This window comes from Amycolatopsis sp. NPDC051045 (genome assembly GCF_040682955.1).
Lineage (GTDB): Bacteria > Actinomycetota > Actinomycetes > Mycobacteriales > Pseudonocardiaceae > Amycolatopsis.
Genome location: NZ_JBFBCC010000001.1, coordinates 564,895 through 622,565, shown reverse-complemented (window position 1 = coordinate 622,565; position 57,671 = coordinate 564,895). Strand labels below are relative to the sequence as shown.

Annotated in this window: 16 protein-coding genes (2 of these 16 only partly in view); 15 read left to right on the top strand and 1 reads right to left on the bottom strand. The window is 73.8% G+C overall.

Annotated elements, in window-relative coordinates; all coding sequences use genetic code 11:
* The 15 genes from AB0M80_RS02865 to AB0M80_RS02795 all read left to right on the top strand — a co-directional run.
* On the top strand, nt 1–10,957 hold the 3' portion of the coding sequence (locus AB0M80_RS02865) for a type I polyketide synthase (protein WP_364557881.1). It extends 3,374 nt beyond the left edge of the window; 10,957 of the gene's 14,331 nt are visible here — the last part of the coding sequence; its start codon lies beyond the left edge, outside the window; the stop codon is at nt 10,955–10,957.
* Between the two features lie 33 nt (nt 10,958–10,990).
* On the top strand, nt 10,991–26,272 hold the full coding sequence (locus tag AB0M80_RS02860; RefSeq protein WP_364557879.1) for a type I polyketide synthase: 15,282 nt from the start codon (nt 10,991–10,993) through the stop codon (nt 26,270–26,272).
* A 10-nt stretch (nt 26,273–26,282) separates the two neighbouring features.
* A complete protein-coding gene (locus AB0M80_RS02855; RefSeq protein WP_364557876.1) occupies nt 26,283–31,583 on the top strand; it encodes a type I polyketide synthase in 5,301 nt (1,766 codons plus the stop codon).
* Between the two features lie 99 nt (nt 31,584–31,682).
* A complete protein-coding gene (locus AB0M80_RS02850) occupies nt 31,683–36,995 on the top strand; it encodes a beta-ketoacyl synthase N-terminal-like domain-containing protein (RefSeq protein WP_364558567.1) in 5,313 nt (1,770 codons plus the stop codon).
* Nucleotides 36,996–37,043: 48 nt separating this feature from the next.
* Nucleotides 37,044–47,342: a type I polyketide synthase gene (locus tag AB0M80_RS02845; protein WP_364557873.1), complete on the top strand. Its 10,299-nt coding sequence runs from the start codon at nt 37,044–37,046 to the stop codon at nt 47,340–47,342.
* Between the two features lie 9 nt (nt 47,343–47,351).
* Nucleotides 47,352–48,134, top strand: a complete 783-nt coding sequence (locus AB0M80_RS02840) for an arylamine N-acetyltransferase (protein ID WP_364557870.1) — start codon at nt 47,352–47,354, stop codon at nt 48,132–48,134.
* Between the two features lie 32 nt (nt 48,135–48,166).
* On the top strand, nt 48,167–48,355 hold the full coding sequence (locus AB0M80_RS02835; RefSeq protein WP_364557868.1) for a hypothetical protein: 189 nt from the start codon (nt 48,167–48,169) through the stop codon (nt 48,353–48,355).
* Nucleotides 48,352–49,407 (top strand): 3-dehydroquinate synthase family protein, encoded by a 1,056-nt coding sequence (locus AB0M80_RS02830; RefSeq protein WP_364557866.1) that lies wholly within the window; start codon nt 48,352–48,354, stop codon nt 49,405–49,407. Before AB0M80_RS02835 ends, AB0M80_RS02830 begins: the two co-directional genes overlap by 4 nt.
* A complete protein-coding gene (locus tag AB0M80_RS02825; RefSeq protein ID WP_364557864.1) occupies nt 49,404–50,747 on the top strand; it encodes a 3-deoxy-7-phosphoheptulonate synthase class II in 1,344 nt (447 codons plus the stop codon). The genes AB0M80_RS02830 and AB0M80_RS02825 overlap by 4 nt, the downstream gene beginning before the upstream one ends.
* 19 nt (nt 50,748–50,766) lie before the next feature.
* Nucleotides 50,767–51,558, top strand: a complete 792-nt coding sequence (locus AB0M80_RS02820; RefSeq protein ID WP_364558565.1) for a ThiF family adenylyltransferase — start codon at nt 50,767–50,769, stop codon at nt 51,556–51,558.
* A 151-nt stretch (nt 51,559–51,709) separates the two neighbouring features.
* Complete coding sequence (gene rifK / locus AB0M80_RS02815) at nt 51,710–52,876, top strand: 3-amino-5-hydroxybenzoate synthase (RefSeq protein ID WP_364557862.1); 1,167 nt, start codon at nt 51,710–51,712, stop codon at nt 52,874–52,876.
* Nucleotides 52,873–53,949, top strand: coding sequence for a Gfo/Idh/MocA family oxidoreductase (locus tag AB0M80_RS02810; protein ID WP_364557859.1), 1,077 nt, complete (start codon nt 52,873–52,875; stop codon nt 53,947–53,949). The genes rifK and AB0M80_RS02810 overlap by 4 nt, the downstream gene beginning before the upstream one ends.
* Before the next feature lie 12 nt (nt 53,950–53,961).
* The gene (locus tag AB0M80_RS02805) at nt 53,962–54,660 is read left to right on the top strand and encodes an HAD-IA family hydrolase (protein ID WP_364557856.1); all 699 of its coding nucleotides are present in this window, start codon (nt 53,962–53,964) and stop codon (nt 54,658–54,660) included.
* Nucleotides 54,661–54,664: 4 nt separating this feature from the next.
* Nucleotides 54,665–55,585: a kanosamine kinase gene (gene rifN, locus AB0M80_RS02800; protein ID WP_364557855.1), complete on the top strand. Its 921-nt coding sequence runs from the start codon at nt 54,665–54,667 to the stop codon at nt 55,583–55,585.
* 192 nt (nt 55,586–55,777) lie between these two features.
* A complete protein-coding gene (locus tag AB0M80_RS02795; protein ID WP_364557852.1) occupies nt 55,778–57,043 on the top strand; it encodes a cytochrome P450 in 1,266 nt (421 codons plus the stop codon).
* A gap of 228 nt (nt 57,044–57,271) precedes the next feature.
* Here AB0M80_RS02795 and AB0M80_RS02790 read toward each other — a convergent pair whose 3' ends face one another.
* On the bottom strand, nt 57,272–57,671 hold the 3' end of the coding sequence (locus AB0M80_RS02790) for a multicopper oxidase domain-containing protein (RefSeq protein ID WP_364558562.1). Its footprint extends 1,304 nt past the window's final position; only the last 400 of its 1,704 coding nucleotides appear in the window; its start codon lies off the right edge, out of view; the stop codon is at nt 57,272–57,274.

Below are 57,671 nucleotides of genomic sequence, written 5' to 3'. Positions count from 1 at the left end.
CGTCGTCGTGGCCGGATCACACGAGGAAGCCCTGGCCGGGCTGCGTGCGCTGGCGCGCGGGGAAAGCGCGGCCGGTCTGCTGACCGGCTCGGCTGCGCCGGGCAAGGTCGTGTGGGTGTTCCCGGGGCAGGGGACGCAGTGGCACGGCATGGGCCGTGAGCTGCTGGATTCCTCTCCGGTGTTCGCCGAGCGGATCGCCGAGTGCGCGGCCGCGCTGGAGCCGTGGGTCGACTGGTCGCTGGTCGACGTGCTGCGCGGCGAAGGCCCCGGGCTGCTGTACCGGGTCGATGTGCTGCAGCCCGCCTGTTTCGCGGTGATGGTGGGGCTGGCCGCGGTGTGGGAGTCCGTGGGCGTGCGCCCGGACGCCGTACTGGGTCACTCCCAGGGCGAAATCGCGGCCGCCTGCGTGTCGGGTGCGTTGTCGCTGGAAGACGCGGCGAAGGTGGTCGCGTTGCGCAGCCAGGCGATCGCGGCGGAGCTGTCCGGTCGCGGTGGGATGGCGTCGGTCGCCTTGAGCGAGGACGACGTGGTCTCGCGGCTGGCGGACGGGGTCGAGGTCGCCGCCGTCAACGGCCCGTCGTCGGTGGTGATCGCGGGGGACGCCCGAGCCCTCGACGAGACGGTGGAAGCCCTGACCGGGCAAGGGATCCGGGTGCGGCGGGTCGCGGTGGACTACGCCTCGCACACCCGGCACGTGGAGGACATCCGCGCCACCCTGGACCAGGCGCTGGCCGGGATCGGCGCGCAGGCACCCGCAGTGCCGTTCTTCTCGACCGTCACCGGCGAGTGGGTGCGAGACGCCGGCGTCCTGGACGGCGGGTACTGGTACCGCAACCTGCGCAACCAGGTGCGGTTCGGTGCCGCGGCGGCGGCCTTGCTCGCGCAGGGGCACACGGCGTTCGTCGAGATCAGTGCGCACCCCGTGACGGTCCAGCCCCTGAGCGAGCTCACCCAGGGTGCCGTCGTCGTCGGGTCGTTGCGGCGTGACGACGGTGGCCTGCGGCGGCTGCTGACCTCGATGGCGGAACTGTTCGTCCGCGGCGTCGACGTGGACTGGGCCGGGATCGTGCCCGCGTCCGGCTGGGTCGATTTGCCGACCTACGCCTTCGACCGCCGGCACTACTGGCTCGAGCCGGCCGAGCCGGCGACGGCCGGTCACCCGCTGCTGGGCACCGTCGTCAGCGACCCCGGCTCGGCGCGCCTGACGGCCATGGCCACCTGGTCGCTCCGGAACCTCCCCTGGCTCGCGGACCGGCTGGTGCCGAACGCGGCACTGGTCGAGGCGGCCATCCGCCTGGGCGACCTGGCCGCCACTCCCGTCCTCGACGAACTGACCGTCGACGCGCCGGTGCTGCTGCCGCCACGCGGTGGCCGGGACGTCCAGCTGCTCGTCGGCGAACCCGGCGAGACGCGGCGGCGATCGATCGAAATCTTCTCCCGGGCCGCGGGCGCCTCCCTGGAAGATCCGTGGACGCGGCACGCCCACGGCACGCTTGCTCCCGCCGCCGCCGTGACCGATAGGGGGACTTCAGCGGGAGACGCCACCGAAGTCACCGTGGCCGGCTTGCGCGACGCGGACCGGTACGGGATCCACCCCGCGCTGCTGGACGCGGCCGTCCGCACGGTCGTCGGCGACGGCCTGCTCCCGTCCGTCTGGACCGGGGTGACCCTGCTGGCCTCCGGGGCCACGACCGTGACCGCGACGCCGACGGCGACCGGCCTGCGGCTGACCGACCCGGCCGGGCAGCCCGTCCTGACCGTCGAAGCGGTGCGCGGCACGCCGTTCGCCGCCGAAGCGGGGACCACCGACGCGCTCTTCCGCGTCGAGTGGACGGAAATCCCGCTCCCCGCCGTGGAACGCGAGCCCACGGCTGATGTCTTGCGGTACGAAGCCACGTCGGTCGAGGAGACCCTGGCCGAGCTCCAGGCCTGGCTCGCGGACCCGGGACGGGCCGAAACCCGGCTGGCCGTGGTCACCGGCGACTGCGCCGAACCCGACGCGGCCGCGATCTGGGGCCTGGTGCGCTCGGCGCAGTCGGAACACCCCGGCCGGATCGTGCTGGCCGACCTCGACGACCCCGCCGTGCTGCCCGCCGTGCTGCTGAGCGGGGAACCGCAGGTGCGGGTCCGGAACGGCGTCGCGGAGGTGCCCCGGCTGGCCCGGGTATCCGCGTCGCAGGACCCCCGCCCGCTCGATCCGGAAGGCACCGCGCTGATCACCGGCGGCACCGGAACGCTCGGTGCGCTGACCGCCCGGCACCTCGTCACCGCCCACGGCGTCCGGCACCTGGTCCTGATCAGCCGCCGCGGCGAAGCCCCCGAACTGCACGACGAGCTGACCGCCCTCGGGGCGTCGGTCACCATCACCGCCTGCGACGCGGCGGACCGGGCGCAGCTCGAGGCCGTCCTGCGGGCGATCCCGGCCGAGCACCCGCTCACCGCCGTGGTGCACACCGCCGGCGTCCTGGACGACGGGGTGGTCACCGAGCTGACCCCGGACCGGATCGCCACCGTGCGGCGGCCGAAGGTGGACGCCGCACAGCACCTGGACGAGCTCACCCGGGACGCCGACCTCGCCGCGTTCGTGCTGTTCTCCTCGGCGGCGGGCGTGCTGGGCAACCCGGGCCAGGCCGGCTACGCCGCGGCCAACGCCGGGCTGGATGCCTTGGCGCACCAGCGAAACCGCCTCGGCCTGCCCGCGGTGTCCATTGCCTGGGGGTACTGGTCGGCGGTCAGCGGCATGACCGAACACCTGGGGGCCGCCGACCTGCGCCGCAACCGGCGGATCGGGATGTCGGGACTCGCCGCCAACGAGGGCATGGCGCTGCTGGACGCCGCCATCGGCACCGGCGGCGCCCTCGTGGCGGCGAAGTTCGACGTGGCGGCCCTGCGGGCGACGGCGAAGGCCGAGGGCACGGTGCCGCCGCTGCTGCGGGGCCTGGCTCCGCTGCCGCGCCGGACGGCCGCCACCGCGGGCCGGACGGCGTCGCTGACCGAACGCCTCGCCGGCCTGGACGAGGCCGGGCGAACCGAGGCCCTGCTCGACCTGGTGCGGCGGCACGCCGCCGAGGTGCTCGGCCACACCGGCGTCGACGCCGTCCACACGGGACGGACGTTCAAGGACGCCGGCTTCGACTCGCTGACCGCGGTGGAACTGCGCAACCGGCTGGCCGCCGCGACCGGGCTGACCCTGTCCCCGGCGATGATCTTCGACTACCCGAAGCCCCCGGCGCTCGCCGGGCACCTGCACGCCAAGCTCTTCGGTGACCGGGCCACCCGGCCGGCCGAGATCGGTACCGCCGCGGCCGACGAGCCGATCGCGATCGTGGCGATGGCGTGCCGCTTCCCCGGCGGCGTGCACAGCCCGGAAGACCTGTGGCGGCTGGTCGCCGACGGCGTCGACGCCGTCTCCGAGTTCCCCGGCGACCGCGGCTGGGACACCGACCGGCTCTACCACGAAGATCCCGACCACGAAGGCACCACCTACGTGCGGCACGGCGCCTTCCTCGACGACGCCGCCGGGTTCGACGCCGCCTTCTTCGGCATCTCGCCGAACGAGGCGCTCGCCATGGACCCGCAGCAGCGGCTGCTGCTGGAGACGTCCTGGGAGCTGTTCGAACGGGCCGCGATCGACCCGACCACCCTGGCCGGGCAGGACATCGGCGTCTTCGCCGGGGTCAACAGCCACGACTACAGCACGCGGATGCACCGGGCCGCCGGCGTCGAGGGATTCCGCCTCACCGGGGGTTCGGCCAGCGTCCTCTCCGGCCGCGTCGCCTACCACTACGGCGTCGAGGGCCCGGCCATCACGGTCGACACGGCCTGCTCCTCCTCGCTGGTGGCCCTGCACTTGGCGGTGCAGGCGCTGCAGCGCGGCGAGTGCTCGATGGCGCTGGCCGGCGGCGTGATGGTGATGGGCACCGTGGAGACCTTCGTCGAGTTCTCGCGGCAGCGCGGGCTGGCGCCCGACGGCCGGTGCAAGGCGTTCGCCGACGGCGCGGACGGCACCGGCTGGTCCGAGGGCGTCGGGCTGCTCCTGGTGGAGCGGTTGTCCGAGGCTCGCCGCCGGGGCCACCAGGTCCTGGCCGTGGTCCGCGGGTCGGCGGTCAACTCCGACGGCGCGTCGAACGGCCTCACGGCCCCGAACGGCCCGTCCCAGCAGCGCGTGATCCGCAAGGCACTGGCCGCCGCCGGACTGTCCACATCGGACGTCGACGCGGTGGAGGCGCACGGGACCGGGACGACCCTGGGCGACCCGATCGAGGCGGAGGCGCTCCTGGCGACCTACGGCCAGGAGCGGGACCGGCCCCTGTGGCTCGGGTCGGTGAAGTCCAACCTCGGGCACACGCAGGCGGCCGCGGGCGTCGCGGGCGTGATCAAGATGGTCATGGCCATGCGCCACGGCGTCCTGCCCCGGACCCTGCACGTGGACCGGCCTTCGTCCCACGTGGACTGGTCGGCGGGTGCGGTGGAACTGCTGACCGAAGCCCGCGACTGGCCGGTCGACGGCCACCCGCGCCGGGCGGGCGTGTCGTCCTTCGGCATCGGCGGCACCAACGCGCACGTCGTCCTCGAAGAAGTGCCCGAACCGGCCACCACGCCCCAGCCTGAGCCGGCCGGGTTCCTGGTGCCGGTGCTCGTCTCCGCGCGGACGGCGGCGGGCCTGCGCGGCCAGGCCGACCGGCTCGCCGGGTTCTTCGGCGACCGGACCGACGTGCGGGTCCCCGATGCCGCCTACGCCTTGGCCACCACGCGTGCTCAGCTCGACCACCGGGCGGTCGTCCTGGCCTCCGACCGGGAACAGCTCCGCAGCGACCTCGCCGCCTTCGGCCCCGGCGTGGTGACCGGGACGCCGGTCGACGGCAAGCTGGCCGTCCTCTTCACCGGCCAGGGCAGCCAGTGGGCCGGCATGGGCCGCGAACTCGCCGAGACGTACCCGGTCTTCCGCGACGCCTTCGAGGCCGCCTGTGCCGCCGTGGACACCCATCTGGGCGAGCGTCCGCTGCGCGAGGTCGTGTTCGACGACAGCGCGCTGCTCGACCAGACGATGTACACCCAGGGCGCGCTGTTCGCGGTGGAGACCGCGCTGTTCCGGCTCTTCGAGTCGTGGGGCGTCCGGCCGGATCTCCTCGCCGGCCACTCGATCGGCGAACTCACCGCCGCGCACGTGTCCGGAGTGCTGGAGCTGGCCGAGGCGGGCGAACTGGTCGCCGCGCGCGGCCGGCTGATGCAGGTCCTGCCCGGTGGCGGCGCGATGGTCGCCGTCCAGGCGACCGAGGACGAGGTCGCGCCCCTGCTCGACGGCACGGTCTGCGTCGCCGCGATCAACGGCCCCGACTCCGTCGTGCTTTCCGGCGCCGAGGACGCCGTGCTCGCCATCGCGGGTGACCTGGCGGGCCGCGGCCGCAAGACGCGGCGGCTGGCCGTCAGCCACGCCTTCCACTCGCCGCTCATGGAACCGATGCTCGACGACTTCCGCGCGGTCGCGGAGCGCCTGACGTACCGGCCGGGTGCCCTGCCCGTCGTCTCGACGCTGACCGGGGAACTCGCGGCGCTCGACAGCCCCGGCTACTGGGTCGACCAGGTGCGCAACGCCGTGCGGTTCAGCGACGCCGTCACCGCGCTGAGCGGCCAGGGTGCGGCGACGTACCTCGAACTCGGCCCGGGCGGCGCGCTCGCCGCGATGGCGCTCGGCACGCTCGGCGGACCCGAGCAGAGCTGCGTCGCCACCTTGCGCAAGAACGGCGCCGAGGTGCCCGACGTCCTCACCGCGCTCGCCGAACTGCACGTGCGAGGCGTGGCCGTGGACTGGACGACCGTGCTCGACGAACCGGCCACGGCGGTCGGGACCGTCCTGCCCACCTACGTGTTCCAGCACCAGCGCTTCTGGGTCGACGCCGACGACACGGTGGGAGTCAGCGTCACCCCGCCACCGGCGGAGCCGAACGTGGGCCGGCCGGCGCACGACGTGCTGGACCTGGTCCGCGAGAGCGCCGCGATGGTGCTCGGGCACCGTGAGGTGGACGCGTTCGACCTCGACCGGTCCTTCAAGGACCTGGGCTTCGACTCCCTCAGCGCGGTCAAGCTCCGCAACCGCCTGCGCGACTTCACCGGCGTGGAGCTGCCCAGCACCCTGGTCTTCGACTACCCGAACCCGGCGGTCCTCGCCGCCCACCTGCAGGCCGAACTCCGCGGGGAGCGCCCGCAGGCCCCGGCCACGGCGACGCGGTCCGTCTCCGACGAACCGATCGCGATCGTGGGCATGAGCACGCGACTGCCGGGCGGCGCGGACAGCCCCGAAGAACTGTGGAACCTGGTGGCCGAGGGGCGGGACGCGGTGTCCGGTTTCCCCGTCGACCGCGGCTGGGACCTGGACGGGCTGTACCACCCGGACCCCGCCCACCCGGGCACGAGCTACACGCGCACCGGCGGCTTCCTGCACGACGCGGCCCAGTTCGACGCCGGGCTCTTCGGGATCTCGCCGCGCGAAGCCCTCGCGATGGACCCGCAGCAGCGGTTGCTGCTGGAGACGTCGTGGGAAGCACTGGAACGCGCGGGTGTCGACCCCCTGTCCGCACGAGGCACCGACGTCGGCGTCTTCACCGGGATCGTCCACCACGACTACGTGACGCGGCTGCGCGAGGTCCCCGAGGACGTCCAGGGCTACACGATGACCGGGACGGCCTCGAGCGTGGCGTCGGGCCGGGTGGCGTACGTCTTCGGGTTCGAGGGGCCGGCGGTCACGGTGGACACGGCGTGTTCGTCGTCGCTGGTCGCGATGCACCTCGCCGCGCAGTCCCTGAGGCAGGGCGAGTGCTCGATGGCGCTCGCCGGTGGCGCGACGGTGATGGCCAGCCCGGACGCCTTCCTGGAGTTCTCGCGCCAGCGGGGCCTGTCCGCCGACGGGCGCTGCAAGGCCTACTCGGACGGCGCGGACGGCACGGGCTGGGCCGAGGGCGTCGGCGTGGTCGTCCTCGAACGGCTTTCGGTGGCACGCGAGCGTGGCCACCGGGTGCTGGCGGTCCTGCGCGGCAGCGCGGTGAACCAGGACGGCGCGTCGAACGGCTTGACCGCGCCGAACGGCCCGTCCCAGCAGCGGGTGATCCGCGGCGCGCTGGCCACGGCCGGGCTGGCACCGTCCGATGTGGACGTCGTGGAGGGGCACGGCACCGGGACGGCGCTGGGCGACCCGATCGAGGTCCAGGCGCTGCTGGCCACCTACGGGCAGGACCGGGAACCGGAGCGGCCGTTGTGGCTCGGCTCCCTGAAGTCGAACATCGGGCACACGCAGGCCGCGGCCGGGGTCGTCGGCGTGATCAAAATGGTCATGGCCATGCGGAACGGCGTCATGCCGGCCACGCTGCACGTCGACGAGCCCACGAGCCAGGTCGACTGGTCGGCGGGCGCGATCGAGGTGCTCACCGAGGCCAGGGAGTGGCCGAGGAACGGCCGTCCGCGCCGCGCGGGCGTGTCCTCCTTCGGGGCCAGCGGCACGAACGCGCACGTGATCATCGAAGAAGGACCCGCCGAAGAACCCGTGGCCGAAGAGGCGGCCTCCGTGGTGCCCCTGGTGGTCTCCGCGCGCAGCACCGGTTCGCTGGCCGGGCAGGCCGGCCGGGTGGCCGCGGTCCTCGAGAACGAGTCGTTGGCGGGGGTGGCCGGTGCCCTGGTGTCGGGCCGCGCGACGCTGAACGAGCGCGCGGTCGTCATCGCGGGCTCGGCTGACGAGGCCCAGACCGGGTTGCAGGCGCTGGCCCGCGGGGAGAACGCGCCCGGCGTCGTGACCGGGAGCGCGGGCAAGCCGGGCAAGGTCGTGTGGGTGTTCCCCGGCCAGGGCTCGCAGTGGATCGGCATGGGCCGGGAACTGCTCGATGCGTCGCCGGTGTTCGCCGCGCGGATCGAGGAATGCGCCGCCGCACTGGAGCCGTGGACCGGCTGGTCGCTGCTCGACGTGCTGCGCGGCGACGGCGACCTGCTGGACCGGGTCGACGTGGTGCAGCCCGCCAGTTTCGCGATGATGGTCGGCCTCGCCGCGGTGTGGAATTCCCTGGGTGTGGTCCCGGACGCGGTGCTGGGCCACTCCCAAGGCGAGATCGCCGCGGCGTGCGTGTCCGGTGCGTTGTCGCTGGACGACGCGGCGAAGGTGGTTGCGTTGCGCAGCCAGGCGATCGCCGCGGAACTGGCCGGCCGCGGCGGGATGGCGTCGGTCGCGTTGAGCGAGGAGGACGCGGTCGCGCGGCTGGGGCCGTGGGCGGACCGGGTCGAGGTGGCCGCGGTCAACAGCCCGTCCTCGGTCGTCATCGCGGGGGACGCGCAGGCCCTCGACGAGGCTCTGGACGTGTTGTCCGGCGACGGTGTCCGGGTACGGCGGGTCGCGGTGGACTACGCCTCGCACACCCGGCACGTCGAGGCCATCGCCGAAACCCTGGACAAGTCCCTGGACGGGATCACCGCGCAGGCTCCGGTGATTCCGTTCTATTCCACCGTCCTCGGCGCGTGGATCGAGCAGGCCGTCGTCGATGGGGGCTACTGGTACCGGAACCTGCGGCAGCAGGTGCGGTTCGGCCCCTCGGTGGCGGACCTGGCCGGGCTGGGGCACACGGTGTTCGTGGAGATCAGCGCCCACCCGGTGCTGGTTCAGCCCCTGAGCGAAATCAGCGACGACGCGGTGGTGGCCGGGTCGCTGCGGCGGGACGACGGCGGTCTCCGGCGCTTGCTGGCCTCGGCGGCCGAGCTGTTCGTCCGGGGCGTGGCCGTGGACTGGGCCGGGCTGCTGCCGACGGCCGGCTGGGTGGACCTGCCGACGTACGCCTTCGACCGCCGGCACTTCTGGCTGCACGAGGCGGACACCGAGAAGACGGACGTCGCCGAAGGCGCGGACGCCGAGTTCTGGACCGCGATCGAGCAGTCCGATGTGGACAACCTGGCCGAGCTGCTCGAGCTGGCCCCGGACCAGCGCGGTGCGTTGAGCACCGTCGTGCCCGTGCTGGCGGAGTGGCGGGACCGGCGCCGTGAACGCTCGACCGCGGAAAAGCTGCGGTACCAGGTCACCTGGCAGCCGCTCGAACGCGAAGCCACCGGCGTGCCGGGCGGCCGCTGGCTGGTCGTCGTCCCGGCCGGCGCCACCGACGCGCTTCTGAACGAGCTGACCGGCCAGGGACTCGACATCGTCCGGCTGGAGATCGAGGAATCTTCCCGGGAACTGCTCGCCGAGCGGTTGCGGGGTGTGCTGGCGGAGAACGACCTCACCGGCGTGCTGTCGCTGCTCGCTCTCGACGGAGGGCCCGCGGACGCCACCGAGATCACCGCTTCGACGCTCGCGCTGGTCCAGGCCCTGGGCGACACCAACGCCGCCGCGCCGCTGTGGTGCCTCACTTCCGGCGCGGTGAACATCGGCATCCAGGACACGGTCACCGCACCGGCCCAAGCGGCGGTGTGGGGGCTCGGCCGCGCCGTCGCGCTGGAGCGCCTCGACCGGTGGGGCGGCCTGGTCGACTTGCCCGCCGCGATCGACGCGCGCACGGCTCAGGCCCTGCTCGGTGTCCTGAACGGCGCCGCGGGGGAAGACCAGCTCGCGGTCCGGCGGTCGGGCGTCTACAGCAGGCGGCTGGTCCGCAAGCCGGCGCCGGAGTCCGCGACGAGCCGGTGGGAACCGCGGGGGACCGTCGTGGTGACCGGCGGGGCCGAAGGACTCGGCCGGCACGCCTCGGTCTGGCTCGCGCAGTCCGGCGCCGAACGGCTCATCGTCACCGGCACCGACGGCGTCGAAGAACTGAGGGCCGAGCTGGCCGAGTTCGGCACCACGGTCCAGTTCTGCGCTGACACCGACCGGGACGGGATCGCGCGGCTGGTGGCGGATTCGGAGCAGCCGGTCACCGCCGTGGTGCACGCCGCCGACATCGCGCAGACCAGCTCCGTCGACGACACCGGGCCGGCCGACCTCGCCGAGGTGTTCACCGCCAAGGTGGCCACCGCGGTGTGGCTGGACCAGCTGTTCGAGGACACCCCGCTCGACGCGTTCGTCGTGTTCTCCTCGATCGCGGGTGTCTGGGGCGGCGGTGGCCAGGGCCCGGCCGGCGCGGCGAACGCCGTCCTCGACGCCCTGGTCGAATGGCGCCGGGCCCGGGGCCTGAAGGCGACGTCGATCGCCTGGGGAGCGCTGGACCAGATCGGCATCGGCATGGACGAGGCTGCCCTCGCCCAGCTCCGCCGCCGAGGTGTCCTTCCGATGGCGCCGCAGCTCGCGGTCACCGCGATGGTGCAGGCGGTCGCCGGCCACGAGAAGTCCGTGGCGGTGGCCGACATGGATTGGGCGGCCTTCATCCCGGCGTTCACTTCGGTCCGGCCCAGCCCGCTGTTCGCCGATCTGCCCGAGGCGAAGGCGGTGCTCCAGGCCACGCAGGACGACGGCGAAGACGGCGGCACCGCCGCGTCGCTCGCGGATTCCCTGCGGGCGGTCCCGGACGCCGAGCAGAACCGCATCCTGCTGAAGCTGGTCCGCGGCCACGCCTCGACGGTGCTCGGCCACAGCGGCGCCGAGGGGATCGGGCCGCGGCAGGCGTTCCAGGAGGTCGGCTTCGACTCCCTGGCCGCGGTCAACCTCCGCAACAGCCTGCACGCGGCCACCGGGCTGCGGCTGCCGGCGACGCTGATCTTCGACTACCCCACCCCGGAGGCGCTGGTCGGCTACCTGCGCGTCGAGCTCCTCCGGGACGCCGACGACGGCCTGGAGGGGCGGGAGGACGACCTGCGGCGGGTCCTCGCGTCCGTGTCGTTCGCCCGGTTCAAGGAGGCGGGCGTGCTGGACACCCTGCTCGGCTTGGCCGACGCGGACACCGGCACGGAGACCGACCCCGCCGAAGCGGCTCCGGCGGTGCCGCTCTCGGACGACGCAGAACTGATCGACGCACTGGACATCTCCGGTCTCGTGCAACGGGCCCTCGGCCGGACGAGCTGACCGCCGATGGCGAACGAATCGTGGAGGATGGATATGTCGGCGCCGAACGAGCAGATCGTTGACGCACTGCGCGCTTCGCTGAAGGAGAACGTCCGGCTCCAGCAGGAGAACAGCGCGCTCGCCGCGGCCGCCACGGAGCCCATCGCGATCGTCTCCATGGCCTGCCGCTACGCGGGCGGGATCCGCGGCCCGGAGGACTTCTGGCGGGTGGTGTCGGAAGGCGCCGACGTCTACACCGGCTTCCCCACCGACCGCGGCTGGGACGTCGAAGGCCTTTACCACCCGGACCCGGACAACCCCGGGACGACGTACGTGCGGGAGGGTGCCTTCCTGCACGACGCGGCGCAGTTCGACGCCGGGTTCTTCGGCATCTCGCCGCGGGAGGCCCTGGCCATGGACCCGCAGCAGCGGCAGCTCCTGGAGGTGTCCTGGGAAACGCTCGAGCGGGCCGGCATCGACCCGCATTCGGTGCGGGGCAGCGACATCGGCGTGTACGCCGGGGTCGTGCACCAGGACTACGCCCCGGACCTCAGCGGGTTCGAGGGCTTCATGAGCCTGGAGCGGGCCCTGGGCACCGCGGGCGGCGTCGCCTCCGGCCGGGTCGCCTACACGCTCGGGCTCGAGGGCCCGGCGGTGACCGTCGACACCATGTGCTCGTCCTCGCTCGTGGCGATTCACCTGGCCGCGCAAGCACTTCGCCGCGGTGAGTGCTCGATGGCGCTCGCGGGCGGCTCGACCGTGATGGCGACGCCGGGCGGGTTCGTCGGCTTCGCGCGTCAGCGGGCACTGGCCTTCGACGGGCGCTGCAAGTCCTACGCCGCGGCCGCCGACGGTTCCGGCTGGGCCGAGGGCGTCGGTGTGCTGCTGCTGGAGCGGTTGTCGGTGGCGCGCGAACGCGGGCACCAGGTGCTGGCGGTCATCCGCGGCAGCGCGGTGAACCAGGACGGCGCGTCGAACGGCCTGACCGCGCCGAACGGCCCGGCGCAGCAGCGGGTCATCCGCAAGGCGCTGGCGAGTGCCGGGCTGTCGCCGTCCGATGTGGACACCGTGGAGGGGCACGGCACCGGCACGGTGCTCGGCGACCCGATCGAGGTCCAGGCGCTGCTGGCCACCTACGGGCAGGGCCGGGACCCGCAGCAGCCGCTGTGGCTCGGTTCGGTCAAGTCCGTCGTCGGGCACACGCAGGCGGCGTCCGGCGTGGCCGGCGTGATCAAGATGGTCCAGTCGCTGCGGCACGGGCAGCTGCCGGCGACCCAGCACGTGGACGCGCCCACGCCACAGGTGGACTGGACGGCGGGCGCCATCGAGCTGCTGACCGAGGGCCGGGAGTGGCCGCGCAACGGCCACCCGCGCCGGGGCGGGATCTCGTCGTTCGGCGCCAGCGGCACCAACGCGCACATGATTCTGGAGGAAGCACCCGCCGAAGAGCCGGTGGCCGAAGCGCCCGCGTCCGTGGACGTGGTGCCGCTGGTGGTGTCGGCGGCGACGGCCGCTTCGCTGGCGGCCCAGGCCGGTCGCCTGGCGGACTTCGTCGACGGCGAGTTCTCCCTGGCGGACGTGGCCGGGACGCTGGTGTCCGGCCGTGCGGCGCTGGGCGAACGCGCCGTCGTGGTGGCCGGTTCGAACGAAGAGGCCGTGACCGGGCTGCAGGCGCTGGCCCGCGGCGAGAGCGCGCCCGGCCTGCTCGCCGGCCGCGCCGGTGCGGGCGCCCCGGGCAAGGTCGTGTGGGTCTTCCCCGGCCAGGGCACGCAGTGGGCCGGGATGGGCCGGGAGCTGCTCGACGCGTCCCCGGTGTTCGCCGCGCGGATCGCCGAGTGCGAGACCGCGCTCGGGCGATGGGTCGACTGGTCGCTGACCGACGTGCTGCGTGGCGAGACCGGCCTGCTGGACCGGGTCGACGTGGTGCAGCCGGCGAGTTTCGCCGTGATGGTCGGGCTCGCCGCGGTGTGGGCTTCGCTCGGGGTCGAGCCCGAAGCGGTGGTGGGGCACTCGCAGGGCGAAATCGCGGCCGCGTGCGTGTCGGGTGCGTTGTCGCTCGACGACGCGGCGAAGGTCGTTGCGTTGCGCAGCCAGGCCATCGCCGCCTCGCTGGCCGGTCGCGGGGGCATGGCGTCGGTCGCGTTGAGCGAAGAAGACGCGACCGCGCGGATCGAGCCGTGGGCGGGCCGCGTGGAAGTCGCCGCCGTCAACGGGCCTTCGTCGGTGGTGATCGCCGGGGACGCCGAGGCGCTGGACGAAGCCCTCGACGCGCTCGACGACCAGGGCGTCCGGATCCGGCGGGTCGCGGTGGACTACGCGTCCCACACCCGGCACGTCGAAGCCGCCCGCGACGCACTGGCCGAGATGCTGGCCGGGATCCGCGCGCAGGCTCCGGAGGTGCCGTTCTACTCGACCGTGACCGGTGGCTGGGTGACCGACGCCGGGGTGCTGGACGGCGGCTACTGGTACCGGAACCTGCGCCGGCAGGTGCGGTTCGGCCCGGCGGTGGCCGACCTGGTCGGCCAAGGCCACCGGGTGTTCGTGGAGGTCAGCGCGCACCCCGTGCTGGTCCAGCCGATCAACGAGCTCGTCGACGGCACCGAAGCCGTGGTGACGGGGTCGCTGCGGCGCGAGGACGGCGGTCTCCGGCGCCTGCTGGCCTCGGTGGCCGAGCTGTTCGTGCGCGGCGTGACCGTGGACTGGTCCGGCGTGCTGCCCCCGGCCGGCCGGGTCGAGCTGCCGACGTACGCCTTCGACCACCAGCACTACTGGCTCCGGATGGGCGAGTCGGCGACCGACGCGGTGTCGCTGGGCCTCGCCGGGGCCGACCACCCGCTGCTGGGCGCGGTCGTGCCGCTGCCGCAGTCCGACGGGCTGGTCTTCACCTCGCGGCTGTCGCTGCGGTCGCACCCCTGGCTGGCCGGGCACGCGATCGGTGGTGTCGTGCTCATCCCCGGCACCGTGTACGTCGATCTCGCGCTGCGCGCCGGCGACGAGCTCGGCTTCGGCGTGCTCGAAGAGCTCGTGATCGAGGCACCGCTGGTGCTGGCCGAGCGCGGCGGGGTCCGCGTGCAGGTCGCGGTCAGCGGGCCGAACGAAACCGGCTCGCGTGCGGTGGACGTCTTCTCCCTGCGGGAGGACGCCGACGAGTGGACGCGGCACGCCACCGGTCTCCTCGGGGCGTCGACGTCCCGGGAACCGGGCCGCTCCTTCGACTTCGCGGCCTGGCCGCCCGCCGGGGCACAGCCGATCGACGTCGAGAACTTCTACGCCGACCTGACCGAGCGTGGATACGCCTACAGCGGCGCGTTCCAGGGCATGCGGGCGGTTTGGCGGCGCGGTGAAGAAGTCTTCGCCGAGGTCGCGCTGCCCGACGACCACCGCGAGGACGCCGGGAAGTTCGGCCTCCACCCGGCGTTGCTGGACGCCGCCCTCCACACCAACGCCTTCGCCAACCCCGGCGACGACCGCAGTGTGCTGCCGTTCGCGTGGAACGGCCTGGTCCTGCACGCCGTCGGTGCCTCGGCGCTGCGCGTGCGGGTCGCGCCGGGCGGTCCGGACGCGCTGACGTTCCAGGCCGCCGACGAGACCGGCGGCCTGGTGGTCACCATGGATTCCCTGGTGTCCCGCGAGGTCTCCGCCGAACAGCTCGAGACGGCGGCGGGCGAAGAGCGCGACTCCCTGTTCCAGGTGGACTGGATCGAGGTGCCGCGGCCCGAGGGCACGCCCGCCGATCAGGCCGACGTGCTCGAAGCCTTCGGTGAAGAGGCACCCCTGGAACTGACCACCCGCGTGCTGGAGGCCATCCAGGCGTGGCTCGGCAACGCGGCGGACGAAGCCCGGCTGGTCGTCGTGACCCGCGGCGCCGTGCGCGAGGTGACCGATCCTGCCGGTGCCGCGGTGTGGGGTCTGGTGCGGGCCGCCCAGGCGGAGAACCCGGGCCGGATCATCCTCGTCGACACCGACGGTGACGTGCCGCTGGGTGCCGTGCTGGCCAGCGGTGAGCCGCAGATTGCGGTGCGCGGCAACGTCTTTTCCGTCCCACGGCTGGCTCGCGCCACCGGCGACGTGCCGGCTGCGCCCGCGGTGTTCAGTCCGGAAGGGACGGTCCTGCTCACCGGGGGTACCGGGTCGCTGGGTGGCTTGGTGGCCCGGCACCTGGTGACCCGGCACGGGGTCCGGCGGCTGGTGCTCGCGAGTCGTCGGGGGGTGGCCGCCGAAGACCTCGTCACGGAGCTGACCGGGCTGGGCGCGACGGTGTCCGTGGTGGCCTGCGACGTCTCGGACCGCGACCAGGTGGCCGCGCTGCTGGCCGAGCACCGCCCGACCGGTGTCGTGCACCTGGCGGGCCTGCTGGACGACGGCGTGATCGGGGCGCTGACGCGGGAGCGGCTGGCCGGGGTGTTCGCCCCGAAGGTCGACGCGGTCCGCCACCTCGACGAGCTCACGCGCGACCTCGACCTCGACGCCTTCGTCGTGTTCTCGTCCGCGGCCGCGCTCATGGGCTCGGCCGGCCAGGGCAACTACGCGGCGGCGAACGCCTTCCTCGACGGCTTGATGGCCGGGCGCCGCGCGGCGGGCCGGCCGGGCGTGTCACTGGCGTGGGGCCTGTGGGAGCAGGCCGACGGCCTGACCGCCCACCTCAGCGCCACCGACCAAGCGCGGATGAGCCGCGGCGGCGTGCTGGCCATGACGCCCGCCGACGCACTGGACATCTTCGACATCGGCCTGACCGCCGAGCAGGCGCTGCTGGTGCCCATCAAGCTCGACCTGCGCACGCTGCGCAGCCAGGCCACGGCCGGCGGCGAGGTCCCGCACCTGCTGCGCGGCCTGGTCCGCGCAAGCCGTCGCGTGGCGCGCACGGCCGCCGCGAGTGGCGGCGGCCTGGTCCAGAAGCTCGCCGGCCTGTCCACGGAAGACCAGGACGGCGTCCTGCTCGGCATCATCCAGGCCGAAGCGGCCGCGGTGCTCGGCTTCAGCGCCCCCGAGCTGGCGCAGGGCACCCGCGGGTTCAGCGACATCGGCTTCGACTCATTGACCGCCGTCGAGCTGCGGAACCGGCTGAGCGCGGCGACCGGCGTCAAGCTGCCCGCCACGCTGGTCTTCGACTACCCGACGCCGGTGGCGCTTGCCCGGCACCTGCGCGAGGAACTGGGCGAGACGGTGTCGGGCGCACCCGCCGCACCGGTGGCGACCGCCGTGGACGCGGGCGAGCCGATCGCCATCGTCGGGATGGCGTGCCGGCTGCCGGGCGGGGTGATGGGGCCCGAGGACCTGTGGCGGATGGTCGCCGAGGGCCGTGACGGGATGTCGGCCTTCCCCGAAGACCGCGGCTGGGACCTGGAAGGTCTGTTCGACTCGGACCCGGAGCGTCCGGGCACGGCGTACATCCGGCAGGGCGGGTTCCTGCACGAGGCCGCGCTGTTCGACCCGGGCTTCTTCGGGATCTCGCCGCGTGAAGCGCTCGCGATGGACCCGCAGCAGCGGCTGCTGCTGGAAGCGTCCTGGGAAGCGCTGGAGCGGGCGGGCATCGACCCGACCAAGACCCGCGGCGACGCCGTCGGTGTCTTCTCCGGCGTCTCCATCCACGACTACCTCGAGTCCCTGAGCAACATGCCCGCGGAACTCGAAGGCTTCGTCACCACGGCGACCGCGGGCAGTGTCGCCTCGGGGCGCGTCTCGTACACGTTCGGGTTCGAGGGGCCGGCGGTCACGGTCGACACGGCGTGTTCGTCGTCGCTGGTGGCCATTCACCTCGCGGCGCAAGCACTGCGGCAGGGCGAGTGCTCGATGGCGCTGGCCGGCGGCGTCGCCGTGATGGGTTCGCCGATCGGCGTCATCGGCATGTCGCGCCAGCGCGGCATGGCCGAGGACGGCCGGGTCAAGGCGTTCGCGGACGGCGCGGACGGCACCGTGCTGTCCGAGGGCGTCGGCATCGTGGTCCTCGAACGGCTTTCGGTCGCACGGGAACGCGGGCACCAGGTCCTCGCCGTGCTCCGCGGCAGCGCGGTGAACCAGGACGGCGCGTCGAACGGACTGACCGCGCCGAACGGCCCGTCGCAGCAGCGGGTGATCCGCAGCGCACTGGCCACGGCCGGGCTGCAACCGTCCGAAGTGGACGTCGTGGAGGCGCACGGCACCGGGACGGCGCTGGGCGACCCCATCGAGGCCCAGGCGTTGCTGGCCACCTACGGGAAGGGCCGCGACCCGGAGAAGCCGCTGTGGCTCGGTTCGCTGAAGTCGAACGTCGGCCACACCCAGGCGGCCGCGGGGGTCGCGGCCGTCATCAAGATGGTCCAGGCGCTGCGGCACGACGCCCTGCCACCGACCCTCCACGTGCAGGAGCCCACCAAGCAGGTGGACTGGTCCGCGGGGGCGGTCGAGCTGCTGACCGAGGCGCGGGAGTGGGCCCGCAACGGTCATCCCCGCCGCGCCGGTGTTTCGTCGTTCGGCATCAGCGGCACCAACGCGCACCTGATCCTCGAAGAAGCCCCGGCCGAGGACGCCCCCGAGGCGGACTTGCCGGACGGCGTGGTGCCCGTGGTGGTGTCCGCGCGCAGCGCCGGTTCCCTGGCGGGGCAGGCCGGCCGGCTGGCGGCGTTCCTCGAAGGTGACGTTCCGCTGGCCCGCGTGGCGGGTGCGCTGTTGTCGACCCGCGCGTTGCTGACCGACCGGGCCGTCGTCGTGGCGGGCTCGGCCGAGGAAGCCCGCGCCGGGCTCGGCGCCCTGGCCCGCGGCGAGAGCGCGACCGGTCTGGTGACCGGCAGCGCGGGCCTGCCCGGCAAGGTCGTCTGGGTGTTCCCCGGCCAGGGGACGCAGTGGGCCGGCATGGGCCGGGAGCTCCTCGACGCGTCGCCGGTGTTCGCCGAGCGGATCGCCGAGTGCGCGGCCGCGCTGCAGCCGTGGATCGGCTGGTCCCTGGTGGACGTCCTGCGGGGCGAGAGCGATCCGGCGCTGATCGAACGCGTCGACGTGCTCCAGCCCGCCAGCTTCGCCGTCATGGTCGGTCTCGCGGCCGTCTGGGCCTCGGTCGGGGTCGTGCCCGACGCGGTGCTGGGTCACTCCCAGGGTGAGATCGCCGCGGCCTGCGTGGCGGGTGCACTGTCCCTCGAGGACGCGGCGAAGGTGGTCGCGTTGCGCAGCCAGGCGATCGCGGCGGGCCTGTCCGGTCGCGGCGGCATGGCCTCGGTCCAGCTGAGCCACGACGAGGCGGTCGCGCGGCTCGCGCCGTGGGACGGCCGGGTCGAGGTCGCCGCGGTCAACGGCCCTTCCTCGGTGGTGATCGCCGGGGACGCCGAAGCGCTGACCGAGGCCGTCGAAGCTCTGTCCGGACGGCGGGTGGCGGTGGACTACGCGTCCCACACCCGGCACGTCGAAGACATCCGCGACACCCTCGCCGAGGCCCTGGCCGGGATCACGGCGCAGGCCCCGGTCGTTCCCTTCTACTCGACCGTCACCGGCGAATGGATCACCGAAGGCGGCGTCGTCGACGGCGGCTACTGGTACCGGAACCTGCGCAACCAGGTCGGTTTCGGCCCGGCCGTGGCCGAGCTGCTCACCCAGGGACACGGGGTGTTCGTCGAGGTCAGCGCCCACCCGGTGCTGGTCCAGCCGATCACCGACGTCGTCGACAACACCGACGACACCGAGGTCGACGCCGTGGTCACCGGAACGCTGCGGCGGCAGGACGGCGGCCCGCGGCGGCTGCTGACCTCGATGGCCGAGCTGTTCGTCCGGGGCGTCCCGGTCGACTGGGCCACGATGGTGCCGCCCGCGCGCTTCGACCTGCCGACGTACGCCTTCGACCACCAGCACTTCTGGCTCAACCCGCCCGCAGCGGCGGACGCGCCGTCGTTGGGGCTCTCCGGCGCCGACCACCCGCTGCTCGGCGCGGTCCTGCCGCTGCCGCAGTCGGACGGCCTGGTCTTCACCTCGCGCCTGTCGGTGCGGTCGCACCCGTGGCTGGCCGAGGGTGTCCCGAGTGCCGCCCTGGTGGAGCTGGCCGTGCGGGCCGGCGACGAGGTCGGGTGCCCGGTCCTCGCCGACCTGACTGTCGAGTCTCCGCTCGTCCTGCCGGACAGCGGTGGCTTGCGGGTGCAGGTCACGCTGAGCGGCCCCGGCGAGCGCAAGGTCGAGGTGTATTCGCAGCGCGAAGGCGAAGAGGACTGGACCCGGAACGCCACCGGACACCTGTCGGCCACCGCTCCGGCGCGCGAGCCGTTCGACTTCACCGCCTGGCCCCCCGCCGGTGCGAAGCAGGCCGGCGGCTTCTGGCGGCGCGGCAGTGGCGAGAACACCGAGATCTTCGCCGAGGTCGCCCTGCCGGAGGAGCTGGACGCCGGCGCGTTCGGCATCCACCCCGCGTTGCTGGACGCGGCCCTGACCCCGGCGCTGGCGGACGAGGAGCGACCGGCGGACTGGCACGGCCTGGTCCTGCACGCCTCGGGTGCTTCGGCGCTGCGGGTGCGGCTCGTGCCCGGCGAGTCCGGTGTTGCCCTCCAGGCGGCCGACGAAACCGGTGGCCTGGTCGTCACGGCGGATGCGGTGGTGGCCCGCGAGCTGTCGGCCGGGCCGACCCGCGCCGGATCGCTCTACCGCGTCGACTGGACCGAACTGTCCGTTGCGGACGGTGCGGTGCCGGACCAGGTCGAGGTGGTCGAAGCCTTCGGCGAGGAACCCCTGGAGCTGACGGCCCGGGTCCTGGAAGCCGTGCAGGCCTGGCTCGCCGACGCAGCCGACGAGGCCCGCCTGGTCGTGGTGACCCGGGGCGCGGTGCCCGCCGGCGACGGCGCGGTGACCGACCCGGCCGGTGCCGCGGTGTGGGGCCTGGTCCGCGCCGCGCAGGCGGAAAACCCGGACCGGATCGTCCTGCTCGACACCGACGGTGAAGTGCCGCTCGGTGCGGTCCTGGCCGCCGGCGAGCCGCAGGTTGCCGTACGCCGCGGGAAGTTCTTCGTGCCCCGCATCGCCCGCGCGGAGCAGACCGGGGACACCCCCGCCGTGTTCCGCCCGGACGGGACGGTGCTGATCTCGGGCGCGGGCGCGCTCGGTGGCTTGGTGGCCCGGCGTCTGGTCGAACGCCACGGTGTGCGGAAGCTGGTGCTGGCCAGCCGCCGAGGCCGAGACGCCGACGGCGTGGCGGACCTGGTCGCCGAGCTGGCCGCGGACGTGTCCGTGGTGGCTTGTGACGTCTCCGATCGCGCTCAGGTGGCGGCTCTGCTCGACGAGCACCAGCCCACCGCCGTGGTGCACACCGCCGGTGTCCTCGACGCGGGCGTCATCGAGACGCTGAACCGGGAGCGGCTGGCCAGGGTGTTCGCCCCGAAGGTCGACGCGGTGCGCCACCTCGACGAGCTGACCCGCGAACGGGACCTCGACGCCTTCGTCGTCTACTCCTCGGTCTCGGCCGTGTTCATGGGCGCCGGCAGCGGCAGCTACGCGGCCGCGAACGCCTTCCTGGACGGGCTGATGGCCCAGCGCCGGGCGGCGGGCCTGCCGGGCCTGTCGCTGGCGTGGGGCCTGTGGGACCAGAGCACCGGCATGGCGGCCAACACCGACGAGGCCACCCGCGCCCGGATGAGCCGGCGCGGTGGCCTGCAGATCATGACGCAGGACGAGGGCATGGACCTGTTCGACGCCGCTCTGGCTTCGGACGAGTCGCTGCTGGTGCCCGCCCAGCTGGACCTGCGCGGGGTGCGCGCCGACGCCGCCGCGGGCGGTGCGGTGCCGCACATGCTGCGTGGCCTGGTCCGCGCGGGCCGTCAGCAGGCCCGCTCGGCGTCCACTGTGGACAGCGGACTGACCGGACAGCTGGCCGGGCTCACCCCGGCGGACCAGCTGACCCTGCTCCTGGACCTGGTCCGGGCCCAGGTCGCGGCCGTGCTCGGGCACGCCGACGCGGGTGCCGTCCGCGTGGACACGGCGTTCAAGGACGCCGGCTTCGACTCGCTGACCGCGGTCGAGCTGCGCAACCGGATGCGGGCCGCCACCGGGCTGAAGCTGCCCGCGACGCTGGTCTTCGACTACCCGAACCCCCAGGTACTGGCCCGGCACCTGCGTGCCGAACTCGGTGGCGTGGCCCCGGTGGACGTGCGGCCGTCGGTCGCGGGCGGCGCGGCCGACGAGCCGATCGCCATCGTCGGCATGGCGTGCCGCCTGCCGGGCGGTGTCGCGGGCCCCGAGGACCTGTGGCGGCTGGTGGCCGAGGGCCGGGACGCGGTGTCGGGCTTCCCCACCGACCGCGGCTGGGACACCGACGGCCTGTACGACCCCGACCCGGCCCGCCCGGGCAAGACCTACACCCGGCACGGCGGGTTCCTGCACGAGGCCGGGCTCTTCGACGCGGGCTTCTTCGGCATCTCGCCGCGTGAAGCCGTCGCCATGGACCCCCAGCAGCGGCTGTTGCTGGAGTCCTCGTGGGAGGCGATGGAAGACGCCGGCGTCGACCCGCTCTCGTTGCAGGGCCAGGACGTCGGGGTGTTCACCGGCATGTTCGGCCAGGGCTACGTCGCTCCCGGGGACAGCGTCGTCACCCCGGAGCTGGAGGGCTTCGCGGGCACGGGCGGATCGTCGAGCGTGGCGTCCGGCCGGGTGTCCTACGTGTTCGGGTTCGAAGGCCCGGCGGTGACGATCGACTCGGCGTGCTCGTCCTCGCTGGTCGCGATGCACCTCGCCGCGCAGTCGCTGCGGCAGGGCGAGTGCTCGATGGCGCTGGCCGGCGGCGCGACCGTGATGGCGAACCCCGGCGCGTTCGTGGAGTTCTCCCGGCAGCGGGGCCTCGCCGTCGACGGGCGCTGCAAGGCGTTCGCCGCCGCGGCCGACGGCACCGGCTGGGCCGAGGGCGTCGGCGTGGTCGTCCTCGAACGGCTTTCGGTGGCGCAGGAGCGCGGCCACCGGATCCTGGCCGTGCTGCGCGGCAGCGCGGTCAACCAGGACGGCGCGTCGAACGGCCTGACCGCCCCGAACGGTCCCTCGCAGCAGCGGGTGATCCGCCGGGCGCTGGGCAACGCCGGCCTGGCTCCGTCCGATGTGGACGTCGTCGAGGCGCACGGCACCGGGACCACGCTGGGTGACCCCATCGAGGCGCAGGCCCTGCTGGCCACGTACGGCAAGAACCGTGACCCGGAGCAGCCGTTGTGGCTGGGTTCGCTGAAGTCGAACATCGGCCACGCCCAAGCGGCCGCCGGCGTCGCGGGTGTGATCAAGATGGTGCAGGCGTTGCGGCACGAGGTGCTGCCCCCGACGCTGCACGTGGACGCGCCGACCCCCGAGGTCGACTGGTCCGCCGGTGCGGTGGAGCTGCTGACGGAAGCGCGTGCGTGGCCGCGCAACGGTCGTCCGCGCCGGGCCGGGGTGTCCGCGTTCGGCGTCAGCGGCACGAACGCGCACCTGATCCTGGAGGAGGCGCCCGCCGAAGAGCCGGTGCCCACGCCGGAGGTTCCGGTGGTGCCGGTCGTGGTTTCCGCGCGGAGCCGGACGTCCCTGGCCGGTCAGGCCGGTCGCCTCGCCGGATTCGTGGCGGGTGACGCGCCCCTGGCCGGTGTGGCCGGTGCGCTGGTGACGAACCGGGCCGCGCTGACCGAACGCGCGGTCGTGGTCGTGGACTCCCGCGAAGAAGCCATTGCGGGCCTGGAAGCGTTGGCCCGCGGGGAGGACACGGCCGCGGTGGTCACCGGCCGGGCGGGTTCGCCGGGCAAGGTCGTGTGGGTGTTCCCGGGCCAGGGCTCGCAGTGGGTGGGCATGGGCCGGGAGCTCTTGGATTCCTCACCGGTGTTCGCCGAGCGGGTCGCCGAGTGCGCGGCCGCGCTGGAGCCGTGGATCGATTGGCCGCTGCTCGATGTGCTGCGCGGGGAGTCCGATCTGCTGGATCGCGTCGATGTCGTGCAGCCCGCGAGCTTCGCGGTGATGGTCGGCCTCGCCGCGGTGTGGCAGTCCGTGGGGGTGCGGCCGGATGCTGTGGTCGGGCACTCGCAGGGCGAGATCGCCGCCGCGTGCGTGTCGGGTGCGTTGTCGCTGCAGGACGCGGCGAAGGTGGTCGCGTTGCGCAGCCAGGCGATCGCCACCCGGCTGGCCGGACGTGGTGGCATGGCCTCGGTCGCGTTGAGCGAAGAAGACGCGACCGCGTGGCTGGCGCCGTGGGCCGACCGGGTCCAGGTGGCCGCGGTCAACAGCCCCACCTCCGTGGTGATCGCCGGGGAAGCCCGGGCCCTCGACGAGGTCGTCGAAGCGTTGTCCGGCCGGGAAGTCCGCGTCCGGCGGGTGGCCGTGGACTACGGCTCGCACACCAACCAGGTCGAGGACATCCAGGACCTGCTGGCCGAGACCTTGGCGGGAATCGACGCCCAGGCCCCGGCGGTGCCGTTCTACTCGACCGTCACCGGTGACTGGATTTCGGACGCCGGCGTCGTGGACGGCGGCTACTGGTACCGGAACCTGCGCAACCAGGTCGGGTTCGGTCCGGCGGTGGCGGAGCTCGTTCGCCAAGGCCACGGCGTGTTCGTCGAGGTCAGCGCCCATCCGGTGCTGGTCCAGCCGCTCAGTGAAATAAGCGACGACGCGGTGGTGACCGGAACGCTGCGGCGGGAGGACGGCGGCCTGCGCCGGCTGCTCACCTCCATGGCCGAGCTGTTCGTGCGGGGCGTCGCGCTCGACTGGACCGCGATCCTGCCGCGGACGGCCCGGGTCGATCTGCCGAAGTACGCCTTCGACCACCGGCACTACTGGCTCCGGCCCGCCGAGTCCGCAACCGACGCGGCGTCACTGGGCCAGGAGGCGGCCGACCACCCGCTGCTGGGCGCGGTCGTCCAGCTGCCGCAGTCCGACGGTCTGGTGTTCACCTCGCGGCTGTCGGTGCGGACGCACCCGTGGCTGGCCGACCACGCGGTCGGCGGCGTGGTGCTCCTGCCCGGCTCCGGGCTGGCCGAACTGGCTGTGCGGGCCGGCGACGAGGCCGGGTGCACCGCCCTCGACGAGCTGATCATCGAAGCTCCGCTGGTCGTACCGGCCGAGGGCGGGGTCCGGGTCCAGGTCGCGCTGAGCGGTCCGGACGAGACCGGCTCGCGCACGGTCGACGTGTACTCCCGGCGCGACGGCGGCGCGGGGCCGTGGACGCGGCACGCCTCCGGCGTGCTGTCGGAAGCGCTCACCAAGGACACCGGGTTCGACTTCGCCGCCTGGCCGCCCCCGGGTGCCGAGCGGATCGACGTCGAGACCTTCTACACCGACCTGGCCGAGCGCGGTTACGGGTACGGGCCGGCGTTCCAGGGCCTGCGGGCGGTGTGGCGGCGCGACGGCGACGTCTTCGCCGAGGTCGCCCTGCCCGAGGACCTGCGCAAGGACGCGGGCCGGTTCGGCGTCCACCCGGCGTTGCTCGACGCGGCCCTGCAGGCCGCGACGGTCGGCGGCGGGGAGGAACCCGGCGAGCCGGTGCTGGCGTTCGCGTGGAACGGCCTGGTCCTGCACGCCGCGGGGGCTTCGGCGCTGCGGGTCCGGCTCGCGCCGAGTGGCCAGGACGCGCTGTCGGTCGAAGCCGCCGACGAGACCGGCGGACTGGTCCTGACGATGGACTCGCTGGTGTCCCGGCCGGTTTCGGCCGCGCAGCTGGGGGCCGCGGCCGAGGCGGGCCACGACGCGATGTTCCGGGTGGACTGGACCGAGCTTGCTGCCGTGCCCCGTGCGGAACTGCCGCCGTGGGTGCGGATCGACACCGCCGACGACGTGGCCGCCCTGGCGGAGAAGGCGGACGCGCCACCGGTGGCGGTCCTGGAAGCCGCGGGTGCGGACGCCTTGGCCGTGACCGCCCGGGCCCTGGAAGTCGTGCAGGCGTGGCTGGCCGCGCCCGCGTTCGAGGAGGCACGGCTGGTCGTGACGACCCGCGGTGCGGTCCCCGCCGGGGGAGACCACACGCTGACCGACCCGGCCGCGGCCGCGGTCTGGGGCCTGGTCCGCTCGGCGCAGGCCGAGCACCCGGACCGGATCGTCCTGCTGGACACCGACGCCGACGTGGAGCCGGTCCTGGGTGCGGTCGTCGCCAGTGGTGAGCCGCAGCTCGCCGTCCGCGGGACGAGGTTCCTCGTGCCCCGGCTGGCCCGGGCCACCCGGATCGCGGACGCGCCCGCCGCGTTCGACCCGGACGGAACGGTGCTGGTCTCGGGCGCCGGATCGCTGGGCACGCTCGTGGCCCGGCACCTGGTCACCCGGCACGGCGTGCGCCGGCTGGTGCTGGCGAGCAGGCAGGGACCGGACGCCGACGGCGCCCAGGAGCTGATCACCGAGCTCACCGGCGAGGGCTCGGACGTGTCCTTTGTGGCCTGTGACATCTCCGACCGCGACCAGGTGGCCGCCCTGCTCGCGGACCTGCCCGAGCTGACCGGAGTGGTGCACACCGCCGGCGTCTTCGAAGACGGCGTGATCGAGGCGCTGACCCCCGACCAGCTGGCGAACGTCTACGCAGCGAAGGTCGACGCGGTCCGGCACCTCGACGAGCTCACTCGGGACCGGGACCTCGGCGCGTTCGTCGTCTTCTCGTCCGTCGCGGGCGTGATGGGCGGCGGCGGCCAGGGCCCGTACGCGGCGGCGAACGCCTTCCTGGACGCGGCGATGGCGAGCCGCCGGGCCGCGGGCCTGGCGGGCCTGTCCCTGGCGTGGGGCCTGTGGGAACGCAGCAGCGGCATGGCCGCCCACCTCAGCGACGTCGACCACGCGCGGGCGAGCCGCAACGGCGTCCTGGAACTGACCCGGGCCGAGGGCCTGGAGCTGTTCGACCTCGGGCTGCGGATGGCGGAGTCCCTGCTCGTGCCGATCAAGCTCGACCTGGCGGCGATGCGGGCGGGCACGGTTCCGGTCCTGTTCCGCGGTCTCGTCCGGCCGAGCCGGACCCAGGCCCGGTCGGCGTCCACTGTGGACCGGGGGCTGGCCGGGCGGCTGGCCGGGCTGCCCGCGGCCGAGCGGGAGGCGCTGCTGGTCGATCTGGTGCGCGGTCAGGTCGCGGTCGTGCTCGGGTACGACGGGCCGGAGGCGGTCCGCCCGGACACGGCGTTCAAGGACACCGGGTTCGACTCGCTGACGTCGGTGGAACTGCGCAACCGGCTGCGTGAGGCGACCGGGCTCAAGCTCCCCGCCACGCTCGTCTTCGACTACCCGAATCCCTTGGCGGTGGCCCGCTACCTGGGCGCCCGGCTGGTCCCGGAAGGCGCCGCGAACGGGAACGGCAACGGGCACGAAGACCGGCTGCGGCACGCCCTGGCGTCGATCGCGGCCGGCGACGCGGGCGAGGAGCGGTCGATCGCCGAACTGGGCGTCGACGACCTCGTGCAACTGGCTTTCGGCGACGAGTGATGGGGAGCATGTGGTGAGTGCGTCGTATGAAAAGGTCGTCGAGGCGCTGCGGAAGTCGCTGGCAGAGGTCGGCACGCTGAAGAAGCGGAACCGGCAGCTCCTCGACGCGGCCGGCGAGCCGATCGCCGTCGTCGGGATGGCGTGCCGGCTGCCCGGTGGCGTCACCGGGCCCGATGCCCTGTGGCGGCTGGTGGCCGAAGGCGGCGACGCGGTGTCGGGGTTCCCCCAGGACCGCGGCTGGGACCTGGAGAACCTGTTCGACCCGGACCCGGACCACGCCGGAACGTCGTACACCGACCGGGGCGGCTTCCTCCACGACGCGGCGCTGTTCGACCCGGCCTTCTTCGGGATCTCGCCGCGCGAGGCCCTGGCCATGGATCCGCAGCAGCGGTTGCTGCTGGAAACCTCTTGGGAGGCGCTGGAAGGCGTCGGTCTCGACCCGACGTCCCTGAAGGGCACCGACGTCGGCGTGTTCACCGGCTCCGGCGGGTCGGGCTACGGCGGCGGCCTGACCGCGCCGGAGATGCAGAGCTTCGCGGGCACCGGGCTGGCGTCGAGCGTGGCGTCGGGCCGGGTGTCCTACGTCTTCGGGTTCGAGGGGCCGGCGGTCACGATCGACACGGCGTGTTCGTCGTCGCTGGTGGCGATGCACCTCGCCGCGCAGGCGCTGCGGCGGGGTGATTGTTCGATGGCGCTGGCCGGCGGCGCGATGGTCATGTCGGGCCCCGACTCCTTCGTCGTGTTCTCCCGGCAGCGGGGGCTGGCCACCGACGGGCGGTGCAAGGCGTTCGCCTCGGGGGCCGACGGCATGGTGCTGGCCGAGGGCATCAGCGTGGTCGTGCTGGAGCGGCTGTCGGTGGCGCGCGAGCGCGGCCATCGCGTCCTGGCCGTGCTGCGCGGCAGCGCGGTCAACCAGGACGGCGCCTCCAACGGCCTGACCGCGCCGAACGGCCCTTCGCAGCAACGCGTGATCCGCGCCGCGCTGGCCGACGCCGGGATCGAACCGTCCGATGTGGACCTCGTCGAGGCGCACGGGACCGGGACGACCCTGGGTGACCCGATCGAGGCCCAGGCGTTGCTGGCCACGTACGGGCAGGAGCGGGAGAAGCCGCTGTGGCTCGGTTCGCTGAAGTCGAACATCGGGCACACGCAGGCCGCCGCGGGCGTGGCGAGCGTGATCAAGGTGGTGCAGGCCCTGCGGCACGGCGTCATGCCGGCGACGCTGCACGTGGACGAACCCAGCAACCAGGTGGACTGGTCCGAAGGCGCGGTGGAACTGCTGACCGAGCGCCGGGAGTGGCCGCGCGGGGACCGGCCGCGCCGGGCCGGGGTGTCTTCCTTCGGCGTCAGCGGGACGAACGTGCACCTGATCATGGAGGAAGCACCCGAGGAGCCCGCGCCCGCGGCTCCGGCTTCCCCCGACGTCGTACCGCTGGTGATCTCGGCGCGCAGCACCGGTTCCCTGGCCGGACAGGCCGAGCGGCTGGCCGGGGTGGGTGTACCGCCGACGCAGCTCGCCGGTGCACTGGCGTCCGGGCGGGCGGTGTTCGAGGAACGCGCCGTCGTGGTGGCCGGTTCGGCGGCGGAAGCCCGGGCCGGGTGGCACGCGCTGGCCCGCGGTGCGGCCGTGCCCGGCGTCGTGACCGGGAGCGCGGGCCAGCCGGGCAAGGTCGTGTGGGTGTTCCCGGGGCAGGGGACGCAGTGGGCCGGGATGGGCCGGGAGCTCCTCGACGCGTCGCCGGTGTTCGCCGAGCGGATCGCCGAGTGCGCGGCCGCGTTGGCGCCGTGGGTCGGCTGGTCGCTGCTCGACGTGCTGCGTGGTGAGAGCGACCTGGACCGGGTCGATGTGCTGCAGCCCGCCTGTTTCGCGGTGATGGTGGGGCTGGCCGCGGTGTGGGAGTCCGTGGGCGTGCGCCCGGACGCCGTACTGGGTCACTCCCAGGGCGAAATCGCGGCCGCCTGCGTGTCGGGTGCGTTGTCGCTGGAAGACGCGGCGAAGGTGGTCGCGTTGCGCAGCCAGGCGATCGCGGCGGAGCTGTCCGGTCGCGGCGGGATGGCGTCGGTCGCGTTGGGCGAGGAGGAGGCAGTCGCCCGGCTGGCGCTGTGGGCGGACCGCGTCGAGGTGGCCGCGGTCAACGGTCCGTCCTCGGTGGTGATCGCGGGCGACGCCCAGGCGCTGAACGAGGCACTGGAGGTGCTGGCCGGCGACGGAGTCCGCGTCCGCCAGGTCGCGGTGGACTACGCCTCGCACACCCGGCACGTCGAGGACCTCCGCGACACCCTGGACAAGGCGCTGGACGGAATCGCCGCGCAGGCGCCCGCGGTGCCGTTCTACTCGACCGTCACCGGCGAGTGGATCACCGAGGCCGGGGTCGTCGACGGCGGTTACTGGTACCGGAACCTGCGCAACCAGGTGCGGTTCGGCCCGGCCCTGGCCGAGCTGCTCGAGCAGGGACACGGGGTGTTCGTCGAGGTCAGCGCCCACCCGGTGCTGGTGCAGCCGATCAGCGAGCTCACCGACGCGGTCGTCACCGGCACGCTGCGGCGCGAGGACGGCGGCCTGCGTCGGCTCCTGACGTCGATGGCCGAGCTGTTCGTCCGCGGCGTCCCGGTGAACTGGGCCACGCTGCTGCCGCCCGCGCGGGTCGATCTCCCCACCTATGCCTTCGACCACCAGCACTTCTGGCTCCGGCCCGCCGCGCAGGCGGATGCCGTCTCACTCGGCCAGGCGGCGGCCGGGCACCCGCTGCTGGGCGCGGTCGTGCCGCTGCCGCAGTCGGACGGCCTGGTGTTCACCTCGCGGCTGTCGGTGCGGACGCACCCGTGGCTGGCCGACCACACGATCGGCGGGGTGGTGCTCTTCCCCGGCACCGGACTGGTCGAGCTGGCCCTGCGGGCCGGTGACGAGGCCGGGTGCCCGGTGCTGGACGAACTCGTCACGGAGGCGCCGCTTGTCCTGCCCGACCAGGGCGGAGTGAACGTCCAGGTCACGGTGAGCGGCCCGGACCAGAGCGGCTCGCGCACGGTGGAGGTCTATTCCCAGCGCGAGGAGGTGTGGACGCGGCACGCGACCGGCGTGCTGTCGGCGACCCCCGGTGGTGGCCCCGGCTTCGACTTCACCGCGTGGCCGCCGCCGGGCGTCGAGCGCGTCGAGATCGGCGGCTTCTACGCCGACCTCGGCGAGCGCGGATACGCGTACGGGCCGGTGTTCCAGGGCGTGCGGGCGGTGTGGCGGCGCGGCGACGAGGTGTTCGCCGACGTCGCCCTGCCCGACGACCAGCGGGAGGCCGCCGGGAAGTTCGGCCTCCACCCCGCGTTGCTCGACGCGGCCCTGCAGACCGGCACGATCGCCGCGGCCGCGTCGGGCGAGCCGGGGAAGCCGGTGATGCCGTTCTCGTGGAACGGGCTGGTCCTGCACGCCGTGGGGGCCGCGGGCCTGCGGGTCCGCGTCGCGCCGGGCGGGCCGGACGCGCTGACCGTCGAGGCCGCCGACGAGACCGGCGCCCCCGTCTTGACGATGGATTCGCTGATCCTGCGCGAGGTCGCCCTCGACCGGCTGGACACCGCGCGCACCAGCTCGCTGTACCGGGTGGACTGGACCGAACTGCCCATTGTGGACAATCCGGGGCCGGCGAACCGGGCGGAGGTGGTCGAAGCCTTTGGTGAGGAACCCCTCGAGCTGACCGGCCGGGTGCTGGAAACCGTGCAGGCCTGGTTGGCCGCGGAAGACCTCGAAGACGCACGGCTGGTCGTGGTGACCCGCGGCGCGGTGCCCGCCGGCGACGGCACGGTGACCGACCCGGCCGGTGCCGCGGTGTGGGGCCTGGTCCGGGCCGCCCAGTCGGAGAACCCCGACCGGATCATCCTGCTCGACACCGACGGCCTCGACACCGACGGCGAGGTGCCGCTGGGTGCGGTGCTGGCGACCGGTGAACCGCAGCTCGCGCTGCGCGGCACGACCTTCTCGGTGCCACGGCTCGCCCGCGTCACCGAGCCGGCGGAGGCGCCCATCGCGTTCAGCCCGGACGGGACGGTCCTGGTTTCGGGGGCCGGGACGCTGGGTGCGCTCGCGGCCCGCGACCTGGTCACCCGGCACGGGGTGCGGAGCCTGGTGCTGGCCAGCCGGCGCGGCCGCGACGCCGAGGGCGTCGAAGACCTCGTCGCCGAGCTGACCGGGCACGGCGCCCAGGTGGCGGTCGTCGCCTGCGACGTCTCCGATCGGGACCAGGTGGCGGCGCTGTTCAAGGAACACCGGCTGACGGCGGTCGTCCACACGGCCGGGGTGTTCGACGCGGGCGTCACTGGGGCGCTGACTCGTGAGCGGCTGGCCAAGGTGTTCGCCCCCAAGGTGGATGCGGTCCGGCACCTCGACGAGCTGACCCGCGACCTGGACCTCGACGCCTTCATCGTCTACTCGTCCGCCTCCTCGATCTTCATGGGCGCGGGCAGTGGCGGGTACGCGGCGGCGAACGCCTTCCTCGACGGGCTGATGGCCGGCCGCCGCGCGGCGGGCCTGCCCGGGCTCTCGCTGGCCTGGGGCCCCTGGGAGCAGCTCACCGGCATGGCGGACACCATCGACGACCTCACCCTGGCCCGGATGAGCCGGCGTGAGGGCCGTGGCGGCGTCCGGGCGCTCGGATCCGCCGACGGCATGGAGTTGTTCGACGCCGCGCTGGCGGCCGGGCAGGCGCTGCTGGTGCCGATCGAGCTCGACCTGCGCGAGGTGCGGGCCGACGCGGCGGCCGGTGGCACGGTGCCGCACCTGCTGCGCGGCCTGGTCCGGACGGGCAGGCAGGCGGCGCGGGCAGCGTCCGGCGAAGACGGCGGCCTGGTCCGCAAGCTGGCCGGGCTCACCGTGACCGAACAGGAAGCGCTGCTGCTGGACCTCGTCCGCGGTCAGGTCGCCGTCGTGCTCGGGCACGCCGACCCCTCCGGCGTCCGCGCGGACACGGCGTTCAAGGACGCCGGGTTCGACTCGCTGACGTCGGTGGAGCTGCGCAACCGGCTGCGCGAGGCGACCGGGCTGAAACTGCCGGCGACGCTGGTCTTCGACCACCCGAACCCGCTGGTCCTGGCCCGTCACCTGCGGGAGGAACTCGCCGTCGAAGAGGCGTCCCCCGCCGATGCGGTGCTGGCCGGGCTCGCGGGGCTGGAGACGGCCATCGCCGCCGCCGAGGGCCCGGACGGCGACCGGATCACCGCGCGGCTGCGGGAACTGCTGAAGGCGGCCGAGGCCCGGCCGGCCCCGTCCGACGATCTCGACACGGCCAGCGACGAGGAGCTGTTCGCCCTCGTCGACGCGCTCGACTGAATCCGCTGTGACAGCCGGGGCTTCGCCCCGGGCCGGGGGCTTCGCCACCCGGACCCCCTAAAAGCGAGCACACGCGAAAACTTCTGGGAGTTGAGTTCAGTGGCTGACGAGGGACAACTCCGCGACTACCTCAAGCGGGCCATCGCCGACGCCCGCGACGCCCGCACGCGGTTGCGCGAGGCCGAGGAGCAGGCGCGGGAGCCGATCGCCATCGTCGCCATGGCGTGCCGGTACCCGGGCGGCGTGGCCTCGCCCGAGGACCTGTGGCGGCTGGTGGCCGACGGGATCGACGCCGTCTCCGAGTTCCCCGGCGACCGGGGCTGGGACGTGGACGGGCTCGTCGATCCGGACCCCGACCGCCCGGGGACGACGTACACGAACCAGGGCGGTTTCCTGCACGACGCGGGCCTCTTCGACGCCGGGTTCTTCGGGATCTCGCCGCGGGAGGCCGTCGCGATGGACCCGCAGCAGCGGCTGCTGCTGGAGACGTCCTGGGAGGCCATCGAGCGCACGGGCACCGACCCGCTGTCGTTGAAGGGCAGCGACATCGGCGTGTTCACCGGCGTCGCGAGCATGGGCTACGGGGCCGGCGGCGGGGTGGTCGCGCCGGAGCTCGAGGGCTTCGTCGGCACCGGCGCGGCACCGTGCATCGCGTCCGGCCGGGTGTCCTACGTCCTCGGCTTCGAGGGCCCGGCGGTCACCGTGGACACCGGGTGTTCGTCGTCGCTGGTGGCGATGCACCTCGCCGCGCAGGCGCTGCGGCGGGGCGAGTGTTCGATGGCGCTGGCCGGCGGCGCCATGGTGATGGCGCAGCCCGGTTCCTTCGTGTCCTTCTCCCGGCAGCGGGGGCTGGCCACCGACGGGCGCTGCAAGGCGTTCGCGGACAGCGCCGACGGGATGGGGCTGGCCGAGGGCGTCGGCGTCGTCGCGCTGGAACGGCTTTCGGTCGCCCGGGAGCGCGGGCACCGGGTGCTGGCGGTGCTCCGTGGCATCGCGGTCAACTCCGACGGTGCGTCGAACGGCTTGACCGCGCCGAACGGCCCGTCGCAGCAGCGGGTGATCCGCGCCGCGCTGGCCGAGGCCGGGCTGTCACCGTCCGATGTGGACGCCGTGGAGGGCCACGGCACGGGCACGACCCTGGGCGATCCGATCGAGGCGCAGGCCCTGCTGGCCGCGTACGGAAAGGGCCGGGACCCGGAGAAGCCGCTGTGGCTGGGCTCGATCAAGTCGAACATCGGGCACACGCAGGCGGCCGCGGGCGTGGCCAGCGTGATCAAGATGGTGCAGGCGCTGCGCAACGGCGTGCTGCCCCCGACGTTGCACGTCGACCAGCCGAGCACCGAGGTCGACTGGTCGGCCGGTGCGGTGGAGCTGCTGACCGAGCCGCGGGAGTGGCCGCGCGAAGGCCGCCCGCGCCGGGCCGGGGTGTCCTCGTTCGGGATCAGCGGGACCAACGCGCACCTCATCCTGGAGGAAGCACCCGACGAGGAGACCCCCGCCGCGGCTGAAGCGCCGTCCGCCGGTGTGGTGCCGCTGGTGGTGTCGGCGCGCGGCGCCCTGGCGGGTCAGGCCGAGAGGCTGGCCGCCTTCCTCGGCGAGTCGGACGCACCCCTCGCCGACGTCGCCGGTGCGCTGGTGTCCGGCCGCTCCCGGTTCGATGACCGGGCCGTCGTGGTGGCGGGCACCCGAGACGAGGCCGTGACAGGCCTGGAGGCGTTGGCTCGCGGGGAAGGCACGGCCGCTGTGGTCACCGGTCGGGTGGGTGCGCCGGGCAAGGTCGTGTGGGTCTTCCCGGGGCAGGGCTCGCAGTGGGCCGGGATGGGCCGGGAGCTCCTCGAAGCGTCGCCGGTGTTCGCCGAGCGGATCGCGGAGTGCGCGTCCGCGCTGGCGCCGTGGGTCGACTGGTCACTGATCGACGTGCTGCGCGGTGAGGGTGACCTGGACCGGGTCGATGTGGTGCAGCCCGCGAGTTTCGCGATGATGGTGGGGTTGGCCGCGGTGTGGTCCTCGGCCGGGGTGGTTCCCGACGTGGTGCTCGGCCATTCGCAAGGTGAGATCGCCGCGGCGTGCGTGTCGGGGGCGTTGTCGCTGCAGGACGCGGCGAAGGTGGTTGCGCTGCGCAGCCAGGCGATCGCCGCGAAGCTGGCCGGCCGCGGCGGCATGGCCTCGGTCGCGCTGAGCGAAGAAGACGCGGTCACGCGATTGCAGCCCTGGGCGGACCGGGTCGAGGTGGCCGCGGTCAACAGCCCCTCGTCAGTGGTCATCGCCGGGGACGCCGAAGCCCTCGGCCAAGCCCTCGAAGCGTTGTCCGCACAGGAAATCCGGGTCCGGCGGGTGGCCGTGGACTACGCCTCGCACACCCGGCACGTCGAGGACATCCAGGAGCCCCTCGCCGAGGCGCTGGCCGGGATCGACGCGCAGGCGCCGACGGTGCCGTTCTTCTCGACACTCACCGGCGACTGGATCCGCGACGCCGGAGTCGTGGACGGCGGCTACTGGTACCGGAACCTGCGCAACCAGGTCGGGTTCGGCCCGGCCGTGACCGAGCTGATCGGCCTGGGCCACACCGTGTTCGTCGAGGTGAGCGCGCACCCGGTGCTGGTCCAGCCGATCACCGAGCTCATCGACGACACGAACGCGGTCGTCGCCGGTTCGCTGCGGCGCGACGACGGTGGCCTCCGCCGGCTGCTGACGTCGATGGCCGAGCCGTTCGTCCGCGGGGTCGCGGTGGACTGGGCCACGATGGTGCCGCCCGCACGAGTGGACCTGCCGACCTACGCCTTCGACCACCAGCACTACTGGCTGCAGTACGTCGAGACGGCCGACGCGGGGCTGGGCGCGGTGGTGCGGTTGCCGCAGACCGGCGGCCTGGTCCACAGCTCGCGGTGGTCGCTGACGTCGCACCCGTGGCTGGCCGAGCACACGCTCGACGACGTGGTCGTCGTGCCCGGCAGCGGGCTGGTCGAGCTGGCCGTGCGAGCCGGCGACGAGGCCGGGTGCCCGGTGCTCGACGAGCTGGTCGTCGAGACGCCGCTGGTGGTGCCGGAACGTGGCGCGATCCGGGTGCAGGTCACGGTGGGCGGCCCGGACGACAACGGTTCGCGGACGCTGGAGGTGTACTCCCAGCACGACGACGACACGGACGAGTGGACCCGGCACGCCACCGGTGTGCTGTCGGCGACGCCGGCCACCGGCCGCGGGTTCGACTTCACGGCCTGGCCGCCGGCGGGTGCCCGGCAGATCGGCACCGAGGACCTCTACGACGACCTGGCCGCGCGCGGATTCGGCTACGGGCCGGTGTTCCAGGGCGTGCGGGCGGCGTGGCGGGACGGCGACGAGATCTTCGCCGAGGTCGCGCTGCCCGAGGAGCAGGACGCCGGCGCGTTCGGCATCCACCCGGCGCTGCTGGACGCCGCTCTGCACCCGGCCCTGCCCGGCGAAGACGGCCCGCGGCAGCCCCTGGAGTGGCGTGGCGTGGTGCTGCACGCCGCGGGGGCGTCGACGCTGCGGGTCCGGCTGGCACCGGGCGATGCGGGCGTGTCCCTGGAAGCGGCGGACGGCACCGGGAACCCGGTGATTTCGGCCGAGGCGGTGACGCTGCGGGCGGTGTCCACCGCGCAGCTGAGCACGGCCACCGAGGATCGCGACTCGCTCTTCCAGGTGAACTGGATCGAACTCCCCACGGCTCGCGAGGAAACCGCGCCGTCGTGGGTGCCGGTGGCCACCGCGGACGACGTGGCCGGGCTGCCGGACGGGACGACCGGTGTGCTGGAGGTCGCCGGTGGCGACACCCCGCTGACGGCGACGTCCCGGGTGCTGGCCGTGCTCCAGGCGTGGCTGACCGAGCCCGGCGCGGAGCGGCTGGTCGTCGTGACGCGCGACGCGGTGCCCGCCGGGGACCGCCCGGTGACCGACCCGGCCGCGGCGGCGGTGTGGGGCCTGGTCCGCTCCGCGCAGGCGGAGAACCCGGACCGGATCGTCCTGCTGGACACCGACGGCGAAGTGCCGCTCGGTGCGGTGCTGGCCGCCGGCGAGCCGCAGGTCGCCGTGCGCGGTACGGCCCTCCACGTCCCGCGCCTGGCCCGTGCGGAGGCCGCCGCGGCTCCCGTGTTCGGTCCACAAGGGACGGTACTCGTCTCCGGCGCGGGCGTGCTCGGGGAAATCGTGGCGCGGCACCTGGTCACCCACCACGGGGTGCGGCGGCTGGTGCTGGCCAGCCGGCGCGGCCTGGACGCCGACGGGGCGAAGGACCTCGTCACCGACCTCACCGGCGAGGGTGCGGACGTGTCCGTCGTCGCCTGCGACCTGGCCGACCGGGACCAGGTGGCCGCTCTGCTGGCGGACCACCGCCCGGCGAGTGTCGTGCACACGGCGGGGGTGCTGGACGACGGCGTCATCGGGACGCTGACGCGGGAGCGGCTGGCCAAGGTGTTCGCGCCCAAGGTGGACGCGGTGCGCCACCTCGACGAGCTGACCCGCGGCCGGGACCTCGACGCGTTCGTCGTGTTCTCGTCCGGATCCGGCGTGTTCGGTTCGCCCGGGCAGGGCAACTACGCCGCGGCGAACGCGTTCCTGGACGCGGCGATGGCGAGCCGCCGGGCGGCGGGCCTGCCCGGGCTGTCGCTGGCGTGGGGCCTGTGGGCCCAGGCCACCGGCCTGACCGCGCACCTCGGCGGCGCCGACCAGGCGCGGATGAGCCGGGGCGGGGTCCGGCCGATCACGGCGGAGGAGGGCATGGCCCTGTTCGACGCCGCGGTGGGCGCGCCGCACGCGTTGCTGGTGCCGGTCAAGCTCGACCTGCGGGAGGTGCGGGCCGGCGGTGCGGTGCCGCACCTGCTGCGCGGGCTGGTGCGGACCGGACGGCGGCAGGCGCAGTCGTCGTCCACCACGGACAACCAGCTGGTCCGGCGGCTGGCCGGGCTGTCCGCGCCCGAGCAGGAGGCGCTGCTCGTCGAACTGGTGCGCAACCAGGTCGCGGCGGTGCTCGGGCACGCGGGGCCGGACGCGGTCCGGGCGGACACGGCGTTCAAGGACGCCGGCTTCGACTCGCTCACCTCGGTGGACCTGCGCAACCGGCTGCGGGAGAGCACCGGGCTGAAGCTGCCCGCGACGCTGGCCTTCGACTACCCGACCCCGCTGGTCCTCGCCCGGTACCTGCGCGACGAGCTCGGGGCCGGCGACGACCCGCTTTCACTGGTGCACGCCAAGATCGAAGACGTCGAGGCGCTGCTCGGCGGTCTGCGCCTCGACGAATCCACGAAAACCGGTCTCACGCTCCGGCTGCAGGGCCTGGTGGCCCGGTGCAACGGAGTTGCCGACCAGGCGGACGGCGCCACGCTGGCGGACCGGCTCGAGTCCGCTTCCGCCGACGAAGTCCTCGACTTCATCGACGAGGAGCTGGGCCTCACCTGATCCCGGTTCGAGACCGACGTTCCAGCAAACCCTTGTGAGGACCCCAGAATGGCCACGGACGAAAAACTCCTCAAGTACCTCAAGCGCGTCACGGCCGAGCTGCACAGCCTGCGCGCCCAGGGCGCCCGGCACGCCGACGAGCCGCTCGCCGTCGTCGGGATGGCCTGCCGGTTCCCGGGTGGCGTGTCCTCGCCCGAAGACCTGTGGCGGCTCGTGGCCGGCGGCGTCGACGCCCTCTCCGACTTCCCCGACGACCGGGGCTGGGACCTCGACGGCCTGTTCGACCCGGACCCCGACCACCCGGGGACGTCGTACACCAGCCAGGGCGGGTTCCTGCGCGGGGCCGGGCTGTTCGACGCGGGCCTGTTCGGCATTTCGCCGCGGGAGGCCCTGGTCATGGACCCGCAGCAGCGGGTGCTGCTGGAGACGTCGTGGGAGGCCCTTGAAGACGCCGGGGTCGACCCGCTCTCGTTGAAGGGCAGCGACGTCGGAGTCTTCTCCGGGGTGTTCACCCAGGGCTACGGGGCCGGGGCGATCACGCCGGACCTGGAAGCCTTCGCGGGCATCGGCGCGGCGTCGAGCGTGGCGTCGGGCCGGGTGTCCTACGTCTTCGGGCTCGAAGGACCGGCGGTCACGATCGACACCGCGTGCTCGTCGTCGCTGGTGGCCATCCACCTCGCCGCCCAGGCGCTGCGGACGGGCGAGTGCTCGATGGCGCTCGCCGGTGGCGCGACGGTGATGCCGACGCCCGGCACCTTCGTCGCGTTCTCCCGGCAGCGGGTGCTGGCCGCCGACGGCCGGTCCAAGGCCTTCTCCTCGACGGCGGACGGCACCGGCTGGGCCGAGGGCGCCGGGGTGCTCGTCCTCGAACGGCTTTCGGTGGCGCAGGAGCGCGGGCACCGGATCCTGGCGGTCCTGCGCGGCAGCGCGGTGAACCAGGACGGCGCCTCGAACGGCCTCACGGCGCCGAACGGCCCTTCGCAGCAGCGGGTGATCCGCAAGGCGCTGGCCGGCGCCGGGCTCGTCGCGTCCGATGTGGACGTCGTGGAGGCGCACGGGACGGGCACCGCGCTGGGCGACCCGATCGAAGCGCAGGCGTTGCTGGCGACCTACGGGCAAGGCCGCGAGCGGCCGCTGTGGCTGGGTTCGATCAAGTCGAACATCGGGCACACGCAGGCGGCCGCCGGCGTCGCGGGCGTGATCAAGATGGTGCAGGCGCTGCGCCACGGCGCCCTGCCGCCGACCTTGCACGTGGCCGAACCGACCCCCGAGGTCGACTGGTCGGCCGGTGCGGTGGAGCTGCTGACCGAGCCGCGGGAGTGGCCGCGCGAAGACCGGCCGCGCCGGGCCGGGGTCTCCGCGTTCGGGATCAGCGGGACGAACGCGCACCTCATCCTGGAAGAGGCACCCGGCACGGAGACTCGCGTCCCGGACGAACCGGTGGCCGAGGGGCTGGTGCCGCTGGTCGTGTCGGCGGGCAGCCCCGCGTCCTTGGCGGCCCAGGCCGGCCGGCTCGCGGAGTTCCTCGAGGGCGGCGGCGCGTCACGGGCGCGGCTGGCCGGTGCGCTGCTGTCGAACCGGGCGCTGCTGGGTGACCGCGCGGTCGTGCTCGCGGGGTCCGACGAGGAAGCGGTGACCGGGTTGCGCGCGGTGGCGCGCGGGGAAGGCGCGCCCGGGGTCGTGACCGGTTCGGGCCGGCCGGGCAAGCTCGTCTACGTCTTCCCGGGCCAGGGTTCGCAGCGGCTCGGGATGGGCCGGGAGCTGTACGACCGGTATCCGGTGTTCGCGACGGCGTTCGACGAGGCTTGCGAGCAGCTGGACGCGTGCCTGGCCGGGCGGGCCGGCCACCCGGTGCGGGACGTGGTGCTGGGCAAGGTCCCGGCCAGTACCGGGCTGCTGGACCAGACGGTGTTCACGCAGGCCGGGCTGTTCGCGGTGGAGAGCGCGCTGTTCCGGCTGGTGGAGTCCTGGGGCGTCCGGCCGGACGTGGTGATCGGGCACTCCGTCGGCGAGATCACGGCCGCGTATGCGGCGGGGGCGTTTTCGCTGGCGGACGCGGCGCGGATCGTCGCGGCGCGGGGACGGCTGATGCAGGCGCTGGTCCCCGGCGGGGCGATGGCCGCGGTGGCCGCCACCGAGGACGAAGTCGCCGAACTGCTCGGCGACGGCGTGGAACTCGCCGCCGTCAACGGTCCCTCGGCGGTGGTCCTCTCCGGTGCTGAAGACGCCGTCCTCGCGGCCGCCGCCCGGATGCGGGAGCGCGGGCACAAGATGAAGCAGCTCAAGGTTTCGCACGCGTTCCACTCCGCGCGGATGGAGCCGATGCTGGCGGAGTTCGCCGCCGAGCTGGCCGGCGTGACGTGGCGCGAACCGGAGATCGCGGTGGTCTCCAACGTGACCGGCCGGCTCGCCGGGCCGGGTGAGCTCGCCGATCCGCGGTACTGGGCCGAGCACGTGCGGCGGCCGGTGCGGTTCGCCGAGGGCATCGCGGCCGCGGCGGAGCTCGGCGGTGCCCTGTTCGTGGAGCTGGGCCCGGGTGCGGCGCTGACCGCTCTCGTCGAGGAGTCGGCCGGCGACGCGACGTGCGTCGCGGCGCTGCGGGACGACCGCCCCGACGAACCGGCGCTGCTCGCCGCGGTCGCCGAGCTGTTCGTCCGCGGGGTGGCCGTGGACTGGTCCGCGCTGCTGCCGCCCGCGACCGGCTGGGCTGACCTGCCGAAGTACGCCTTCGACCAGCGGCACTACTGGCTGCAGCCCGCCGCGCAGGCCACGGACGCGGCTTCGCTCGGGCAGATCGCGGCCGACCACCCGCTGCTGGGCGCGGTCGTGCGGCTGCCCCAGTCGGACGGTCTGGTGTTCACCTCGCGGCTGTCGCTGAAGTCGCACCCCTGGCTGGCCGATCACGTCATCGGCGGGGTGGTGCTCGTCGCGGGCACCGGGCTGGTCGAGCTGGCGGTCCGGGCCGGCGACGAGGCCGGCTGCCCGGTCCTCGAGGAACTGGTGATCGAGGCACCCCTGGTCGTTCCCGAGCACGGCGGCGTCCGGATCCAGGTCGTGGCCGGCGCGCCCGGGGAGACCGGTTCGCGCACCGTCGAGGTGTACTCCCTGCGCGAGGACGCCGGTGCGGAGGTCTGGACGCGGCACGCCACCGGGTTCCTGGCGGCCACCCCGTCCGCGCACGAACCCTTCGACTTCACGGCTTGGCCGCCGCCGGGCGGCCAGCGCGTCGAGGTCGGGGACTTCTACGACGACCTCGTCGAGCGCGGTTACACCTACGGGCCGTCCTTCCGGGGCCTGCAGGCGGTGTGGCGGCGCGGTGACGAGGTGTTCGCCGAAGTCGCCCTGCCCGAGGACGAGCGCGCGGACGCGGCCCGGTTCGGCATCCACCCCGGGCTGCTCGACGCCGCACTGCACGCGGGGATGCTCGGGGCCGCCACGACGGAGGAACCCGGTCGTCCGGTGCTGCCGTTCGCCTGGAACGGCCTGGTCCTGCACGCCGCGGGTGCCTCGGCACTGCGGGTCCGGCTCGCGCCGAGCGGTCCGGACGCCCTGTCGGTCGAGGCCGCGGACGAGGCCGGCGGTCTCGTCGTGACGGCGGACTCGCTGGTGTCGCGGCCGGTTTCGACCGAACAGCTGGGTGCGGCGGCGAACGTCGACGCGTTGTTCTGCCTGGGGTGGGTCGAGGTGTCCCCGGGCGACGAAGCACCTACCGAGCAGGTCGAGGTGCTCGAAGCCGTCGGCGAGGACCCGCTGGAACTGACCGGCCGGGTGCTGGCGGCCGTGCAATCGTGGCTCGCCGACGCGGCGGACGAAGCCCGCCTGGTCGTGGTGACCCGCGGTGCGATGCCCGACGGCGACGGCGTGGTGCGCGCTCCCGCCGCGGCGGCGGTGTGGGGCCTGCTCCGGGCCGCGCAGGCGGAGAACCCCGGCCGGATCGTCCTGCTGGACACCGACGGCGACGTCCCCCTGAAAGCGGTACTGGCCTCCGGCGAACCCCAGGTCGCCGTCCGCGGCACCGTGCTGACCGCCCCCCGCCTGGCCCGCGCGGCTTCCCCCGCGGTGAAGGTGGCATCCACGGACTTTGCCGGGGGGACGGTCCTGGTCTCGGGCGCGGGGTCGTTGGGGGTGCTGACTGCCCGGCACCTGGTGGCCCGGCACGGGGTCCGGCGGCTGGTGCTCGTCAGCCGGCGGGGTCCGGACGCCGAGGGCATGGCCGAGCTGACCGCGGACCTCGCCGCCCAGGGCGCCGAGGTCTCCGTGGTGGCGTGCGACATGGCCGAGCGCGACCGGGTGGCGGCGCTGCTGGCCGAGCACCGGCCGGCCGCCGTGGTGCACACCGCGGGCGTGCTGGACGACGGCGTGTTCGAGTCGTTGACGCCGGAGCGGCTGGCCACGGTGTTCGCGCCCAAAGTCGACGCGGTCCGGCACCTCGACGAGCTGACCCGCGAACGGGACCTCGGTGCCTTCGTCGTGTTCTCGTCCGCGTCCGGGGTCTTCGGCTCCGCCGGCCAGGGCAACTACGCCGCCGCCAACGCCTACCTGGACGCCGTGGTGGCGAACCGCCGGGCCGCGGGCCTGCCGGGCACGTCGCTGGCCTGGGGTCTGTGGGAGCAGACCGGCGGCATGACCGCGCACCTCGGCGGCGCCGACCAGGCACGTGCCGGCCGGGGCGGGGTACTGGCCATCTCGCCCGCGGAGGGCATGGACCTGTTCGACGCCGGGGTGCGGGCCCCGCACGCGCTGGTCGTCCCGGTCAAGCTGGACCTGCGGAAGACCCGGGCCGGCGGGGCGGTGCCGCACCTGCTGCGCGGCCTGGTCCGCCCCGGCAGGCAGCAGGCGCGCCCGGCGTCCACTGTGGACAAGGGGCTGGCCGGCCGGCTCGCCGGGCTCGCCCCGGCGGAGCAGGAGGCGCTGCTGCTGGACGTGGTTCGCGCCCAGGTCGCGCTGGTGCTCGGCCACGCCGGGCCGGAAGCCGTCCGCGCGGACACGGCGTTCAAGGACGCCGGGTTCGACTCGCTGACGTCGGTGGAGCTGCGCAACCGGCTGCGCGAGACGACCGGGTTGAAGCTGCCCGCCACGCTGGTCTTCGACTACCCGACCCCGGTCGCGCTCGCCCGCTACCTGCGTGCCGAACTCGGGGACACCGCGGCGAACGTCCCGGCGGTGGCCGCGAGCGCGGCGGATGCCGGGGAGCCGATCGCCATCGTCGGCATGGCGTGCCGGCTGCCGGGTGGCGTCGCGGATCCCGAGGACCTGTGGCGCCTGGTGCGCGAGGGCCACGAAGGACTGTCTCCCTTCCCCGAGGACCGGGGCTGGGACCTGGAGAACCTGTTCGACGCCGATCCCGACCGCTCCGGGACGACGTACACCAGCCAAGGCGGCTTCCTCGAGGGCGCCGGCTTGTTCGACGCGGGCTTCTTCGGGATTTCGCCGCGGGAGGCCTTGGCGATGGATCCGCAGCAGCGGTTGCTGCTGGAGACCTCTTGGGAGGCGCTGGAAGGCGTCGGTCTCGACCCGACGTCCCTGAAGGGCGCCGACGTGGGGGTGTTCGCCGGCGTGTCCAACCAGGGCTACGGGATGGGCGCGGCCGCGTCCGAGTTGGAGGGGTACGCGAGCACGGCGGGCGCCTCGAGCGTGGTGTCGGGCCGGGTGTCCTACGTCTTCGGGTTCGAGGGCCCGGCGGTCACGATCGACACGGCGTGTTCGTCGTCGCTGGTGGCGATGCACTTGGCCGGGCAGGCGCTGCGGCAGGGCGAGTGCTCGATGGCGCTGGCCGGCGGCGTCACGGTGATGGGGACGCCCGGCACCTTCGTCGAGTTCTCGAAGCAGCGCGGCCTGGCCGGGGACGGGCGGTGCAAGGCCTACGCGGACGGCGCGGACGGCACGGGCTGGGCCGAAGGCGTCGGAATCGTCGTGCTGGAGCGGTTGTCGGTGGCGCGCGAGCGCGGCCACCGGATCCTGGCGGTGCTGCGCGGCAGCGCGGTGAATTCCGACGGCGCGTCCAACGGCTTGACCGCGCCCAACGGGCCGTCGCAGCAGCGGGTGATCCGCCGGGCCCTGTCCGGCGCCGGTCTCACGCCGTCCGATGTGGACATCGTGGAGGGGCACGGCACCGGGACGGCGCTCGGCGACCCGATCGAGGCGCAGGCCCTGCTGGCCACCTACGGGCAGGACCGCGACCCGGAGCAGCCGTTGTGGCTCGGGTCGATCAAGTCGAACATCGGGCACGCGCAGTCGGCCGCCGGGGTCGCCGGCGTGATCAAGATGGTGCAGGCGCTGCGGCACGGCGTCATGCCGCCCACCCTGCACGTGGACCGGCCCACGACCCAGGTCGACTGGTCCGCCGGTGCGGTCGAGGTGCTGACCGAGGCGCGGGAGTGGCCGCGGAACGGCCGTCCCCGCCGGGCCGGGGTGTCCTCGTTCGGGATCAGCGGCACGAACGCCCACCTGATCATCGAAGAAGCGCCGACCGAGGAACGTCCGGTCGCCGGCGAGACGCCGGACGGCGGGGTGGTGCCGGTGGTCGTGTCGGCCCGCAGCGCCGGTTCCCTGGCCGGTCAGGCTCGCCGGCTCGCGGCTTTCCTCGCCGAGGAGCCCCTGGCGGACGTCGCCGGTGCCCTGGCATCCGGCCGGGCCGTGTTCGGCGACCGCGCGGTCGTGGTGGCGGGCTCGGCCGAGGAGGCCCGGGCCGGGCTGACGGCGCTCGCCCGCGGCGAGGACGCGCCGGGTCTGGTGGCCGGCAAGGTGCCCGCGTCCGGTCTGCCGGGGAAGCTCGTGTGGGTGTTCCCCGGCCAGGGGACGCAGTGGCCGGGCATGGGCCGCGAACTGCTCGACGCGTCGCCGGTGTTCGCCGAGCGGATCGCCGAGTGCGCGGCCGCGCTGGAGCCGTGGGTCGACTGGTCGCTGCTCGACGTGCTGCGTGGCGATGTGGACCTCCTGGACCGCGTCGACGTGCTCCAGCCCGCGAGCTTCGCGATGATGGTCGGCCTGGCGGCGGTGTGGGCCTCGGTGGGGGTGGTGCCGGACGCGGTGCTGGGGCACTCCCAGGGCGAGATCGCGGCCGCCTGCGTGGCGGGTGCACTGTCCCTCGAGGACGCGGCGAAGGTGGTCGCGTTGCGCAGCCAGGCGATCGCCGCGAAGCTGGCCGGCCGCGGCGGCATGGCCTCGGTCCAGCTGAGCGAGGACGACGCAGTCCGGCAACTGGCGCCGTGGGCCGGCCGGGTCGAGGTCGCCGCGGTCAACAGCCCGTCGTCGGCAGTGATCGCCGGGGACGCCGAGGCCCTCGCCGAAGCGCTGGAAACCCTGTCCGCCCAAGGGATCCGTGTCCGGCGGGTGGCGGTGGACTACGCGTCGCACACCCGGCACGTGGAAGACATCGAAGAGACCCTCGCCGAAGCACTGGCCGGGCTCGACGCCCGGGCGCCGCTGGTGCCGTTCCTCTCCACCCTCACCGGTGAGTGGATTCGTGACGCGGGCGTCGTGGACGGCGGGTACTGGTACCGGAACCTGCGCAGCCAGGTCGGTTTCGGCCCGGCCGCGACCGCGCTGCTCGGACAGGGGCACGGCGTGTTCGTCGAGGTCAGCGCGCACCCGGTGCTGGTCCAGCCGATCACCGAGCTCATCGACGACACGAACGCGGTCGTCGCCGGTTCGCTGCGGCGCGACGACGGTGGCCTGCGGCGGCTGCTGACGTCGATGGCCGAGCTGTTCGTCCGCGGGGTCGAGGTGGACTGGGCGACGATGGTGCCGCCCGCGCGGGTGGACCTGCCGACGTACGCCTTCGACCACCAGCACTACTGGCTCCGCGCCGCCGCCACCGACGCCACCGACGCCGTCTCGCTGGGTCTCGCCGGCGCCGATCACCCGCTGCTCGGTGCGGTCGTGGAGCTGCCGCAGTCCGACGGGCTCGTCTTCACCTCGCGGCTGTCCCTGCGGTCACACCCCTGGCTGGCCGACCACGCGGTCCGGGACGTCGTGATCGTCCCCGGCACCGGGCTGGTCGAGCTGGCCGTGCGGGCCGGCGACGAAGCCGGCTGCCCGGTGCTCGACGAGCTGGTGATCGAGGCGCCGCTGGTGGTGCCCCGCCGCGGCGGGGTCCGGGTGCAGGTCGCGCTCGGCGGGCCCGGTGAGGACGGCGCGCGCACGGTGGACGTCTACTCCTTGCGCGAAGACGCGGACACCTGGACCCGGCACGCGACCGGGGTGGTCGTCCCGGGGGAGCGGCCGCGGGCGGCCGCCGCGTTCGACTTCGCCGCCTGGCCGCCGCCCGACGCTCAGCCCGTGGACATCAGCGGTGCCTACGACGTGCTCGCGGACGTGGGGTACGGGTACGGACCGACGTTCCGGGCCGTGCGGGCGGTGTGGCGGCGCGGCACCGGCGACCAGGCCGAAACCTTCGCCGAGATCGCCCTGCCCGAAGACCACCGCGAGGAAGCCGGCCGGTTCGGCATCCACCCCGCGCTGCTGGACGCGGCCCTGCACTCGACGATGGTCAGCGCCGCGGCGGACACCGAGTCCTACGGGGACGAGGTGCGGCTGCCGTTCGCCTGGAACGGGTTGTGGCTGCACGCGGCCGGTGCCTCGGTGCTGCGCGTGCGCGTGGCCAAGCCCGAGCGGGACAGCCTGTCGCTCGAGGCCGTCGACGAGACCGGCGGCCTGGTCGTGACGCTGGATTCCCTGGTCGGCCGTCCGGTGTCGAACGAGCAGCTGACGACGGCGGCGGGTTCGGCGCGCGCCGGCTCGCTGTACCGGGTGGACTGGACGCCGCTGTCGCAAGTGGACACCACGCGGCCGGTGCCCTCCTGGGTGCCGGTGGCCACCGCGGAACAGGTGGCGACGCTGGCCGACGACGTGCTGTCCGGCGTGGCCGGCGCGCCGGCGGTGGCCGTCATGGACGCCGTCGGCGACGCGGCCGGCGAGGATCCGGTGCTGGCGCTCACCGTCCGGGTGCTGGACGTGGTCCAGTGCTGGCTGGCCGGCGGAGGACTGGAGGGGACGAAGCTCGCGATCGTGACCCGGGGTGCGGTGCCCGCCGGCGACGGCGCGGTGACCGACCCGGCCGGTTCCGCGGTGTGGGGCCTGGTCCGGGCCGCCCAAGCGGAAAACCCCGACCGGATCGTGCTGCTGGACGTCGAGCCCGCCACCGAAGTGCCGCCGCTGCTGGGTTCGGTGCTGGCCGGTGGCGAGCCGCAGGTCGCTGTCCGCGGGACGACCCTGTCCATCCCGCGTCTCGCCCGCGCCACCCGCCCGGACACGCCGGCCGTGTTCCCGGCCCGGGGACCGGTGCTGGTCACCGGTGGTACCGGCTCGCTGGGTGGGTTGGTGGCCCGGCACCTGGTCGAACGGCACGGGGTGCGGCAGCTGCTGCTGGTGAGTCGTCGTGGCCTGGACGCGGAGGGGGCGAAGGACCTGGTCACCGACCTCACCGCACTGGGCGCGGACGTTTCGGTCGCCGCCTGCGACGTGTCCGACCGCGGCCAGGTGGCTGCGCTGCTCGAACAGCACCGGCCGACCGCCGTGGTGCACACGGCCGGCGTTTCGGACGCCGGGGTGATCGGGACGGTGACGCCGGAGCAGCTGGCCGGCGTGTTCGCGCCCAAGGTGGCGGCCGCCCGGCACCTCGACGAGCTGACCCGGGAGCTGGAGCTCGACGCGTTCGTCGTCTACTCCTCGGTTTCCGGGGTGTTCATGGGTGCGGGCAGCGGCAGCTATGCGGCGGCCAACGCGTACCTGGACGGGCTGGTGGCCCACCGGCGAGCGGCGGGCCTGCCGGGCCAGTCGCTGGCGTGGGGCCTGTGGGAGCAGACCACCGGCGGCATGGCGGCCGGGACCGACGAGGCCGCCCGCGCCCGGATGAACCGGCGCGGCGGGCTCGTGGCCATGAAACCCGAGGAGGGCCTGGAACTCTTCGACGCCGCCATCGGGTCCGGGGAGGCGCTGCTGGTCCCCGCCCAGCTCGATCTGCGGGGCCTGCGCGCCGACGCGGCGGGCGGTACCGAAGTGCCTTACCTGCTGCGCGGCCTGGTCCGCACGGGACGGCAGCAGGCCCGCGCGGCGTCCACTGTGGAGGAAGACTGGGCCGGCCGGCTGGCCGGGCTCGAGCCGGGCGAGCGGGCGAAGGTCCTGCTCGACCTGGTGCGCGCCCAGGTGGCCGCGGTGCTGGGCTACCGCGCCGCCGAGCAGGTCGACCCGGACCAGGGGCTGTTCGAGATCGGGTTCGATTCGCTCACCGCGATCGAGCTCCGCAACCGGCTCCGCGCCCGCACCGGCCGGAAGCTCTCGCCCAGCGTCGTCTTCGACCATCCGACGCCGGCCCTGCTCGCCGCGCACCTGACCGAGCTGCTCTGAAAGAAGGTGGTGAACGTGTTCGACGTGGAGACCTACCTCCAGCGGATCGGCTGCGGCGGGGAAACCGGCGTGGACCTCGAAACGCTGCGAAAGCTGCAGAAGAGCCATCTCGTGGCGATCCCGTACAACAGCCTCGCCTACGGGCTCCGTGACGCGGTGAACGTCGTCGACCTCGACGAGGACGACGTCTTCGTGACCAGCATCGCCGACGGGAAGGGCGGCGCCTGCTACCACCTGAACCGGCTGTTCCACCGGTTGCTGGACGAACTGGGCTACGACGTCACGCCGCTCGCCGGCAGCACCACCGAAGGGCGGGAGACGTTCGGGACCGAGGTCGAGCACATGTTCAACCTGGTCACCCTGGACGGCGGCCAGTGGCTCGTGGACGTCGGGTACCCCGGCCCCACCTACGTCGAGCCGTTGGCGGTGACTCCGGCGGTGCAAACCCAGTACGGGAGCCAATTCCGTTTGGTGGAACGGGAATCCGGCTATGCCCTGCAACGCCGCGGTGCGGTCACCCGCTGGAACGTCGTCTACACGTTCACGACGGAACCCCGCCAGTGGAGTGACTGGAAGGAACTGGAGGACAACTTCCGCGCCCTCGTGGGGGACACGACCCGCACCGACACCCAGGAAGTCCTGTGCGGCCGGGCGTTCGGGAACGGGCAGGTGTTCCTGCGGCAGCGCCGGTACCTGACGGTCCGGGACGGCCGCGAGCAGGTGCGCACGATCACGGACGACGACGAACACCGGACGCTGGTGGCCCGCGTGCTGTCCGGCGAGCTCGGCTGAACCGGCCCGGCTCGAACAGCGAAGGGAAGACGATGGCGGAAAAGGGCGGTCTGCTGGCGAAGTTCGCCGGCCTCTGGAGGACCGCGTACGAGCACCACTACCTCCCGTACCTCAATTTCTTCTACGGCGGCGAGTACCTCCACCACGGCAGCGAGCCGGTGTCCCGGATCGCCGACCTGCCCTACTTGACGCTGCCGGAGCCGCGGGAGCCGTCGCCGTGAGGACGACGATCCCGGTCCGCCTGGAAGAGCGGTCCTACGACGTGGTCGTCGGCCCCGGGGTGCGGACGTCGCTGCCCGGGGTCGTCGACCGGCTCGGCGCGAAGCGGGCCGTGGTCGTCTCGGCCCGGCCGGCCGACTGGGTGCCGGACACCGGGGTCGAGACCCTGCTGCTGCCGGCCCGCGACGGCGAGCCGGACAAGCGGCTGTCCACAGTGGAGGAGCTGTGCGGTGAGTTCGCGCGGTTCGGGCTGACCCGGTCCGACGTCGTCGTCTCCTGCGGCGGCGGCACGACCACGGACGTCGTCGGGCTGGCGGCGGCGCTGTACCACCGGGGTGTCGCCGTGGTGCACCTGCCGACGTCGCTGCTCGCCCAGGTGGACGCCAGTGTCGGCGGGAAGACCGCGGTGAACCTGCCGGCGGGCAAGAACCTCGTCGGCGCGTACTGGCAGCCCAGCGCGGTGCTGTGCGACACGGACTACCTGACGACGCTGCCGCGGCGGGAGGTGCTGAACGGCCTCGGCGAGATCGCCCGCTGCCACTTCATCGGCGCGCCCGACCTGCGGGGGCGGTCGCTGCCGGAGCAGATCGCCGCCGGCGTCACCCTCAAGGCGAGCATCGTGGCGCAGGACGAGCGGGACACCGGGCTGCGGCACCTGCTCAACTACGGCCACACGCTGGGGCACGCGCTGGAGATCGCGACCGGCTTCGCCCTGCGCCACGGCGAGGCGGTGGCCATCGGCACGGTCTTCGCGGGCCGGCTGGCGGGTGCGCTGGGCCGCGTCGACCAGTCCGGAGTGGACGAACACCTGGCCGTCGTCCGCCACTACGGCCTGCCCGCCGCGCTGCCGGACGGCGTCGATCCGGCGGTCCTCGTTCGCCAGATGTACCGGGACAAGAAGGCGATCACCGGGCTCGCCTTCGTCCTGGCCGGGCCCCGGGGCGCGGAGCTGGTGAGCGACGTGCCGCCGCAGGTGGTCACGGACGTCCTGGACGGGATGCCCCGCGACAGCCTGGAAAACCTGGTCGGTGCGACGGAAGCGGCGACGGCATGAAGCGGCTACCGCACCTGCTTTCCGAGCCGGGCGGCGCGGCCTGCGCCCGCGCGGTCGACCGGGTGCTGGCCGGCCGGCTGAGCGCGGCGCTGGCCCGGCCGGCCGCGCAGCAGCCGTGCTGGCCGGACCCCGAGCGGGCGGATGCGGTGATCGGGCTGCTGCACAACGCCGAGCCGATCGTGACGCCGGAGGAGACGGTCCGGCTGAGCGCCCGGCTCGCGTCGGTCGCCCGCGGCGAGGCGTTCCTGCTGCAGGGTGGCGACTGCGCGGAGACGTTCGCCGGCAACACCGAGCCGCACCTGCGCGCCAACCTGGGGGTGCTGGAGCGGATGGCCGGTGTGCTGGCCGGCGCGGCCGGCCTGCCGGTGGTCAAGGTCGCCCGGATGGCCGGGCAGTTCGCCAAGCCGCGGTCCAGCGCCGTCGACGCGCTGGGGCTGCCGGTCTACCGGGGCGACATCGTGAACTCCCCGGAGCGCACGGCCGCCGCCCGCACGCCCGACCCCCACCGGATGCTGATGGCCTACGCCCACGCGGCCAGCGCGATGGACCTGGTCCGCAAGCTCTGCGCCGACGGCATCGAGGAACCCCTGGTGGCGCAGGGCGCGCTCGCGGGCGCCCACCGCGCGTCACCGGCCCGCGAACGGCTGTTCGCGGACGATGGCCGGGCACCCCGCCCGAGCGAGGTCTACGTCAGCCACGAGATGCTCCTGCTCGACTACGAGCGGGCCGTCCTGTGGGCGGACGCCGGCGGCCCGGAACCCCGGCTGGCCAGCGGGCTGGCGCACTTCCTGTGGATCGGGGAACGCACCCGCCAGCTCGACGGCGCCCACGTCGCGTTCGCGGAGCTGCTGTCCAACCCGATCGGCCTGAAGCTGGGGCCGGGCAGCACGCCGGAAGAGGTCGTCGAATACGTGCGGCGCCTCGACCCGCACCGGACGCCGGGGCGGCTGACGCTGGTCAGCCGCATGGGACACCGCCAGGTCCGCGAACTGCTCCCGCCGATCGTGGAGAAGGTCACCGCCTCCGGGCACGAGGTGATCTGGCAGTGCGATCCGATGCACGGCAACACCCGGACCTCGGGCAACGGGTACAAGACCCGGCACTTCGGCCACGTCGTCGACGAGCTCGCCGGCTTCTTCGCGGTGCACCGGCAGCTGGGCACCCACCCCGGCGGGGTCCACGTCGAGGTGACCGGCGAGGACGTGACGGAATGCCTCGGCGGTGCCGCGGACATCTCGGAGGCCGACCTGCCCGAGCGCTACCTGACCGCGTGCGATCCGCGGTTCAACTTCGAGCAGTCGGTCGAGCTCGCGTACGCGATCGCGAAGATGCTGCGCTAGCCGCAGCGGAAAGGCCGTGATGACCATCAGCGGCACCACCCGCCTGTACGTCGTGCTGGGTGATCCGGTGGCCCAGGTCCAGTCGCCCGCACTGATGAACCCGCTCTTCGCGGAGCTGGGCGTCGACGCGGTGCTCGTTCCGGTGCACGCCGAGCCGGCGCACCTCGAGCGGATCGTGGCCGGGCTGCGGTGCGTCGGCAACCTCGACGGCATCTTCGTCACGGTGCCGCACAAGGTGGCCGTGGCCGGGCTCGCCGACCGGTGCAGCCCGATGGTGGAGATCACCGGGAGCGCCAACGCCCTGCGGCGGGAAGCCGACGGCCGGTGGTACGCCGAGAACTTCGACGGCACCGGCTTCGTGGCCGGGCTGACCGAAGCCGGCCACGATCCGAAGGCCCGGCGGGTGGCCCTCGTCGGCGCCGGCGGCGCGGGCAGCGCCATCGCGGCCGCACTGCTGGCGGCCGGCGCCGACCGGCTGGCGGTGTGCGACCCGGACACCGCGAAACTGAACGCGCTCAAGGCCCGCCTGGACGCCCATTGGCCGGGCCGGACCGGGGTTTCGGCCGAGCCGGACACCGCCGGGGCCGACATCGTCGTCAACGCGACCCCGCTCGGGCTACGTCCGGACGACCCCCTGCCGTTCCGGCCGGACCGGCTGGCCCCGCGCAGCGTGGTCGCCGACATCATCATGAAACCCCGCGAAACCCGGCTTCTCCGCGAAGCGGCGGCCCTGGGCCACCGCGTCCATTACGGAATCCACATGCTCGACGGCCAATTGGACTCCTACCGCGCTTTCTTCGGCCTGGACTGACGAAGCGGCCACTACCAAGCCGGGGGATGTGAGGCCGCCGGGGGCGGACATAGCCTGTGGTGGACGCTGATATCCGCAGCATTCCGGACACGGCACGGACTTCCGTTCGGCCTTTTCTTCAATTCGAACCCCAGCGGAGATTCGGAGAACCATGAACGCGCGAAAGGCACCGGAATTCCCCGCGTGGCCGCAGTACGACGACGCCGAGCGGGGCGGCCTGGTCCGCGCGCTCGAACAGGGTCAGTGGTGGCGCATGGGCGGGGACGAGGTGAACTCCTTCGAACGCGAGTTCGCCGCTCACCACGGCGCCGCGCACGCGCTGGCGGTCACGAACGGGACGCACGCGCTGGAACTGGCCTTGCAGGTGATGGGCGTCGGCCCGGGCACCGAGGTCATCGTGCCGGCCTTCACCTTCATCTCCTCGTCCCAGGCGGCCCAGCGGCTCGGCGCGGTCACCGTCCCGGTCGACGTCGACGCGGCCACCTACAACATCGCCCCGGAGGCGGTCGTGGCCGCCGTCACCCCGCGCACCAAGGTGATCATGCCGGTGCACATGGCCGGGCTGATGGCCGACATGGACGCGCTGGCGAAGATCTCCGCCGACACCGGGGTGCCGCTCCTGCAGGACGCCGCGCACGCGCACGGCGCGCGCTGGCAGGGCAGGCGCGTCGGCGAGCTGGACAGCATCGCCACCTTCAGCTTCCAGAACGGCAAGCTGATGACGGCGGGCGAAGGCGGCGCCGTGGTCTTCCCCGAAGGCGAAAGCGAAAAGTACGAGACGGCGTTCCTCCGGCACAGCTGCGGCCGCCCCCGGGACGACCGCCGGTACTTCCACAAGATCGCCGGGTCCAACATGCGGCTCAACGAGTTCTCCGCGTCCGTGCTGCGGGCGCAGCTGGCCCGCCTCGACGAGCAGATCGCCGTGCGCGAGGAGCGCTGGGCGCTGCTGTCCCGGCTGCTCGGCGAGATCGACGGCGTCGTGCCCCAGGGCGCCGACGTGCGCGCCGACCGCAACTCGCACTACATGGCCATGTTCCGCATCCCCGGGCTCGCCGAAGAGAAGCGCAACGCCCTGGTCGACCGGCTCGTCGACGCCGGCCTGCCCGCGTTCGCGGGGTTCCGCGCGATCTACCGCACCGACGCCTTCTGGGAGACCGGCGCCCCCGCCGAGAGCGTGGACGCGATCGCGGAGCGCTGTCCCCACACCGACGCCATCAGCCAGGACTGCGTGTGGCTGCACCACCGGGTCCTGCTGGCCGGCGAGCCGGAGATGCACGCGACCGCCGAAATCATCGCCGACGCCGTGGCCCGGTCATGAGCGTCCGGGCCGCGGTGGTCGGGCTCGGCTGGGCGGGCCGCGAGCTGTGGCTGCCCCTGCTGCGCGAGCACGCGGACTTCGAGGTGGTCGCCGCCGTGGACGCGGACCCGGCGTCGCGGCAGGCGTTCACGAAGACGACCGGCATCCCGACCCATTCCGCGGTGGCCGCGCTGACCGCACGGGAGGTCGATCTGGCCGTCGTCGCGGTGCCCAACTACCTGCACACCGAGGTGGCGGGCGCACTGCTCGCCACCGGGATCTCCGTCTTCCTCGAGAAGCCGGTGTGCCTGACCTCGGCCGAGGTCGACGTTCTCGCGGCGGCCGAGCGCAGCGGCGGGATGCTGCTGGCCGGCAGCGCCGCCCGGTACCGCGGTGACGTCGAGGCGCTGCGGCAGGTCCTGCCGGAGCTGGGCGAAATCCGGCACGTCGCCATGGGCTGGATCCGGGCGCGGGGCGTGCCGCGGGCGGGTGGCTGGTTCACCCAGCGCGAAAAGGCCGGCGGGGGAGCGCTGTACGACCTCGGCTGGCACCTGCTCGACACGCTCGCCTTCCTGCTCGGCCCGGCCGCCTTCACACAGGTGATCGGGGTGACGTCGGACGACTTCGTCAACGCCGGCGCCTGGCGCGCGGCGTGGCGGCAGGACCAGGTCGGCGCCGACGCCGCCGACGTCGAGGACACCGCGCGCGGCTTCCTGGTCCGCGACGACGGTGTCTCGGTTTCGCTGCGGGCGAGCTGGGCCTCGCACCAAGCGCGGGACGTCTCGGTGATCCACGTCGAGGGCAGTGCCGGCACCGCGGATCTGCGGTGCACCTTCGGCTTCAGCCCCAACCGGGAGCCCGAACCCGCGCTGACGCTGACCCGCGAGGGCACCACGACCCGGCTCCCCGTGCCGATCGAGCGGATCGGCGTCGAATACACCCGCCAGGTGGGCGATCTCGCCGCGATGCTGGCCGATCCCGGCAACCGCGGCCGCGCCGTCGCCGAAGCCCGGCCGATCGTCCGGATGATCGAGAACTTCTACGCATCCGCCGGCTCGGCGCGCGGCCGGGGCGCGGTCCCGGCGTACCAGTAGAGAGGGTGCTCCATGACATTCCCGATCGTCGACCGGCCGGACACCGGGGCCGATCCCTCGGCCCCGGTCCGGCACGCGGTCATCTTCGACCTCGACGGGGTCGTCGTCGACAGCTTCGCGGTGATGAGCGAGGCCTTCGCCATCGCCTACGCCGAAGTGGTCGGTGACGGGCCCGCGCCCTTCGAGGAGTACCGGCGCCACCTCGGCCGCTACTTCCCGGACATCATGCGGATCATGGACCTGCCCCTGGCGATGGAGGAACCCTTCGTCCGCGAGAGCTACCGCCTCGCCTCGCAGGTCCAGGTCTTCGACGGGGTCACCGAGCTGCTGCTGACGCTGCGGGCGCGCGGCCTGCGGCTGGCCATCGCCACCGGCAAGAGCGGGCCGCGGGCCCGGTCCCTGCTCGACGACCTGGGCCTGCTCCCGTTCTTCGAGCACGTGATCGGCTCGGACGAGGTCGCCCGGCCGAAGCCGGCCCCCGACATCGTCCGGCACGCGCTGAGCCTGCTGGACGTCCCGCCCGAGCGGGCCATCATGATCGGCGACGCGCCGACCGACCTGGCCAGCGCGCAGGGCGCCGGTGTCACCTCGGCCGCCGCGCTGTGGGCCCCGCCGGACGACGTCGGCGAGCTGCTCGCCGCCGGCCCCGACGTGGTGCTGGAGCGGCCGGCCGACCTGCTCGCGCTCTGCCCGTCGGTGCCCGGCCGCTGACGACGTGGGGGCCCCGTACCACCTCGGCATCGACGTCGGCGGCACGAAGGTCGCCTTCCGGGTCGAGGACGGCGCGGCCTGCGTCGAGGAGACCTCGTTCCGCTGGGGACCGCGGCACAGCGTCGACGAGGACCTCGCGCAGCTCGCCCGCCACGTGGCGCAACTGCGGCAGCGGCTCGGCACGCCGCCGGAGGCGGTCGGGGTCGCGATGCCCGGCACGGTCGGCCCGGACGGCCGGGTCGCCGCGTGGCCGAGCCGTCCCGAGTGGACCGGGTGCGATCTCGGCACTTCCTTGCGGGCCCTGTTCCCCGAAGCGGCCATCGCCTGGGCGGACGACGGCGACCTGGGCGCACTCGCCGAAGCCCGGGCGGCGGGCTGCGACGACCTGCTCTACATCGGGGTGGGCACCGGCGTCGGCGGTGGCCTGGTCCTCGGTGGCGCGCCGTGCCCCGGGCTCGGCCGCGGCTCGTTCGAGATCGGGCACCTGGTCGTCGCGCTGGACGGCCCGCGCTGCGTCTGCGGCCGCCAGGGGTGCCTCCAAGCGGTCGCTTCCGGACCGGCCACCCTGCGCCGCGCGGCGCTGCTGCGCGGCGCGGACGTCACCTTCGACGACCTGCGCGAGGCGCTGAGCGGCGAAGAGCCGTGGGCGACCGAGGCGGTCGACGGAACGGCCCGCGCCCTGGCCGCCGCGGTGACCGGCGTCCAGGAGCTCGTCCACCCGGAGCGCGTGCTGATCGGCGGCGGCTTCGCAGCCGGGATACCGGAGCTCGTCCGCCGGGTGGCCGAGCACCTCGCCGGCCTGGCCCGCCCGGGCCAATCCCCGTTGCCGTCGGCACCGGCCAAGTTGGGCGGCCTGTCGTCGTTGCGCGGCGCGGTGTCCCTCGCGCGCCTGAACGTGTCTGGGAAGTCCACTGAGGACTGTTGAACGGCCGGTGCCCGCCCCGAAGGCGGCGCCGTCGCGTCAAGTCCACTGTAGACGACAGGACCGCGACGTCAAGCCCTATCAGGTTGGGGGATGGCAGCCGGTCATCCTGACTCTATCGTTCGGAAACGGGGCTGCGGCCCGCCCGCCCCCGGCTAGTGGAACGCATGCTTTCGACTCAAAAGGGAGAGGCCCATGACCACCACTGCCGAGACTTCGGCCGAACCGGTGGACCTGTTCTCGCCAGAAGTGGTCGCCGACCCGTGGGGGGCGCACGCGCGGGTGCGCGAGGCACCGACGTTGCAGATCGGCGGCTTCATGGGCGGGCCGCCGATGTACCTGGCCGCCCGCTACGAGGACGTGCTTCAGGTCCTCACCGACCCGCGGTTCCTCACCAACCCGCTACCGGATTCGCCGGTGGAGGACATCCGGAATGGGGTGTTCAGGCACCTGAACATGCCCGAGGAGCTGATCCCCTGGCTGAAGAACCTCATCAACGCCTCCGACGGCGAGGACCACGCCCGGTTGCGCAAGCTGGTCTCCTACGCGCTCACCGCCCACCGGGTCGGCAAGTTCCGGCCCCGGGTCGAGGAGCTCACCGCGATCCTGCTCGACAAGCTGGCCGCGGCCGGCCAGGACGGCACGCCGATCGACCTTGTCGACACGTTCTGCTACCCGCTGCCGGTCACCGTGATCTGCGAGCTGGTCGGCGTCGACGAAGAAGACCGTCCGCAGTGGCGTGCGTGGAGTGACGCGATGGCCACGTTGGACGGCGAGCGGCTCCCGGGCGAAGTGCGCAAGACCCTCACCGCCGCGCGGGCGATGATCGAGCGCAGGCGCGTCGACCCGAAGGACGACATGGTCACCGCGCTCGTACAGGCGCAGGCCGAGAACAAAGGCCTCGCCACCGACGACGAGCTGGTCGGAGTCCTGTTCAGCCTCGTGACGGCCGGGCACCAGACGACGACCTACCTGATCGGCAACTCGGTGCTCGCCCTGCACGAGCACCCGGACCAGCTCGCGAGGCTGAAGGCGGACCCGGCGCTGTGGCCGCAGGCGGTGCGTGAGCTGCAGCGCCTGGGACCGATCCAGTTCGGGCAGCCCCGGTTCGCCGTCGAGGACGTCGAAGTGAGCGGCGTGGTGATCCCGCGGGGGATGCCCATCGTGCCGCTGATCATGGCCGCGAACAGCGACCCGCGCATGTTCCCCGAGCCGGAGAAGCTGAAGATCGACCGGTTGGCCGTCGGCAGCGAGAAGCACCTGGGATTCGGCAAGGGCATTCACCGCTGCCTCGGTCAGCACGTTGCCTACCTCGAGGCGGAGGTGGCACTGCGCGGGCTGTACACCCGGTTCCCGGACCTGTCCCTCGCGGTCCCGCGCGAGGAGGTCCCGTGGATCCTGCGTCCCGGGTTCACCCGGACCAAGGACCTTCCGGTGCGGCTCGTCCCACCGGTGTCCTGAAGCCGCCGCATCGAGCCCCGGCGCCACGAGTCCCCTGTCGATGACAGCCCGGACCGGGGACTACGTGACCACGGCGCTGAAGAGCCTGCGGGGAAAGCAAGATCTCCGGCTGTCCGGATCGGCGTAGCGGCCCTTGGGCTTGCGGCAGTTCTCGACCCAGGTGGCGCGTGGGCTGGTGGCCGGGTGAGTGGTGTCGCCCACCCGGCCGCCGGTCACGCGTGGAACAGGCTAATGGTGTCCGGCGTGGCCGACCCGCTGTCCATTGTGGCCGGTTCCGCCCGGGTGCATGTGGAAGGAGGCCACCTCGGGTGGGTGGACGACGAACGGCCGCATCATGCCCATGTCTTCGTGGTCGAGGATGTGGCAGTGGTACATGAATTCGCCGGTCGCACCGTCGAACTGGCCGGCGACAGTGAGCCATTCACCATGCCGTGCCTGGAAGGTGTCCTTCCAGCCCTCCTCCCACTTCTCGATCCGCGGCCCGTCATCCGGCACGGGCAGTGGCGTGGTGGTGCCGCCGGTCGCGGTGTCGAAGGCGGTCAGGTTGGTCCACGTCCGCCGGGTCAGCAGCTGGAACCGGGTCATGTGGATGTGCATCGGGTGCGGTGCGCCGCCGAGTTGGAGGAAG

Excerpts from the sequence above, each read along its gene's own strand:
- AB0M80_RS02820 (WP_364558565.1), top strand. The coding sequence starts at position 50,767 with ATGACCATCAGCGGCACCACCCGCCTGTACGTCGTGCTGGGTGATCCG.
- AB0M80_RS02845 (WP_364557873.1), top strand. The coding sequence starts at position 37,044 with ATGGCCACGGACGAAAAACTCCTCAAGTACCTCAAGCGCGTCACGGCC.
- AB0M80_RS02795 (WP_364557852.1), top strand. The coding sequence starts at position 55,778 with ATGACCACCACTGCCGAGACTTCGGCCGAACCGGTGGACCTGTTCTCG.
- AB0M80_RS02860 (WP_364557879.1), top strand. The coding sequence starts at position 10,991 with ATGTCGGCGCCGAACGAGCAGATCGTTGACGCACTGCGCGCTTCGCTG.
- rifK (WP_364557862.1), top strand. The coding sequence starts at position 51,710 with ATGAACGCGCGAAAGGCACCGGAATTCCCCGCGTGGCCGCAGTACGAC.
- AB0M80_RS02805 (WP_364557856.1), top strand. The coding sequence starts at position 53,962 with ATGACATTCCCGATCGTCGACCGGCCGGACACCGGGGCCGATCCCTCG.
- AB0M80_RS02835 (WP_364557868.1), top strand. The coding sequence starts at position 48,167 with ATGGCGGAAAAGGGCGGTCTGCTGGCGAAGTTCGCCGGCCTCTGGAGG.
- AB0M80_RS02825 (WP_364557864.1), top strand. The coding sequence starts at position 49,404 with ATGAAGCGGCTACCGCACCTGCTTTCCGAGCCGGGCGGCGCGGCCTGC.
- AB0M80_RS02810 (WP_364557859.1), top strand. The coding sequence starts at position 52,873 with ATGAGCGTCCGGGCCGCGGTGGTCGGGCTCGGCTGGGCGGGCCGCGAG.